At 76.2% G+C, this 56,490-nt stretch carries 56 protein-coding genes and 2 pseudogenes (2 of these 58 only partly in view); 29 read left to right on the top strand and 29 right to left on the bottom strand.

The annotated features are described in order from the left end of the window. Positions 1–677: the 3' portion of an ROK family protein gene (locus ACI8AA_RS04540; protein ID WP_457043327.1), read on the top strand. Its footprint begins 508 nt before the window's first position; only the last 677 of its 1,185 coding nucleotides appear in the window; its start codon lies off the left edge, out of view; it ends in the stop codon at positions 675–677. 43 nt (positions 678–720) lie between these two features. Here the strand turns inward: ACI8AA_RS04540 and ACI8AA_RS04535 are convergent, their stop codons facing one another. The 5 genes and pseudogenes from ACI8AA_RS04535 to ACI8AA_RS04515 all read right to left on the bottom strand — a co-directional run bounded on the left by ACI8AA_RS04535 (position 721) and on the right by ACI8AA_RS04515 (position 5,443). Next, positions 721–1,098 carry a hypothetical protein gene (locus tag ACI8AA_RS04535; protein ID WP_457043326.1) on the bottom strand — a complete coding sequence of 126 codons (378 nt, stop codon included), beginning with the start codon at positions 1,096–1,098 and terminating at the stop codon, positions 721–723. A gap of 130 nt (positions 1,099–1,228) precedes the next feature. Then, the gene (locus tag ACI8AA_RS04530) at positions 1,229–1,456 is read right to left on the bottom strand and encodes a DUF4177 domain-containing protein (protein WP_456928655.1); all 228 of its coding nucleotides are present in this window, start codon (positions 1,454–1,456) and stop codon (positions 1,229–1,231) included. A gap of 118 nt (positions 1,457–1,574) precedes the next feature. Then, positions 1,575–1,742: pseudogene (locus ACI8AA_RS04525) on the bottom strand (histidine phosphatase family protein); the annotation flags it as partial. A gap of 295 nt (positions 1,743–2,037) precedes the next feature. Further along, positions 2,038–3,405: a class I SAM-dependent RNA methyltransferase gene (locus ACI8AA_RS04520; RefSeq protein WP_457043325.1), complete on the bottom strand. Its 1,368-nt coding sequence runs from the start codon at positions 3,403–3,405 to the stop codon at positions 2,038–2,040. After that, entirely contained in the window at positions 3,398–5,443 is a 2,046-nt protein-coding gene (locus tag ACI8AA_RS04515; protein WP_457043324.1) for an APC family permease, read from the bottom strand. The genes ACI8AA_RS04520 and ACI8AA_RS04515 overlap by 8 nt, the downstream gene beginning before the upstream one ends. Positions 5,444–5,610: 167 nt before the next feature. On the opposite strand from ACI8AA_RS04515, the gene ACI8AA_RS04510 reads away from it, so the two are divergent. After that, positions 5,611–6,276, top strand: coding sequence for a potassium channel family protein (locus tag ACI8AA_RS04510; RefSeq protein WP_457043323.1), 666 nt, complete (start codon positions 5,611–5,613; stop codon positions 6,274–6,276). Then, a complete protein-coding gene (locus ACI8AA_RS04505; RefSeq protein WP_387990860.1) occupies positions 6,276–6,941 on the top strand; it encodes a potassium channel family protein in 666 nt (221 codons plus the stop codon). Before ACI8AA_RS04510 ends, ACI8AA_RS04505 begins: the two co-directional genes overlap by 1 nt. Here ACI8AA_RS04505 and ACI8AA_RS04500 read toward each other — a convergent pair. From ACI8AA_RS04500 to ACI8AA_RS04470, 7 genes are read right to left on the bottom strand one after another with little or no spacing between them, the layout of a single operon-like run. Next, complete coding sequence (locus ACI8AA_RS04500) at positions 6,938–7,858, bottom strand: DUF3159 domain-containing protein (RefSeq protein WP_457043322.1); 921 nt, start codon at positions 7,856–7,858, stop codon at positions 6,938–6,940. The two genes, ACI8AA_RS04505 and ACI8AA_RS04500, sit on opposite strands and share 4 nt — an antisense overlap. Further along, positions 7,855–8,232 carry an OB-fold nucleic acid binding domain-containing protein gene (locus ACI8AA_RS04495; RefSeq protein ID WP_456928660.1) on the bottom strand — a complete coding sequence of 126 codons (378 nt, stop codon included), beginning with the start codon at positions 8,230–8,232 and terminating at the stop codon, positions 7,855–7,857. The genes ACI8AA_RS04500 and ACI8AA_RS04495 overlap by 4 nt, the downstream gene beginning before the upstream one ends. Next, a complete protein-coding gene (locus ACI8AA_RS04490) occupies positions 8,229–9,023 on the bottom strand; it encodes an alpha/beta hydrolase family protein (RefSeq protein ID WP_457043321.1) in 795 nt (264 codons plus the stop codon). The genes ACI8AA_RS04495 and ACI8AA_RS04490 overlap by 4 nt, the downstream gene beginning before the upstream one ends. Next, positions 9,020–9,739, bottom strand: a complete 720-nt coding sequence (locus ACI8AA_RS04485; RefSeq protein WP_457043320.1) for a DUF3710 domain-containing protein — start codon at positions 9,737–9,739, stop codon at positions 9,020–9,022. Before ACI8AA_RS04485 ends, ACI8AA_RS04490 begins: the two co-directional genes overlap by 4 nt. A gap of 1 nt (position 9,740) precedes the next feature. Continuing rightward, complete coding sequence (gene dut / locus ACI8AA_RS04480; RefSeq protein ID WP_457043319.1) at positions 9,741–10,196, bottom strand: dUTP diphosphatase; 456 nt, start codon at positions 10,194–10,196, stop codon at positions 9,741–9,743. Positions 10,197–10,246: 50 nt separating this feature from the next. Next, the gene (locus tag ACI8AA_RS04475; protein ID WP_457043318.1) at positions 10,247–11,173 is read right to left on the bottom strand and encodes a hypothetical protein; all 927 of its coding nucleotides are present in this window, start codon (positions 11,171–11,173) and stop codon (positions 10,247–10,249) included. A gap of 40 nt (positions 11,174–11,213) precedes the next feature. Continuing rightward, positions 11,214–11,516: a DUF4193 domain-containing protein gene (locus ACI8AA_RS04470; protein WP_204693870.1), complete on the bottom strand. Its 303-nt coding sequence runs from the start codon at positions 11,514–11,516 to the stop codon at positions 11,214–11,216. A 310-nt stretch (positions 11,517–11,826) separates the two neighbouring features. Here ACI8AA_RS04470 and ACI8AA_RS04465 point away from each other — a divergent pair, with 310 nt between their 5' ends. Both ACI8AA_RS04465 and ACI8AA_RS04460 read left to right on the top strand, forming a co-directional pair. Continuing rightward, positions 11,827–12,870 carry a phosphotransferase family protein gene (locus ACI8AA_RS04465; protein WP_457043317.1) on the top strand — a complete coding sequence of 348 codons (1,044 nt, stop codon included), beginning with the start codon at positions 11,827–11,829 and terminating at the stop codon, positions 12,868–12,870. Positions 12,871–12,976: 106 nt separating this feature from the next. Continuing rightward, complete coding sequence (locus ACI8AA_RS04460) at positions 12,977–13,513, top strand: LytR C-terminal domain-containing protein (protein ID WP_457043316.1); 537 nt, start codon at positions 12,977–12,979, stop codon at positions 13,511–13,513. Positions 13,514–13,579: 66 nt separating this feature from the next. Here ACI8AA_RS04460 and ACI8AA_RS04455 read toward each other — a convergent pair whose 3' ends face one another. Beyond that, positions 13,580–14,392 carry an inositol monophosphatase family protein gene (locus ACI8AA_RS04455; RefSeq protein WP_457043315.1) on the bottom strand — a complete coding sequence of 271 codons (813 nt, stop codon included), beginning with the start codon at positions 14,390–14,392 and terminating at the stop codon, positions 13,580–13,582. Positions 14,393–14,443: 51 nt separating this feature from the next. Between ACI8AA_RS04455 and ppgK the strand changes: the two genes are divergently transcribed. From ppgK to ACI8AA_RS04430, 5 genes are all read left to right on the top strand, one after another. Beyond that, on the top strand, positions 14,444–15,196 hold the full coding sequence (gene ppgK, locus ACI8AA_RS04450) for a polyphosphate--glucose phosphotransferase (RefSeq protein ID WP_457043314.1): 753 nt from the start codon (positions 14,444–14,446) through the stop codon (positions 15,194–15,196). Positions 15,197–15,444: 248 nt separating this feature from the next. After that, positions 15,445–16,818 carry an RNA polymerase sigma factor gene (locus tag ACI8AA_RS04445; protein ID WP_457043313.1) on the top strand — a complete coding sequence of 458 codons (1,374 nt, stop codon included), beginning with the start codon at positions 15,445–15,447 and terminating at the stop codon, positions 16,816–16,818. A gap of 460 nt (positions 16,819–17,278) precedes the next feature. Beyond that, positions 17,279–17,503 carry a DUF7455 domain-containing protein gene (locus tag ACI8AA_RS04440; RefSeq protein ID WP_143108228.1) on the top strand — a complete coding sequence of 75 codons (225 nt, stop codon included), beginning with the start codon at positions 17,279–17,281 and terminating at the stop codon, positions 17,501–17,503. A 143-nt stretch (positions 17,504–17,646) separates the two neighbouring features. Then, positions 17,647–19,899 carry a VanW family protein gene (locus tag ACI8AA_RS04435; RefSeq protein WP_457043312.1) on the top strand — a complete coding sequence of 751 codons (2,253 nt, stop codon included), beginning with the start codon at positions 17,647–17,649 and terminating at the stop codon, positions 19,897–19,899. 82 nt (positions 19,900–19,981) lie between these two features. Then, positions 19,982–21,052, top strand: a complete 1,071-nt coding sequence (locus ACI8AA_RS04430) for a YihY/virulence factor BrkB family protein (RefSeq protein ID WP_457043311.1) — start codon at positions 19,982–19,984, stop codon at positions 21,050–21,052. A gap of 73 nt (positions 21,053–21,125) precedes the next feature. Here ACI8AA_RS04430 and ACI8AA_RS04425 read toward each other — a convergent pair whose 3' ends face one another. Further along, the gene (locus tag ACI8AA_RS04425; RefSeq protein WP_456928672.1) at positions 21,126–21,356 is read right to left on the bottom strand and encodes a DUF3039 domain-containing protein; all 231 of its coding nucleotides are present in this window, start codon (positions 21,354–21,356) and stop codon (positions 21,126–21,128) included. Between the two features lie 100 nt (positions 21,357–21,456). Between ACI8AA_RS04425 and ACI8AA_RS04420 the strand changes: the two genes are divergently transcribed. Both ACI8AA_RS04420 and ACI8AA_RS04415 read left to right on the top strand, forming a co-directional pair. Continuing rightward, complete coding sequence (locus ACI8AA_RS04420; RefSeq protein ID WP_457043310.1) at positions 21,457–22,410, top strand: pseudouridine-5'-phosphate glycosidase; 954 nt, start codon at positions 21,457–21,459, stop codon at positions 22,408–22,410. Then, entirely contained in the window at positions 22,407–23,288 is an 882-nt protein-coding gene (locus tag ACI8AA_RS04415) for a carbohydrate kinase family protein (RefSeq protein WP_457043429.1), read from the top strand. The genes ACI8AA_RS04420 and ACI8AA_RS04415 overlap by 4 nt, the downstream gene beginning before the upstream one ends. A 6-nt stretch (positions 23,289–23,294) precedes the next feature. On the opposite strand, the gene ACI8AA_RS04410 is transcribed toward ACI8AA_RS04415, so the two are convergent. Continuing rightward, positions 23,295–23,654, bottom strand: coding sequence for a DUF3099 domain-containing protein (locus tag ACI8AA_RS04410; RefSeq protein ID WP_457043309.1), 360 nt, complete (start codon positions 23,652–23,654; stop codon positions 23,295–23,297). Between the two features lie 186 nt (positions 23,655–23,840). Further along, positions 23,841–24,434 carry an HhH-GPD-type base excision DNA repair protein gene (locus ACI8AA_RS04405; RefSeq protein WP_457043308.1) on the bottom strand — a complete coding sequence of 198 codons (594 nt, stop codon included), beginning with the start codon at positions 24,432–24,434 and terminating at the stop codon, positions 23,841–23,843. Positions 24,435–24,606: 172 nt separating this feature from the next. On the opposite strand from ACI8AA_RS04405, the gene ACI8AA_RS04400 reads away from it, so the two are divergent. From ACI8AA_RS04400 to ACI8AA_RS04390, 3 genes are all read left to right on the top strand, one after another. After that, positions 24,607–25,788: an AI-2E family transporter gene (locus ACI8AA_RS04400; RefSeq protein WP_457043307.1), complete on the top strand. Its 1,182-nt coding sequence runs from the start codon at positions 24,607–24,609 to the stop codon at positions 25,786–25,788. Between the two features lie 109 nt (positions 25,789–25,897). After that, on the top strand, positions 25,898–26,719 hold the full coding sequence (locus tag ACI8AA_RS04395; protein WP_457043306.1) for an MEDS domain-containing protein: 822 nt from the start codon (positions 25,898–25,900) through the stop codon (positions 26,717–26,719). Further along, a complete protein-coding gene (locus ACI8AA_RS04390; RefSeq protein WP_457043305.1) occupies positions 26,716–27,783 on the top strand; it encodes an anti-sigma factor RsbA family regulatory protein in 1,068 nt (355 codons plus the stop codon). Before ACI8AA_RS04395 ends, ACI8AA_RS04390 begins: the two co-directional genes overlap by 4 nt. A gap of 68 nt (positions 27,784–27,851) precedes the next feature. Here the strand turns inward: ACI8AA_RS04390 and ACI8AA_RS04385 are convergent, their stop codons facing one another. Next, positions 27,852–30,683, bottom strand: coding sequence for a cation-translocating P-type ATPase (locus tag ACI8AA_RS04385; protein ID WP_457043304.1), 2,832 nt, complete (start codon positions 30,681–30,683; stop codon positions 27,852–27,854). Between the two features lie 31 nt (positions 30,684–30,714). Then, a complete protein-coding gene (locus tag ACI8AA_RS04380) occupies positions 30,715–31,779 on the bottom strand; it encodes a polyphosphate kinase 2 family protein (RefSeq protein ID WP_457043303.1) in 1,065 nt (354 codons plus the stop codon). Between the two features lie 255 nt (positions 31,780–32,034). On the opposite strand from ACI8AA_RS04380, the gene ACI8AA_RS04375 reads away from it, so the two are divergent. Further along, a complete protein-coding gene (locus ACI8AA_RS04375) occupies positions 32,035–32,457 on the top strand; it encodes a CBS domain-containing protein (RefSeq protein ID WP_457043302.1) in 423 nt (140 codons plus the stop codon). Between the two features lie 12 nt (positions 32,458–32,469). Here the strand turns inward: ACI8AA_RS04375 and ACI8AA_RS04370 are convergent, their stop codons facing one another. The 3 genes and pseudogenes from ACI8AA_RS04370 to ACI8AA_RS04360 all read right to left on the bottom strand — a co-directional run bounded on the left by ACI8AA_RS04370 (position 32,470) and on the right by ACI8AA_RS04360 (position 35,048). Continuing rightward, positions 32,470–33,801, bottom strand: coding sequence for an adenylate/guanylate cyclase domain-containing protein (locus ACI8AA_RS04370; RefSeq protein WP_457043301.1), 1,332 nt, complete (start codon positions 33,799–33,801; stop codon positions 32,470–32,472). A gap of 107 nt (positions 33,802–33,908) precedes the next feature. Next, a pseudogene (locus ACI8AA_RS04365) lies at positions 33,909–34,142 on the bottom strand (GNAT family N-acetyltransferase); the annotation flags it as partial. Between the two features lie 114 nt (positions 34,143–34,256). Then, positions 34,257–35,048 carry an alpha/beta fold hydrolase gene (locus ACI8AA_RS04360; RefSeq protein ID WP_457043300.1) on the bottom strand — a complete coding sequence of 264 codons (792 nt, stop codon included), beginning with the start codon at positions 35,046–35,048 and terminating at the stop codon, positions 34,257–34,259. 225 nt (positions 35,049–35,273) lie between these two features. Here ACI8AA_RS04360 and ACI8AA_RS04355 point away from each other — a divergent pair, with 225 nt between their 5' ends. From ACI8AA_RS04355 to ACI8AA_RS04335, 5 genes are all read left to right on the top strand, one after another. Further along, entirely contained in the window at positions 35,274–36,053 is a 780-nt protein-coding gene (locus ACI8AA_RS04355; RefSeq protein WP_457043299.1) for a PIG-L deacetylase family protein, read from the top strand. 55 nt (positions 36,054–36,108) lie between these two features. Next, positions 36,109–36,540: a D-aminoacyl-tRNA deacylase gene (gene dtd, locus ACI8AA_RS04350; protein ID WP_457043298.1), complete on the top strand. Its 432-nt coding sequence runs from the start codon at positions 36,109–36,111 to the stop codon at positions 36,538–36,540. 247 nt (positions 36,541–36,787) lie between these two features. Then, entirely contained in the window at positions 36,788–37,771 is a 984-nt protein-coding gene (sigB, locus tag ACI8AA_RS04345; RefSeq protein ID WP_456928687.1) for an RNA polymerase sigma factor SigB, read from the top strand. 108 nt (positions 37,772–37,879) lie between these two features. Further along, a complete protein-coding gene (locus tag ACI8AA_RS04340) occupies positions 37,880–38,431 on the top strand; it encodes a TIGR03086 family metal-binding protein (protein ID WP_457043297.1) in 552 nt (183 codons plus the stop codon). A gap of 78 nt (positions 38,432–38,509) precedes the next feature. Continuing rightward, positions 38,510–39,154 carry a dihydrofolate reductase family protein gene (locus ACI8AA_RS04335; protein ID WP_457043296.1) on the top strand — a complete coding sequence of 215 codons (645 nt, stop codon included), beginning with the start codon at positions 38,510–38,512 and terminating at the stop codon, positions 39,152–39,154. A 181-nt stretch (positions 39,155–39,335) separates the two neighbouring features. Here the strand turns inward: ACI8AA_RS04335 and ACI8AA_RS04330 are convergent, their stop codons facing one another. Beyond that, entirely contained in the window at positions 39,336–42,041 is a 2,706-nt protein-coding gene (locus ACI8AA_RS04330) for a bifunctional acetate--CoA ligase family protein/GNAT family N-acetyltransferase (protein ID WP_457043295.1), read from the bottom strand. After that, a complete protein-coding gene (locus ACI8AA_RS04325; RefSeq protein WP_457043294.1) occupies positions 42,034–43,215 on the bottom strand; it encodes an acetoin utilization protein AcuC in 1,182 nt (393 codons plus the stop codon). Before ACI8AA_RS04325 ends, ACI8AA_RS04330 begins: the two co-directional genes overlap by 8 nt. A gap of 215 nt (positions 43,216–43,430) precedes the next feature. Between ACI8AA_RS04325 and ACI8AA_RS04320 the strand changes: the two genes are divergently transcribed. Together ACI8AA_RS04320 and ACI8AA_RS04315 are read left to right on the top strand one after the other, a co-directional pair. Next, positions 43,431–44,138, top strand: a complete 708-nt coding sequence (locus ACI8AA_RS04320) for a metal-dependent transcriptional regulator (RefSeq protein ID WP_457043293.1) — start codon at positions 43,431–43,433, stop codon at positions 44,136–44,138. A gap of 166 nt (positions 44,139–44,304) precedes the next feature. Continuing rightward, entirely contained in the window at positions 44,305–46,386 is a 2,082-nt protein-coding gene (locus ACI8AA_RS04315; RefSeq protein ID WP_457043292.1) for a S9 family peptidase, read from the top strand. A 5-nt stretch (positions 46,387–46,391) separates the two neighbouring features. Here ACI8AA_RS04315 and ACI8AA_RS04310 read toward each other — a convergent pair whose 3' ends face one another. The 3 genes from ACI8AA_RS04310 to ACI8AA_RS04300 form a co-directional block, all read right to left on the bottom strand. Then, positions 46,392–47,474, bottom strand: a complete 1,083-nt coding sequence (locus tag ACI8AA_RS04310) for a DUF4192 domain-containing protein (protein ID WP_457043291.1) — start codon at positions 47,472–47,474, stop codon at positions 46,392–46,394. A 154-nt stretch (positions 47,475–47,628) separates the two neighbouring features. Beyond that, the gene (locus ACI8AA_RS04305; protein ID WP_457043290.1) at positions 47,629–48,078 is read right to left on the bottom strand and encodes a hypothetical protein; all 450 of its coding nucleotides are present in this window, start codon (positions 48,076–48,078) and stop codon (positions 47,629–47,631) included. 352 nt (positions 48,079–48,430) lie between these two features. Further along, complete coding sequence (locus ACI8AA_RS04300; protein ID WP_457043289.1) at positions 48,431–48,724, bottom strand: Dabb family protein; 294 nt, start codon at positions 48,722–48,724, stop codon at positions 48,431–48,433. A gap of 62 nt (positions 48,725–48,786) precedes the next feature. Between ACI8AA_RS04300 and ACI8AA_RS04295 the strand changes: the two genes are divergently transcribed. From ACI8AA_RS04295 to yczE, 6 genes are all read left to right on the top strand, one after another. Then, positions 48,787–50,040, top strand: coding sequence for a glycosyltransferase family 4 protein (locus ACI8AA_RS04295; RefSeq protein ID WP_457043288.1), 1,254 nt, complete (start codon positions 48,787–48,789; stop codon positions 50,038–50,040). Continuing rightward, entirely contained in the window at positions 50,034–50,795 is a 762-nt protein-coding gene (locus tag ACI8AA_RS04290; protein ID WP_457043287.1) for a class I SAM-dependent methyltransferase, read from the top strand. Before ACI8AA_RS04295 ends, ACI8AA_RS04290 begins: the two co-directional genes overlap by 7 nt. 37 nt (positions 50,796–50,832) lie before the next feature. Further along, positions 50,833–51,867, top strand: coding sequence for a prenyltransferase (locus ACI8AA_RS04285; protein WP_457043286.1), 1,035 nt, complete (start codon positions 50,833–50,835; stop codon positions 51,865–51,867). Between the two features lie 65 nt (positions 51,868–51,932). Further along, the gene (locus ACI8AA_RS04280) at positions 51,933–52,751 is read left to right on the top strand and encodes a glycosyltransferase (RefSeq protein WP_457043285.1); all 819 of its coding nucleotides are present in this window, start codon (positions 51,933–51,935) and stop codon (positions 52,749–52,751) included. Further along, entirely contained in the window at positions 52,748–53,716 is a 969-nt protein-coding gene (locus ACI8AA_RS04275; protein WP_457043284.1) for a glycosyltransferase family 2 protein, read from the top strand. The genes ACI8AA_RS04280 and ACI8AA_RS04275 overlap by 4 nt, the downstream gene beginning before the upstream one ends. A 241-nt stretch (positions 53,717–53,957) precedes the next feature. Then, entirely contained in the window at positions 53,958–54,563 is a 606-nt protein-coding gene (yczE, locus tag ACI8AA_RS04270; RefSeq protein ID WP_457043283.1) for a membrane protein YczE, read from the top strand. On the opposite strand, the gene ACI8AA_RS04265 is transcribed toward yczE, so the two are convergent. The 3 genes in view from ACI8AA_RS04265 to ACI8AA_RS04255 are tightly spaced (each overlapping or abutting the next) and all read right to left on the bottom strand, a layout consistent with a single transcriptional unit that may run on beyond the window. Then, positions 54,547–54,876, bottom strand: coding sequence for a TraR/DksA family transcriptional regulator (locus tag ACI8AA_RS04265; RefSeq protein ID WP_457043282.1), 330 nt, complete (start codon positions 54,874–54,876; stop codon positions 54,547–54,549). The two genes, yczE and ACI8AA_RS04265, sit on opposite strands and share 17 nt — an antisense overlap. After that, the gene (locus ACI8AA_RS04260) at positions 54,866–55,483 is read right to left on the bottom strand and encodes a class I SAM-dependent methyltransferase (protein ID WP_457043281.1); all 618 of its coding nucleotides are present in this window, start codon (positions 55,481–55,483) and stop codon (positions 54,866–54,868) included. Before ACI8AA_RS04260 ends, ACI8AA_RS04265 begins: the two co-directional genes overlap by 11 nt. Next, positions 55,480–56,490 carry the 3' portion of a YibE/F family protein gene (locus ACI8AA_RS04255; RefSeq protein WP_457043280.1) on the bottom strand. 258 nt of this gene lie beyond the right edge of the window, so only the last 1,011 of its 1,269 coding nucleotides appear in the window; its start codon lies beyond the right edge, outside the window; the stop codon is at positions 55,480–55,482. The genes ACI8AA_RS04260 and ACI8AA_RS04255 overlap by 4 nt, the downstream gene beginning before the upstream one ends.

Genomic DNA, 56,490 nt, shown 5'->3' with positions numbered 1-56,490 from the left:
CCAACATCCTGCCGACGTGGTCGGGCCGGACGCCGGCGCCGGCGCTGCAGGAGCGGCTCGGTGTCCCGGTGATCGTGGAGAACGACGCGAACCTGGGCGCCGTCGCCGAGGTCCGCTGGGGCGCCGGCCGCGGCTCGCGCGCCACCCTCTACCTGAAGATGGCCACCGGCGTCGGCGGGGCGCTGGTCATCGACGGTGACCTGCTGCGCGGCGTCACCGGCACCGCCGGCGAGATGGGCCACGTCAGCCTGGACCCCGCCGGACCGCTGTGCCGCTGCGGCAACCGCGGCTGCCTCGAGCTCACCGCCGGCGGCACCGCCCTGCTGCGGGCCATCCAGACCGCCGCCCCGCACTACACCGACCTGCGGTCGCTGGTGGCCGGCGCCCAGGAGGGCGACCAGGCCTGCCGGCGGCTGATCGCCGACGCCGGGGCCTCGGTCGGCTTCGTCCTCGGCGGCCTGGTCAACGTGCTCAACCCCGACCGCATCGTCGTCGGGGGCGAGCTGGGCACCGCCGGCGACCTGCTCGTCGACCCGCTGCGGCGGGCGCTCGAGCAGTCCGCCATCCCCGCCGCGGCCGAGCAGCTGACCGTGGTCCCCGGCTCGCTCGGGGCCCGCGCGGAGGTGCTCGGCGCGCTGGCGGTCGCGCTCCGGGAGGCCGACCGGCTGACCGGCTAGGGCCCCGGGGGCCCGCGGACGACGACCGGGCCCCCGGGTGCCACTACAGGCGGGGGACCCAGACCTCGCCGCGCAGCGCCCCGGCGACCACCTCGACGCCGCGCGCCGCCGCGGCCAGCCGCGCGCCCTCCCGCTCGTAGGCGGTGACGGCGGCCTCGATGGCGTCCGGGGGCAGGTGGTCGGCCAGCTCGACGCGGACCGTGCGCCAGCCCGCCCGCGCCGCCTCGAGGCCGGCCGCGACGTGGTCGGCGGCGAACCGGGCGAGCAGCAGCGGGTAGCGGCGCAGCACCTCGTGGGCGCGGTAGTCGGGCGGCACGAGGTCGAACAGCCAGGCCACCGCGGTGTGCTCCCAGTCGGGGGCGCCCGGGGGCCGCACCTGCTCCGGCCAGCCCGGAGGGACGCTCGCACCCACGCCCGGCATCCTGCCGCAGGTCGAACACGTGTTCGACCGGAGGCGCGCCGTCGTCACCCGGTCGTGATCACCGACGGACCCGGCCCCCTGCAGGGTCCCGCCGCGAGCAGGCGAGTGGCGGGGGGCAGGGGGTCCTTCGTCAGTCCCTCTGGCGCTTGAGCCAGAACTGCTCGAAGCCCCAGGTGCCCGCGCCGCTGGAGTGGTAGCTGACCAGCTCCCACCCCTCGCCGCCGAGCCGGTTGAGCACCGAGCTGGTGTCCCCCTGCTGCCGCTCGAGTCCGCCGCCGGGGAGCTTGACGCTCACCCCCGCGCGCTGCGACTCGGCGTCGTTGGCCGTGATGACCGAGGCGTACTCCCAGGTGGTCACGGAGGACACGGTAGCGAGGCGTCGTCCGGCGGCCCCAGCCGCGCCCAGGGACCGGCGCCGTGGCCGGTCGTCGGGTCGTAGGAGAAGACGCTCCCTGCCCCGGCTGGTCCCTCCGTCGCCCGACGGGCACCCCGAGCACCCGGCACGGCAGCAGGGTGCCCACCCCTCCGTGGCAGACCACCGCGACGTCGCCGTCCGCTCCCGCCACCGCCCGCTCCACCGCGGCGACGACGCGGGCCTGCGCGTCGACCGCCCGCTCCCAGCCGCACGCTCTCGGTGGGCCGCGTGACGAAGGCGTCCGCCGTCGCCTCGAACTCCGCGGGCGGCAGGAAACCGGTGGCCGACCGGGTCGTTCTCCCCCAGGTCCGGGCCTTCCGCTCGGCGCTGGAGACGACCCGCGTCAGCCGGGGCACCCACGGCAGCGCCACCAGGTGCCGCAGCCGCGCGCGGCCCGCGTCGGACAGCCCCCGGTCAGGGACGGGTACCGCCGGGTCGACCCGGACCTCGGGATGGGTGACGACGTGGACGAGCACGCCGCGCTGCCTACCGCACCCCCGCCGGGCGCAGGGCGCCGCGCGTCCTCAGGTGGCGGGCACCAGCAGGGCGACGCACTCCACGTGCGCGGTCATCGGGAAGGCGTCGAAGGCGCGCAGCGCGGCCAGCCGGTACCCGGCGCCGGTGAAGGCGGCGACGTCGCGGCCCAGCGACGCCGGGTCGCAGGCGACGTAGACGACGGCGCGCGCCCCGGTGCCGGCCAGCACCCGGCTCACCGCGGCGCCGGCCCCGGCGCGCGGCGGGTCGAGCACCACGACGTCGGGCCCGCCGCCGAGCTCGTCCAGCAGCCCGGTGAGCTCCTCGGCGTCCACCTCGCCCTGCCACACCTCGGCCTGCGGCAGGTCGCCCAGGTTGACCTCCGCGGCGGCGCACGCGTCGGCGTCGGCCTCCACGCACACCACCCGGCCGGACTCCCCCACCCCGGGCGCCAGCGCGCCGCCGAACAGGCCGGCGCCGGCGTACAGGTCGAGCACCGTCTCCCCCGGCCGCACGCCGGCCAGCGCGGACACCGCGCCCACCAGCGCGTCGGCGGCCGACTCGTGCACCTGCCAGAAGCCGGTGCCCTCGACCTCCCAGTCCCGCCCGGCGGCGTGGCGCCCGGACCGCCCGGCCGGCTCGGCGGGGACGTCGTCGCCGGGCCGCAGCACCCGGGTCGACGTCGGCACGCCGCGGCGGTCCAGCCGCGTGGTGGTCACCGTGCCCGCCGAGTCGACGGCGACGTCCACCGCACCGGCGCCCGGCCAGCGCCGCGACAGCACCGCCCGCGCGGCCGGCTCCACGGTGATCGGGCAGTCGTCGAGGACGTGCACGTCGTGCGAGCGGTGCCGGCGCAGCCCGGGCACCCCGTCCCGGCCGACGGCGAACCGCGCCCGGGACCGCCAGCGCAGCGGCCCGCCGGGCAGCGCCTCGACGGCGAGACCGGCCAGCACCGGGTCGGCGGCGTCCACCCCGCCGAGGCGGGTGAGCTGCTCGCGGACGACGTCGGCCTTGAGCCGCCGCTGCCCCTCCCAGGACACGTGCTGCCAGTCGCAGCCGCCGCAGCGCCCCGGGCCGCTGTGCGGGCAGGGCCGCTCCACCCGGTCGGGCGCGGCCTCGAGCACCTCGACGGCGTCGGCGCGGCAGTAGCCGGGCTGGCGGTCCTCGGTGACCCGCGCGACCACCCGCTCGCCGGGCAGCGCGTGCCGTACGAACACGACCCGGCCCTCGTGCCGGGCCACGCAGTGCCCGCCGTGCGCGACCGGGCCGACGGTCACCTCGAACTCCCGGCCGGTCCAGCCGGCGCCCCGGTCGGGGCGGGGCGGCCGGGCGGACCGCCGGGAACCGTGCGGCCTGCCCGCAGGGTCCCGCGGCGAGCTCGCGCGCCGTGGGGGGCGGGGAGGTCCTTCCTCAGCCATAGGGCGTGGCCTCCACCTGGTCGTCGGTGAGGCCGCGGCGCAGGTCCCCGGGCATGGGGCCGGCGCGCCGGTCGTCCTCGTCGCCGCGGCCGATGGAGCTCTCCAGCTGCCACGGCACCGTGGTGATCATGACGCCGGGCTGGAACTGCAGCCGGGCGCGCAGCCGCAGCGCGCTCTGGTTGTGCAGCACGTTCTCCCACCAGTGGCCGACGACGTACTGCGGCACGAACACGATGACCAGCTCGCGCGGGCTGTCCCGGCGGATGCCCTTGACGTAGTCGACGACCGGCCGGGTGATCTCCCGGTACGGCGACTCCAGCACCGTCAGCGGGACCGGGACGTCGTAGCGCTCCCAGTCCGCCTGCAGCGAACGGGTGTCACCCGGGTCCACGTTGACCGTCAGCGCGGTCAGCACGTCGGGCCGGGTGGCGCGGGCGAAGGCCAGCGCCCGCAGCGTCGGCTTGTGCACCTTGGACACCAGCACGATCGCGTGCACCTTGCTCGGCAGCAGGCGGGCGTCGGTGTCGGGGATCAACTGCGCGGCCACGTGCGAGTAGTGCCGGTTGATCGACTTCATGAGCAGGAACAGCACCGGCATCACGAGGATGACCAGGTAGGCGCCGCGGGTGAACTTCGTGACCACGATGATCAGCAGGACGACGGTGGTGAGGCTCCCGCCGATGGTGTTGATCACCTGGGAGCGGCGCATCCGCCGCTTCTCGGCCGCGTCGTTGGACAGCCGGATCTCCCGGTTCCAGTGCCGCACCATGCCCCACTGGCCGATCGAGAAGCTGGTGAAGACCCCGACGATGTACATCTGGATCAGCCGGTTCGGGTCGGCCTCGAACGCGAGGATCAGCAGCACGGCGAAGCCTGCCAGCAGCAGGATGCCGTTGCTGTAGACGAGCTTGTCGCCGCGGGTGTGCAGCTGGCGGGGCAGGAAGCGGTCCTGCGCGAGCACCGAGCCCAGCAGCGGGAACCCGTTGAAGGCGGTGTTGGCGGCGAGGACGAGCACCAGCGCGGTGGCCGCCTGGATGTAGAAGAAGCCGACCGACTGGTCGCCGCCGAAGGTGGCCGCGGCGAGCTGGGCGATGACCGTGCGCTGGGGGTCGGTCTCGCAGTCGCCCGGGAAACCGACGAGGTCGCAGGTGTTCTCCGCGTAGCGGACGTCGCCGAACAGGGCGAGCGCGGTGACGCCGGCGAACATCGTCGCGGCGATCCCGCCCATGAGCGCGAGCGTCGTCGCGGCGTTCCTCGACTTCGGCGGGCGGAACGCGGGGACGCCGTTGGCGATGGCCTCGACCCCGGTCAGCGCGGTGCACCCGGAGGCGAAGGCGCGCAGCGCGAAGAACACCAGCGCGACGCCGCCCAGGTCGTCGTAGCCCGCCTCGGGCAGCACCGACCAGCCGGCGCTCTCGGCGATGACCGGGGAGTCGGTGAAGAAGTCCCGGATCAGCCCGGTGACGATCATGACCATGATCCCGGCGACGAACAGGTACGTCGGGACGGCGAAGGTCTTGCCCGACTCGCGCACCCCGCGCAGGTTGGTCGCCGCCAGCAGCGCGACCAGCCCGACGGCGATGAGCACGCGGTGCTCGTTGAGCGCGGGGAACGCGGAGATGATGTTGTCGGTGCCCGCCGACACGGAGACGGCCACGGTGAGCACGTAGTCGACCAGCAGCGCGCTGGCGACGGTGAGCCCGGCGAACTGGCCGTGGTTCTTCATCGCGACCTCGTAGTCGCCGCCGCCCGAGGGGTAGGCGTGGACCACCTGGCGGTAGGACAGCACGACGGTCGCCAGCAGCAGCACGACGACGACGGCCAGCCACGGCGCGAGGAACAGGAACGCGGTGCCGGCCAGCGTCAGGACGATCAGGATCTCCTGGGTGGCGTAGGCCACGGAGGAGAGCGGGTCGCTGGCGAAGATCGGCAGGGCCAGGGACTTCGGAAGCAGGGACTCCCCTGCGCGGTCGCTGCGGACCGGCCGGCCCACGACGAGCCGTTTGGGGAGTTGTCCGAGGTCGGACAGCTTGGGCACGGCGGCGATGGTACGGACGAGGGGGCACCCGGTGCCGTCCGCCGCGGGTGCCCCGCCCGGACGGGGCACGTGATCCCGGGCGCACCCCGGACCGCCCGCGGACGGGTGTAGCTTCGCGCCCTGGACCGCGGGCGGACGGCGCCCGTGCGAGGCATCAGGAGCGACACGTGCACGTGGTCGTCATGGGCTGCGGCCGTGTCGGCTCGGCCATCGCGCGACGGCTGGAGCAGATCGGCCACAGCGTCGCGGTGATCGACCAGGACCCGGAGGCCTTCCGCCGGCTCGGGCCCGAGTTCACCGGGCGGCAGGTGACCGGCCTGGGCTTCGACCGGCAGGTGCTGCTCGACGCCGGCATCGACTCCGCCGGCGCCTTCGCCGCGGTCAGCAGCGGCGACAACTCGAACATCATCAGCGCGCGCGTGGCGCGGGAGACCTTCGGCGTCCAGCACGTCGTCGCCCGGATCTACGACTCCAAGCGGGCCGAGGTGTTCGAGCGGATGGGCATCCCGAGCGTCGCGACCGTGCCGTGGACGGTGAACCGGCTGCTGCGCGAGCTGTTGTCGGTGAAGGTCAGCGAGATCTGGCGGGAGCCCACCGGCCGGGTGCTGCTGATGCGGGTGACCGTCACCGACGGCTGGGTGGGCCGCAAGCTCTCCGAGCTCGAGGTCGCCTCCGGCGCCCGGGCCGCCTGGCTGGTCCGCTTCGGGGAGGCGCAGCTGCCCACCGCGTCCACCGTGCTGCAGGACGGCGACCAGCTCGTCGTCGCGGCCACCGACGAGATCTCCGACCGCGTGCACCAGACGGTCGAGCACCCCGAGGGGGGCAGGGCCTGATGCGCGTGGCCATCGTGGGCGCCGGGGCGGTCGGCCGCTCCATCGCCGGGGAGCTGCTCAACAACGGGCACACCGTGATGCTCATCGAGAAGGACGGCCGCAAGGTCCGCACCCGCGCGGTGCCGGGCGCGGAGTGGGTCCAGGCCGACGCCTGCGAGGTCTCCTCGCTCGAGGAGGCCCAGCTGGCCACCTGCGACGTCGTCGTCGCGGCCACCGGCGACGACAAGGCCAACCTCGTCGTCTCGCTGCTGGCCAAGACCGAGTTCGCGGTCAACCGCGTCGTCGCCCGGGTCAAGGACCCGCGCAACGAGTGGCTCTACACCGAGGCGTGGGGCGTCGACGTCGCCGTCTCCACCCCGCGGGTGCTCGCCGCGCTGGTCGAGGAGGCGGTGACCGTCGGCGACGTCGTCCGGCTCATGAGCTTCCGCAAGGGCGCGGCCAACCTGGTCGAGATCACCCTCGCCGAGAACACCCCGTGGGCCGGCCGGCCGCTGCGCGAGGTGCCGCTGCCGCGCGAGACGGTGCTGACGGCGATGCTGCGCGGGGACCGGGTCATCACGCCCACCCCGGACGAGCCGCTCGAGGTCGGCGACGAGCTGCTGTTCGTCACCCACGCCGACGTCGAGGAGCAGCTGCAGCAGGTCCTCTCCCCGACTGCGCTCTAACCGGCCTCGTCCCGGGGCCCGCCCCGAGCCTGCGAAGGGTGGGGAGGACGAGGCCCTTCCACCGTCTCCACGCGGTGGCGGTGCAGGCGGGCGACGACCCAGAGCGTGAGCGCGAGGGCGGCCGCGGTCACCGGCAGCCCGAGGACGAGCGAGGCGACGCCGAGCAGGTCCTCCTCGTCGGCGAGGTAGAGCGGCGTCTGCACGGCGACGCGCAGCAGGAACGTCAGCGCCCAGACGACGGTCAGCCAGCCGTAGGCGCGCACCATCCGCGGGTCGTCGCGCCAGTGCCGCTCGGGCGCCGGGTCGACCGGGCGCCCCGTCTGCGCCGGCTCCGGCTCCGGTGGGGGCGGGGGCGGCTGGTGGTGCAGCCGGGCGCGGGCGCTGTCGACGCGGCGGCGCAGGCCGGGCAGCGAGTGCGCGGCCATCGACCCCAGGTGGCTCGGCGCGAGCCACTCGGCGACCACGCCGACGAGCGGCCAGCGCAGCGGCACCGAGGCGAGCAGCACCACGCCGATGACGGCGTTGCGGATGATGCCCGGCACGAAGTAGTTGCGGGCCTGCCCCGAGGCGGCGGCGATGGCGACCGCGATCGCGACGCCGAACAGGCCGCTGAACGCCTGCTGCACGCTCTCCCGGCGGACCAGCCGGAACACCAGGACCAGGACGGCGGCGCCGATCGCGGCCCAGATGCCGGTGCGCAGGTCGCCGATCGCGTTGGCCACGATGAAGGCCAGCGTGGGCAGGGTCGCGTCGACCATGCCGCGCCAGCCGCCGAGCTGCTCCAGCACCATGTGCCGGTCGAAGGTGACCCCTCGGCCCGTGTCCTCGGTCGTGGTGCCGTCCGCGTGCGTGGGCTCCTGGTGCGGTGCTGCTCCCCCGGGATCGCGCCGGCCGTCGTCGTCGGCCGCCGGGATCACCCCGCGCTCAGCTCGTACCAGGGGTTGTAGATGACCTTGCGGCCGTCGAAGTTGGCGAACCGGCCGCGGGCGGTCAGCGTCCGGCCGGGCTCGATGCCCGGGATGCGCCGGCGGCCCAGCCAGACCAGGGTGACCGAGCCGGAGCCGTCGAACAGCTCCGCCTCCAGGGTGGGGACCGTCTCGCGCGGGGTGTAGACGACCGACTTGAGCCGGCCGGTCACGGTCACCACCGCCCCCTTGCGGCAGGCGCTCACCGGCTCGCAGCCGGCGCGGTCGGACTCCTCGCGCAGCTCCTGCGCGTCGATGGTGGAGTCGTCGGCGGTCAGCCGCTGCAGGGTGCGCGCGAGCCAGCCGCCGGGACGGGTCTGTGTCACGGTTCCAGGGTAGTGCTGCCCACCCGGCCGGCGGTGTGTTCCCCCAGCCACGCGCGGACCACCGCCCAGGCCTCCCCCACCGGGTCGATGGGCACCCGGTGACCGCCCGGGACGGTGCGCACCGTCACCCGGTCGCCGGCGTCCGCGGCCGCCGCCGCGTACCGCCGCGACTGCTCGGGCGGCACGACGTCGTCGTCGGTGCCGTGCACGCACAGCACGTCGGCGCCGGTGGGCAGCAGCCCGACCGGGTCGGCGACCGCGTAGCGGCCGGGCACCTCCCCCGGCTCCCCGCCGAGGAACTCCTGGACGGCGCTGCGGCCCAGGCGCTGCTCCGCCGCCCGGCGCAGGTCCACGACGCCGGCCTGCAGGACCGCCGCGGTCACCCGCACCCGCGGGACGGCGCCGGGCGCGCCGCCCGGCAGCCGTCCCCGCCCGGCGGCCCACGCGGCCAGCTGCCCGCCGGCGGAGTGCCCGACGACGGTGAGCGAGCCGAGGTCCAGCCGGCCAGCGTCCGCGAGGTCCGGGAGGGCGTCGAGCGCCGCGGCGACGTCCTCCAGGGTGGCCGGCCACCCGCCGCAGCTGCCGACCCGCCGGTACTCCACGGCGACGGCGGCGTACCCGGCCGCGGCGAGGTCGGCGGCCAGCGGGCGGGCCAGCTCGACGCCGTACGCGGCCCGCCAGAACCCGCCGTGCAGCACGACGACCACGGGCGCCGGGTCCTGCCGGCCCGGCAGGGTCAGCTCGAGGAACTGGTCGGGGTGCGGGCCGTAGGCGACGACGGCGGGGGTCACGCGGTCGGCCGCGGCGGCGCCGGCGGGCGGCCCGGCTGCTGCCCGGCCTGCTGCTGGCGGGCCAGCTGCGCGGCGGCCTGCGGCGGGAGGGTGAGCGGCAGCTGCTCGCGCACCGGCATCGGCGAGGTGCCGCGGACCACGACGACCTGGCGGAAGACGTCCTCGAGCACCGCCGCCGCCTCGGGCGACTCGGCGGCCGGGCCGCTGATCATCCCGCGGAGGAACCAGCGGGGACCGTCGACGCCGAGGAAGCGCGCGGCCCGGCGGACCGGCTTCGGCGGGGGGCCGCCGGGCTGGGCCGGCGGGGTGACGACCACGGTGCCGGCCAGCTCGGGACCGAAGGGCCCCTCGGTCTCCTGCAGCCGCCCGCCCTGGCCGGAGGCGCTGCGGGCCAGCTCGGCGCGGACGTCGTCCCAGATGCCGGCGGCGCGGGGCGCGGCGAAGGCGGACAGCTGCAGCAGCGAGTCGCCGTAGCGCAGGGTCGCGCCGATCACCTTCTGCTGCTGGTTGAGGTCCACCCGCAGCTCGGTCCCGGGGACGGCGGGCAGCCGGAGCGAGCCGAGGTCGACGCGGGGCGCGCCGTCGTCGGGGGCGTCGGCCTCGTCGTAGGGGCCGGTGGTCTCCTCGACGTCGCGCTCGCGGTGCTGCGGCTCGGGCGGGACGCCGCGCTCGCGCAGGCTGCGGTCGATCCGGTTGCGCCGTCGTCCGAAGGGCATCTCAGGCCTCCTGTCCCGCGCCGGTGGACCCGTGGCCGCCCTCGCCGCGGACGCTCTCCGGCAGCGCGTCGACCGGCACGAAGCGGGCGGCGACGACCGGCTGCACGACCAGCTGCGCGACCCGGTCACCGCGGCGCAGCGTCAGCGGGGTGGACGGGTCGAGGTTGACGAGGTTCACCTTGATCTCGCCGCGGTAGCCGGCGTCGATGGTGCCGGGGGCGTTGACCAGGCTCAGGCCGTGCCGGGCGGCGAGGCCCGAGCGCGGGTGCACGAACCCGGCGTAGCCCTCGGGGATGGCCACGGCCACGCCGGTGCCCACGAGCGCGCGCTCGAACGGCGCCAGGTGCACGTCCTCGGTGATGGTGAGGTCGGCGCCCGCGTCGCCGGGCAGCGCGTAGCGCGGGGGTGTCGCCCCCGCCGCGGTCAGCCGGACGGGGACCTCGAGGGGGTCGGCCACGACGGCGACCCTAACCGCGCCGGGGCGGGGTCGGCGGACCGGCCGGGACCTCAGGCCGGACCGCGGCGCAGGTCGGCGCGGACCCGGCGGGCGAGGGTCTCGGTGGCCTTGAGGTTGCCGCGGCCGCCGAGCGCGGCGCCGACGAACAGCGGCGCGGCCGAGCCGAGGCCGCGGGCCATCCGGCGGGACAGCCGGCGGCGCAGGGCGCGGAACCCGGCGGTGCCGAGGACGACGCCCAGCCCCTCCCGCGCGCCGGTCTCGACGGCGCGCTGCTGGGTCCAGCTGGAGAGGTAGGCGGCGGCGCGCTCGGCGGCGGTGCCGCCGGCCGGCCGGCCGGAGAGCTCGTGCAGCTCGCCGAGGAGGACGACCTCGACGCCGGCGGTGAGCAGCGTCTCGGCGCCGAGCTCCAGCGGCAGCGCCACCAGCGACCCGGGCATGAACCAGTGGGCCGCGGCGAGCCCGCCGGTGGCCGCGCCGACCGCGGCGGTGAGCCGCGCCGAGCGGGTGACGAGGGCGTCGGCGATCTCCTCGTCCGACCTCCCCGGGTAGGCGGCGCGCAGCCGGGCGGCGTCGCGGATGGGCAGCCGGGGCGCGGCGGCGGCGAGCAGCTCACCGAGCACGCCGACCGGGCCCCGGCCCGCCTCGTCGTCGTCGGGCCCGCCGTTCCCGGGCGCCCCCGGGCGGCGGGCGGCGCCGGCCGCGGCGGCGCCCAGGGCGGTGATGACGTCGCGGAGGACGCCGGCGGCCGACCGCGGGGTGTCCGGCTGCCCGGGGGCGGGCGCGTCGTCGGCGCCCCCGCCGAGCAGCCGGGCGACGGCGTCGGCGACCGTGCGCGCCGCCCGTCCCAGGCCGGTGTCCTCGGACAGCCAGGCCGGACCGTCCCCCGAACGGTCCGGCCCCGGCCGGGGCGCGTCCTGCACGGGCCGGGGCGGCGGGACGTCGCGGGGCGCGCCGATGCGCTCCCTCGGGTCGGTCATCGCCTGCTCCCCCCGTGTCCGGCCGTCGCGGTGGTGCTGGTTATGCGGCGCAGTCGCGGCAGTACATCTGGTCGCCGCGGGTGGCGGCGAGCCGGCTGCGGTGCTGCACGAGGAAGCAGCGCGAGCAGGTGAACTCGTCCTCCTGCTTCGGCAGCACGCGGACGGTCAGCTCCTCGTTGGACAGGTCCGCGCCGGGCAGCTCGAGGCTCTCGTTGAAGTCGGTCTCGTCGACGTCGACCGAGGCCGACTGGGCCTCCGCCCGACGGGCCTTGAGCTCCTCGAGGGAGTCCTCGCCGAGCTCGTCGGCCTCGTTGCGGCGCGGGGCGTCGTAGTCGGTGGCCATGGGGTGTGCCCCTCCTCCGGGGTAGTTCGCGGACGCACGGGGCGCCCGCCTCGTCCGACGGCGGCGGGGTCCGCCGTCGGCCTGGCCGGCCGCCCGGGGGCGGCCGCTGGTCACGGGACCGGACCTGCGCCCGGCCGACCACGGGGTCGGCTCGGTGCGGGACCGGCAGCCCCCCAACGCCGTGCGACCCCGGTTTGTGCCCGCCTGTCCGCGCGGGACACACGGGGACGGACGACGGCCCGTCCGGGGCGCCGGGACCGGCCCGGGCGGGCGGTCGGGAGGCGGAGTGCCGGAGGTTACCCTGCCGCCCGTGTCGAGTCCCGTGGGAGCTGACCCCGCCGTCGTCGGTCCGTATCTCGCCTCCGTGCTCAACGACGAGCGCTGGCGGGAGGTGACCGTCGAGCTGATCGCGGCGGGCATGTCCAACCTCACCTACGTCGTCACCCCGGCCCGGGGCACGGCCGACGACGCGGTCATCCTCCGGCGCCCCCCGACGGGCGCCGTGCTCGCCACCGCGCACGACATGGTCCGCGAGCACAAGGTCGTCTCCGCGCTCGGGCCGACGTCGGTCCCGGTGCCCCGGACGCTGCACCTGTGCACCGACACCGGGGTGCTGGGCGCGCCGTTCTACGTCATGGAGCGGGTCGTCGGCCTGCACGTGGTGAACGAGATCCCGGCCGGCTACGCCGACACCCCGGAGCTGCGGCGGCAGATCGGCGACGGGCTGATCGACGTCCTGGCCGACCTGCACGCCGTCGACGCCGAGGCGGTGGGCCTGGGCGACTTCGGCCGGCCCGAGGGCTTCCTCGCCCGGCAGGTGCGCCGGTGGACCAAGCAGTGGGACGCCACGCGCGACCGCGACCGCCCGCACATGGACGCCCTCGCCGAGCGGCTGGCCGAGACCGTGCCCGCCACCCAGCGGGCCGGGATCGTGCACGGCGACTACCGGCTGGACAACTGCCTGCTCGACCCCGAGCGTCCCGGCGCCATCCGCGCCGTCCTCGACTGGGAGATGTCGACCCTCGGCGACCCGCTCACCGACATCGGCATGCTGTTCGTCTACTGGCCCGAGGCCGGGGAGACCCGCCCGGTGCTCAGCCCGGTGACGACGCTGCCCGGCTTCCCCACCCGCCGGGAGATCGCCGAGCGCTACGCGCAGCGCAGCGGCGTGGACCTCTCCGACCTGCAGTGGTACGTCGGGTTCGCCTTCTTCAAGTTCGCCGCGATCGTCGCCGGCATCGTGGCCCGCTCGGCCGCCGGCGCGATGGCCGGCAAGGACACCTCCGGCTACGCCGACCGCATCGACCCGTGCGTCGAGCTGGGACGCGCCGCGTTGGAGGACGGTGCCCTCTGAGCGCCGGCGGCGCGCCTAGACTCCGCGCGACCCGACCTGGACTCCGCGCGACCCGACCTGGCGCGGCCCGCCGGACCCCTCCGGGTCGCCGCCGAGGAGGACGACCGTGAGCACCAGCACCGCCACCCCGCCGGTGCGTCCCCGCAAGGACCGTCGCTACCTGCCGCCGCTGGTCTTCCTGCTGGTGCTGGCCCTGGGCGCGCTCGGGGTGTGGTGGAAGGTCTTCTCCGACGAGGGCGCCCGCGACGCGGCGCAGGCGGCGGCGTGCGAGACCGCCGAGGCGGCACCGCCGTCGCTGGACCCCAGCACGGTCACGGTGCGCGTCTACAACGCCTCGGACCTCGCGGGCAAGGCGCAGGAGGTCGCCGGCGAGCTGACCGCGCGCGGCTTCGTCGTCGAGGAGGTCGCCAACGACCCGACCGACCGCGAGGTGACCGGCCCGGGCGAGATCCGGCACGGCGCGCGCGGCACCGACGCCGCCCGGTACCTGACGCTGTTCCTCCCGGACGCCGGCGCCTACCAGGACACCCGCGCCGACGCCCGCGTCGACCTGGTGATCGGCCCGCAGTTCACCGGGCTGGCCACGGCCGACCAGGTCGCGGCCACCCTCACCCCGATCGCGAGCGCCGAAGCCGCCTGTTGAAGGACCCCGTCCCTCTCACCCCTCGCAAGCTCGGGGTGAGCCTCCGGACGGGGCCGTTCCAGCACGTCACGGATGGAGCCGGTCGAGCAGCGCGAGCAGCGGCCCGGCCACCGTCTCCGGGACGGCGACCGCCATCGGCTCGGCGAACGGCCGGCCGGGCAGGCCGGTGACCACCAGCCCGGCCTCGGCGGCGACCAGCGCGCCCGCGGCGTGGTCCCAGGGCTTGAGGTCCAGCTCGTAGTAGGCGTCCACCCGCCCGGCGGCCACCGAGCACAGGTCCAGCGACGCGCAGCCCTGCCGGCGGATGTCGCGGACCTCGGGGAGCAGCCGGGCGACGACGGCGCCCTGCGCCCGCCGCTGCTCCACCCGGTAGCCGAACCCGGTGGCCACCAGCGTCTGCCCGAGGGACGCCGGCCGGTTGCCGGCCAGCCGCACCGGCTCCGGCCGCGCCGGGGTGGAGAGGAACGCCCCGCCGCCGGCGGTGGCGGTGAACAGCTCCCCGGTGGGGACGTCGAGCACCGCCCCGGCCACCGTGACGCCGTCGACCTGGGCGGCGATGGACACCGCGTACCCGCGCAGCCCGTAGAGGAAGTTGACGGTGCCGTCGATGGGGTCGACCACCCACCGCACGCCGCTGGTGCCCGCGCGGGAGGCGCCCTCCTCGCCGAGCAGGCCGTCGTCGGGCCGCGCGGCGAGCAGCCGGCCGGTGATCAGCCGCTCGGAGGCGGTGTCGACGGCGGTGACGACGTCGGTGGGGCTGCTCTTGACGTCGACGGCGGCCGCGGCCGACCCGCGCTCGCGGGCGACCAGGTCGGCCGCCTCCCGGGCGGTCGCGACGGCGACGTCGAGCAGCTCGGCGGGGGGCGGCGGGGCACTCACCCGGGCGATCCTGCCCGAGCCGCGTCCCGGGGTGCGGTCCCGGTCACTAGGGTGACCGCCGTGCAGGGGTTCGGCGTGGACATCGGCGGCAGCGGCATCAAGGGGTGCCTGGTCGACCTCGAGGCCGGTGCCCTCGTGGGCGAGCGGGTGCGGGTGGAGACGCCCCAGCCGTCGACGCCGGAGGCGGTCTACGAGGTCGTCGCGGGCATCGTGTCGTCCTTCGGCTGGACCGGCCGCATCGGCGTCACCTACCCCGGGGTCATGAAGCGGGGGGTCGCGCACACCGCCGCCAACATGGACAAGGCCTGGATCGGCACCGACGTCGACGCCGGGCTCAGCGCGCTCGTGCCCGGGACCGTCGAGACCCTCAACGACGCCGACGCCGCCGGGCTGGCCGAGATGCGCTACGGCGCCGGCCGGGGCCAGGACGGCGTCGTCCTCATGCTCACCTTCGGCACCGGCATCGGCAGCGCGCTGTTCGTCGACGGGCGGCTGGTGCCCAACACCGAGTTCGGGCACATCCAGGTCGACGGCGAGGACGGCGAGAAGCGCGCGTCGGCGGCCGCCCGCGAGCGCGAGGACCTCAGCTACCCGCACTGGGCCAAGCGGGTCGACCGCTACCTCGACGTGCTCGAGGCGGGGCTCTGGGTCGACCTGATCATCGTCGGCGGCGGCGTGAGCAAGAAGGCGCACAAGTGGGTGCCGCTGCTGAGCACGCGGACGCCGGTGGTGCCCGCCCAGCTCCAGAACGACGCCGGCATCGTCGGGGCCGCGCTGGCCGCCGCGGAGCGGTTCGAGCCCTGACCGGGGCACGGCCCCGCCCTTCCGGGCGATCCCGCGCCGTTCGAGGCGGTGGTCACACCGGCTCCCGTCGCTACAATGGAAGAGCCCCAGCCCGTCACCACCCAGCCGGGAGTCATCCCCCGTCCGAGCAGCGGCGAAACACCGTGCCGGACTCTGGGGCCCTCCCCGCTCCGCGGCCGACGGCAGGGGCCGCTGCCCGGGAGTCACACCGCCCTCGGGGAACGCACCCAGCACGGGAAGGATCCTGAGTGCCCGCCGACAAGCCTGCACCGGACGACGCCGCCGCGAGCAGCACCCGCTCGAAGACGGTCGCCGCGAGCACCCGGTCTCCCCGGGCCAGCGCCACCGTCGGGGTCGCCGACGACGCGCCGGCCAAGCCCGCCGCACGCAAGCGGGCCGCCTCGGCGAAGACGGCCAAGACGGCCGCGCCGAAGGGAGCCACCAAGCCGAGCATCAGCCCCTCCCCCGGTACCGGTGAGGGCACCGTGCTGACCGCCGTCGCCTCCGGGGACGCCGCCGTCGCGGTGGTCGACGCCGGCGCCGAGGGCCTGTCGATCGACGAGACCGTCGTCGCCGGCCCGGACGGCGCCGAGGCCGAGGCACCCGCCGCCGGGGAGACCGCCGAGGGCGGCGACTTCGAGTGGGACGACGAGGAGGAGTCCGAGGCGCTGCGGCAGGCCCGCAAGGACGCCGAGCTCACCGCCTCGGCCGACTCGGTCCGCGCCTACCTCAAGCAGATCGGCAAGGTCGCCCTCCTCAACGCCGAGGAGGAGGTCGACCTGGCCAAGCGCATCGAGGCCGGCCTGTACGCCGCCGAGCGCATGCGCCAGGTCGAGGAGGAGGGCCAGAAGCTCTCCCCGCAGATGCGCCGCGACCTCAACTGGATCATCCGCGACGGCGAGCGCGCCAAGAACCACCTGCTGGAGGCCAACCTCCGCCTGGTGGTCTCCCTCGCCAAGCGCTACACCGGCCGCGGCATGGCGTTCCTGGACCTGATCCAGGAGGGCAACCTCGGCCTGATCCGCGCGGTCGAGAAGTTCGACTACACCAAGGGCTACAAGTTCTCCACGTACGCCACCTGGTGGATCCGGCAGGCGATCACCCGCGCGATGGCCGACCAGGCCCGCACCATCCGCATCCCGGTGCACATGGTCGAGGTCATCAACAAGCTCGGCCGCATCCAGCGCGAGCTGCTCCAGGACCTCGGGCGCGAGCCCACCCCGGAGGAGCTGGCCAAGGAGATGGACATCACCCCGGACAAGGTGCTGGAGATCCAGCAGTACGCCCGGGAGCCGATCAGCCTCGACCAGACCATCGGCGACGAGGGCGACAGCCAGCTCGGTGACTTCATCGAGGACTCCGAGGCGGTCGTCGCCGTCGACGCGGTCAGCTTCACCCTCATGCAGGACCAGCTGACCAGCGTGCTGCAGACGCTGTCCGAGCGGGAGGCCGGCGTGGTCCGGCTGCGGTTCGGCCTCACCGACGGCCAGCCGCGCACGCTCGACGAGATCGGCCAGGTCTACGGGGTCACCCGCGAGCGGATCCGGCAGATCGAGTCCAAGACGATGTCGAAGCTGCGCCACCCCAGCCGCTCCCAGGTGCTGCGCGACTACCTCGACTGAGGAAGGACCCTCCTGCCCCCACTGCTCGCAGGCTGCGGCGGGTCCCTGCAGGAGGGCCGTTCCAGTACGTCACCTGACGGCCGGCACCCAGCACGGGTGCCGGCCGTCGGCGCGTGTCGGCCGCGTTGCGGGATGGTCACGATCTCACCCCGCCGGGCGGACGACGCGGTGTACCGCGGCACCGGCCGGGTAGACGGCGTAGCGTGGGCGACGTCGAGACAGCAGCGGACCCACAGCCGGAAACCAGCCCGGCGCCCGGAACCAACCAGCACCACCAACAGACCGGCACCACCCAGAGGTCCCTGCTGAACACCGTCCCCACCGGTCCCAGCGGTCACCGGCTCACCGGAACCCGGCGAGTCGCCCGCAGTGACAGGAGGCACGGGAACAGGAGGATCCATCCTGGCGCTGTGCAGGAGGCCGATCCGCAGCAGCGGGTCCGTGCGGTAGAGAGCGAGTGATGACCCAGATGACCCAGACGCTGACGACGACCCCCGCCGCCGACGACCTGGTCGTGCCCTTCCACTGCGACCGGTGCGGCGCACTGGCCAAGGTGCGTGTCGTGCTCGCCAGCGGCAGCGACCTCGTCTTCTGCGGGCACCACGCCCGCGAGTACGAGTCCAAGCTCCGCGACATCGCCGTCGACATCATCGAGACCGACGGCGAGCAGCGCCTCGCACACTGAGAGAGGCGCTATCGTCGCTCACCGCGATGATGCCCTCACCCGACGCCGCCGCCGGCGTCCCCGTCCCGCCTGACGCGGACGGGGACCCGGCGGCTCCGTCGTTCCCGGGGACCCCCGGTCGACGGCGACCCGAGGAACCCCCGATGCCGCAGCACCCTGCCTCGTCCCCGTCGACCGGCACCGCCCCCCAGGTGGACACCGACGCGCACGCGGGCCTGTCCGACGACACGCGCCCGGTCCCCCGTGACCGCGGTCCCGTGGGCCCCGACGCACCCCCTCCGCCGGCCGCCGTACCCGCCGATCCGCCGGAGCAGCCCGCCCCGGACGCCGACGACACGCCCGGGCCGGACCCGGTCCACGACACCGTCGCGCTGACCGGCGGCCCGGCCGCGCCGGAGACCGGGCAGCGGACCACCGAGCCGGTCGAGCTGGGCAAGCCGGGCGAGCCGGTCGAGCCCGCCGCTGCCGGGGACGCCTCGGACACCGTCGTCCTCGGCGGCGCCGCCGTCCCGGCCGCCCCGCCGCCGCCCGCCGCTCCCCCCGTCCCCCCGCCCGGCCACGGCGAGGGCTCCGGCGGCGGCCCGGGCCCCGGCGGCCCCGGTGAGCCGCCCGCGGGCACCCGCCGCCCCGGCTGGCGCCGGCCCGCCGTGCTGGCCCCCGTCGGCCTGCTCGCCGTCCTCGGCGTCGCCTGGGGCGTCGACGTGCTGGTGGCCGGCGACGACGTCCCCCGCAACACCGTGGTCGCCGGCGTCGACGTCGGCGGCCTGTCCCCCGCGGCCGCGGCCGACCGGCTCGAGCAGGACCTCGCCCCCCGCGTCGCCGCCGACCACGTCGTCGTCGCCGACGACGTCGAGGCCACCCTCTCCCCCGCCACCGCCGGCATCACCCTCGACGTGGACGCGACCGTCGACGCCGCCGACGACCAGCCGCTGAACCCCTGGACCCGCCTGGTCTCGCTGTTCACCGAGCGCCGGGTCGACCCGGTCATCACCGGCGAGGACACCGCGCTGGCCGCCCAGGTCGACACCATCGCCACCCAGGTGGACCGGGTGCCGGTCGACGCGACCATCGCGATCGAGGGCACCACGCCGAGCCTGGTCGAGCCGGTGGACGGCCGGACGCTGGACCGCGAGGGCGCCGCCGAGGCGATCACCGCGGCGCTGGCCGCCGGCGGCGACCCGGAGACGCCGATCGAGCTGCCGGTCGACGTCGAGCCGGTGCGGGTGGGCACCGAGGAGGCGCAGCGCGTCCTCGACGAGACCGTCACCCCCGCGCTCGCCGCCCCGGTCACGGTGACCAGCCAGGACGGCGGCACCTCGGTCGAGATCCCGGTCGAGGCGATCGCGGCGTCCCTGACGTTCACCCCGCAGGACGGCGGCGAGCTCGCCGTCGCCGTCGACCCGGCCGCGCTGCAGTCGGCGATGGCCGAGGAGTTCACCGCATTCGGCGAGCCCGCCCAGGACGCCCGCTTCGAGGTCGTGGGCGACGGCGTGCGGGTCGTCCCGTCGGTCGACGGCACCGGCGTCGACCCGCAGGCGCTGTCCGGTCAGCTGCTCGAGGTGCTGGACGACCCGGCGCCGCGCACGGTCACCGCGCAGCTGGGCCCGGTGCCGGCCGAGCTGACCACCGAGGAGGCGCAGGCGCTCGGCATCGTCGAGGAGGTCAGCTCCTTCACCACGACGACGACCAACCCGGCCAGCGCCACCAACATCCGGGTGGTGGCCCAGGAGGTCGACGGCGCGCTGGTGCTGCCCGGTGAGACGTTCAGCCTCAACACCTACACCGGCCCGCGCGGCACGGCGCAGGGCTACGTGCCGGCCAACGTGATCAGCGGCGGCGAGCTGTCGACGGCGGTGGGCGGCGGGATCAGCCAGTTCGCCACCACGATGTTCAACGCGGTCTTCTTCGCCGGCCTCGAGGACGTCTACCACAAGCCGCACAGCTTCTACATCAGCCGCTACCCCGCCGGCCGCGAGGCCACGGTGTACGAGGGCCAGATCGACCTGCAGTGGCGCAACGACTCCGACACCGGGATCTTCGTCGACACCCAGTGGACCCCCGGGGCCTCCGGCGGGTCGATCACGGTGACCTTCTACGGGACCCGGCGCTACGAGATCGAGGCGATCGAGGGCCCGCGGACCAACTACCGGCAGCCCGCGGTGCAGGAGAAGGTCGACGACGGCGACTGCATCGCGCAGTCCGGCGTGCAGGGCTTCGACGTCACCGTGACCCGGGTGTTCCGCGACCTGCAGAGCGGCTCGGAGATCGAGCGGGAGACGTTCGAGACCAGCTACGCGGCCGAGGCGGTCATCCGCTGCGTCGCCCCGGCGCCGGCCCCCGACCCGGCCGCGCCCCCGGCCGACGGCGGCACGCCGCCGGCCGGGCCCACGGCCTGACCGGCTCCCCGGACCGGCCTCCCGGCGCCCGTCCCCGCCCCGTCGGCGGCGGGGACGGGCGCCGGGCGTGCACACTGGCCTGGTGAGCACCGTGCGGGCCGGCGGGCGGTCCCGCGCCGACGGGGCCGCGGAGGACGCGCACGCGGCCGCGGCCGCTCCGCCCCCCGCCGGCGCCAGCCGCGCCGACCTCCCGGCCCCCGGCCGCCTCGACCACTGGCCGCCGGTGGTCCGGGTGCCCCTGCAGGTGCTCGGCCGGACGGTGGCCAAGGCGTGGCAGGACCGCATCCTCGGGCTGTCCGGCGAGGCGGCGTTCTGGCAGATCCTCTCGGTGCCGCCGCTGCTCATCGCGCTGCTGGGGTCGCTGGGCTACCTCGGCGACTGGATCGGCGCGCGGTCGGTGCAGACGATCGAGGACACCCTGGTCGACGCCTCCAGCGAGGTGCTCACCGCCGACGTCGTCGACTCGCTGGTGCGGCCCACGCTCAGCGACATCCTGACGTCGGGCCGGCTCGACGTCGTGAGCGTGGGCTTCCTGCTCACCCTGTGGGCCGGGTCCTCCGCGACGGCGACGTTCATGAACACGATCGTCATCGCCTACGACCAGCGCGACGTCCGCGGCCCGATCGCCACCCGGCTCATGGCGCTGTGGCTGTTCGTCGTCGGCCTGGTGCTCGCGGTGGTCATGCTGCCGCTGCTGGTGCTCGGGCGCGGGGTGCTCGTCGGGCTGCTCCCGCGGGACTGGTACGAGACGGCGACGGTGCTGATCAACGCCGTCTACTGGCCGGTGGTGGTCGTCGGCCTGCTGCTCGCGCTGACGAGCTTCTACCACGTGGTCCTGCCGCGGCGGCTGCCGTGGCGGCGGCACCTGCCGGGCACGCTGCTCGCCGTCGGTTTCTTCATGGTGGCGGCGACGCTGCTGCGGCTGTACGTGTCCGACATCCTCGTCGCCGCGCTGCCCTACGGGGCGCTGGCCACCCCGATCGCGGCGCTGCTGTTCCTGTTCTTCTTCGGGATGGCGGTGCTGCTCGGCGCCGAGCTCAACGCGACGGTGCAGGAGCACTGGCCGGCGCCGCTGCGCCGGCACACCCGCCGGGCGCAGCGCCGCCGCGCCGCCGAGCTCGAGGCCGAGGCGAAGCGCCTCGGCCTGAGGTGACGTACGGGAACGGGTCCCTCGCAGGTCCCGCCCCGAGCGTGCGGAGAGCGGGGCCCTACAAGGGAGTCCGTGCTCAGTCCTTGCGCAGCTGCTCGTAGATCTCCTTGCACGCCGGGCAGACGGGGCTGCCGGGCTTGGGCGACTTGGTCACCGGGAACACCTCGCCGCACAGCGCCTCGACGAGCGTGCCCATGACGGCGCTCTCGGCGATCTTGTTCTTGCGGACGTAGTGGAAGACCTCGTTGGCGTTGCCGGTGTCCGAGTCGCGGACGTCGGGCTTCTCGAGCAGGTCGGTGTTGCTCACGGTCTCTCCCAGCCTCGGGGACGTCTCCTGCGCGGGCGCCCCGGCGTCCTCCGGCGGAGGTGGTGGCCGGGCGCGACCGCCCCGCCACCATGATGGCAGGGTGCCTCCCGAAGCTCCCCGTACCGAGCCCCGCCATGCCGCCGCCGCGCCCCTGACCCTCTCCCCCGAGGTGGCCGAGGCGCTCGACGCCGGCGCCCCCGTCGTCGCGCTGGAGAGCACGCTGCTCGCCCACGGTCTGCCGCGGCCGGACAACCGCGCCGCCGCCGACGACGTCGAGGCGGCCGTGCGGGCCGGGGGCGCGGTGCCGGCCACGATCGCCGTGCTCGACGGCGTGCCGCACGTGGGGCTGACGGCCGGGCAGGTGGACCGGGTGTGCGCCGACCCCGACCTGGCCAAGCTCGGCGTCCGGGACCTGCCGGTGGCGGCCGCCCTCGGGCTGTCCGGCGCCACCACCGTCTCGAGCACCGCGCTGCTGGCCGAGGCCGCGGGGATCGGCGTCTTCGCCACCGGCGGCCTGGGCGGGGTGCACCGGCAGTCGGCCGAGACCTTCGACGAGTCCGCCGACCTCACCGCGCTGTCGCGGACGTCGCTGGCCGTCGTCTGCGCCGGAGTGAAGTCCATCCTCGACGTCGCGGCGACGCTGGAGCGGCTGGAGAGCCTGTCGGTCACCGTCGTCGGCTACGGCACCCGCACCTTCCCCGGGTTCTACGTCGCCGACTCCGGCGCGCAGGTGGACTGGGCGGTCGAGTCCCCCGAGCAGGCGGCCGCGGTGCTCGCCGCGCGGCGCGAGGTGGCGCCGGGCGCGGTCGTCGTCGCCAACCCGCTGCCGGCCGACGAGCAGCTGGACCCGGAGCTGCACGCGCGGGTCATCGCCGACGCGCTGGCCGCCGCCGAGGCCGCCGGGGTGCGCGGCAAGGCGGTGACGCCGTTCGTGCTCGACCACCTGCACCGGGCCAGCGAGGGCGCCACGCTCGCGGTGAACGTGCGGCTGGTCCTGCGCAACGCCGAGCTGGCCGGGCGGATCGCGGCCGCGCTGGCCGCCGCGGCCCGCTGAGCACGCGCCCGGTCGTCGTCGTCGGCGACCTGGCCACCGACGTCGTCGCCGTCCTGTCCGGGGAGCCGGCGCCGGGCTCCGACCGGCCGGCCGCCATCCGCACCCGCGGGGGCGGGGCCGGGGCCAACGTCGCCGCGCAGCTGGCCGCGCTCGGGGTGCCGGTCACCCTGGCCGGGTGCGTGGGCGACGACCCGGCCGGCGTGGCGCTGGTGGCCGAGCTCGCCGCCGCCGGGGTGGGCCTGGCGGTGCGGACCGTGCCCGGCGCGGCCAGCGGGACGATCGTCAGCCTGGTCGAGCCGGACGGGCAGCGGAGCATGCTCGCCGACCGCGGCGCCAACCTGGACCTGCGGCCCGGCGACGTCCCGCCGCCGGTGCCCGGCGCCCACCTGCACCTGTCGGGCTACACGCTGCTCGACGGGCGCCCCCGCGCGGCCGGGCTCGCGGCGCTGGCCGCGGCGCGGGCAGCGGGGTGCACGGTGTCGGTGGACCCGGCCTCGACCGGCCCGCTGGCCGGCTACGGCGTGGACCGGTGGCTGGCCGACACCGCCGGCGTCGACCTGCTGCTGCCCAACGCCGACGAGGCGCGGCTGCTGTCGGGGTGCGCGGACGTCGCCGACGCCGCGCGGGCGCTGGCCGCCCGGCACGGCGCGGTCGCGGTCACCCTGGGTGCCGACGGCGCGCTGTGGGCCGCCGGGGGCGCGGTGCTGCACCGCCCGGCGCACCCGGCCCGCGTGGTGGACACCACCGGCGCCGGGGACGCGTTCACCGCGGGGCTGCTGTCGGTGTGGCTGGGCGCGCCGGACGCCGACCCGGCCGCGGCGCTGGACGCGGGGCTGGCCCGGGCCGCCGAGGTGGTCGGCCGGCCGGGCGCGCGCTGAGGGGGCTCAGCCCTCGATGACGGTGCCGCCCTCGATGGCGCGCCGCCGGCGGGCCGGGTCGTCGAGGATCCGGTCGGGCTGCGGTGCTCTGAACCGGTGGGCGTCGAGCTTCTTCTTGGGCGGCCGGTCGTTGGCCATGACCACGGCGATCCACGGCAGCACGGTGCCGAGGACGGCGAACACGATCGCCAGCCACAGGATCTGGTAGGTCGCCGCGGCCAGCACCAGGGCGACGGCGCGGACGGCCATGGTCAGGACGTACCGCTTCTTCCGGGCCGCGTGCTGCTCGGCCAGGCTCGGTTCGGCCTGGGTGATGAGCACCGGCTCCGACCGGCGGGGTCGTGCGGACTGCTGGCTCGAGGCCACGGACACCCATCCCCTCCGCTGGACCGGGGCCGGCGCTGTCGCCTCACGGCCGGGACCGGTCCCTGCTGGCCGGCCCCGGGATCCCCGGTCCGGCTCCCCATGGTGCCACCGGGACAGGGGCTGCGCAGGTACCTCCGCGGACGATCCCGGACCACATCCAGCGTGTCGCGGCGGACTCCCCGCCGCCTATCCGGCGGCCTGGTCCGCCGCCTGCTTCGCCGCCTCCTTGGCGGCCTGCTTGGCGGCCCTGACCTCGGCGAGCGACTCCGGGCCGGTGATGTCGGCGACCGACCGGCGCGACCCCTCCTCGCCGTAGGAGCCGGCCGCCTCCCGCCACCCCGGCGGGGTCACGCCGTACTGCTTGCCGAGCAGTGCGACGAGGATCCTCGCCTTCTGCGCGCCGAAGCCGGGCAACTCGCCGACCCGGCGCAGCAGGGTGGCACCGTCCGGGGCGGCGTCCCACAGGCCCTCGGCCCGGCCGTCGTAGCGGTCCACCAGCAGCCGGCACAGCGCCTGTGCGCGCTGGGCCATCGAGCCCGGGTAGCGGTGCACGGCCGGCGGCCCCTGGAACCAGGCGAGCAGCCGGTCGGGGTCGGCGTCGGCGATCGCGGCCGCCGAGAGCGTGTCCACCCCCATGCGGTCGGCGAGCAGCCGCGGGCCGGCGAAGGCGCGCTCCATCGGGAACTGCTGGTCGAACAGCATGCCGAGGACGAGCGCGAGCGGGTCGCGGCCGAGCAGGTCGTCGGCGGCGGCGTCCTGGGTGATGCGGAGGGTCGGCACGTCCGGGCATCATGCCCGATCCGCCGGGCCCGGGGACGTGCCGGGACGGTGCCGGCGACGCCGTGCCAGCGTGCCGCTGCGGCTCCCGGCATCACCCGCCGGAGGTGAGGCGACCTCCCGGGCCGCTCCCTACCGTCGGCGTCCCACGACGCCGTTCGACCCCGGAGGCCCGATGACCGCGGAGGACGGGGGGTCCGGGGACCCGGACCGGCGCGACCGACCGCTGTGGCTGACCGTCGTCCTCGGCGTGGCCGGTACGGCCGTCGCGCTCTGGGGCGTCCACGCCCTCCGGGGCATCCTGGGACCCGTCGCCCTGGCGTTCGTCCTCACCGTCGTGGCCCACCCGCTGACCGGTGCGCTGGTGCGCCGCGGGATGCGGCGGGGGCTCGCGGTCGCGGTGGCCGTGCTCGTCGTCGACGGGGGGCTCGTCGCCTTCGCGCTCGCCCTCGCGGTCTCCCTCGGCCAGCTGGTGACCGTGCTGCCGGAGTACTCCGCGGAGTGGCAGGAGCTCCTGGACGGGCTGCGCTCCACCCTGGCCGGGTGGGGCGTCGGCCCGGAGCAGGTGGAGCAGGCACTGCGCTCGATCGGGCCCGAGGCGGTCACCGCGGCCCTGGGCGACGTGCTGTCGGGCGTCGCCGGGTCCCTGGCCGCGCTGTTCCTGGTGATGGCGACGGTCGTGTTCATGACCGCCGAGGCGGCCGGGGTGACCGAGCGCCTGGCCGCGGTGCCCGGCACGGCGCGCCTGCACGAGGCCCTGGGCGGGTTCGCGCGGAACACCCGGCGCTACGTGGTCGTGACCACCGTCTTCGGTCTCGCCGTGGCCGTCGTCGACACGATCGCCCTCGTCGTCCTCGGCATCCCGCTCCCCCTGCTGTGGGGACTGCTGTCGTTCCTGACCAACTACGTCCCGAACATCGGGTTCTTCCTCGGCCTGGCACCGCCGACGATCCTCGCGCTCCTGGTCGGCGGACCCGGCACGGCACTGCTCGTGGTGGTCGTCTACACCGTGGCCAACTTCGTCCTGCAGTCGTTGGTCCAGCCGATGGTCGTCGGGGACGTGGTCAGGCTCTCGGTGACCCTGACCTTCCTGTCCGTGATCCTGTGGACCGTCGTCCTCGGCCCGCTCGGGGCGATCCTCGCCATCCCGCTCACGCTGTTCCTCCAGGCCGTGCTCGTGGGTCAGGACCCGGCGCGCCGGTGGGCCAGGACCCTGCTGGCCGGCGCGTCGGGAGCCGAGCACGCCGGACGGCGTCCGGCCAGGTCCGGGCGGCTCCGCGGACGGCGGGCGGGCGCCTCGCCGCGGGCGGGCGCGGCACCGGGGCGGGACGGCGCCGGGGAGGACGCGGGTGGCTAGGCGGCGCAGTTGCGTCTCCTCGCCTCTGCCGACGCCCGCGCCCACGGGCACCCGGCCGGACGGCCCGACCTGCCCTGCGTGCCGCACCTGCCCCGCGTAGCGTTCATCCGTGGGCGCTGTCGGGGAGGTCCCCGGCACCGGGTGCGGCGAGCACGTCCTGCAGCTGCACCGGACCGAGGACGAACAGCTGACCGGTCTGACCGCCTGGATCCGCCGCGGCCTGGACCTGGGCGACAAGGTCGTCTGCACCGGGCCGCCGCCGCGGCCCGAGCACTCGGTGGTCGCCGCGCTGGACGCCCGGGGCGTCGACGCGGCCGCGGCCGTGCGGGACGGGCGGCTCGTCGTGCTGCCGGCGGAGGACTTCTACGCCGCCGGGGGCCACGCCGCCGTGGTGGACCGCGCGCTGGCCGAGGGCTTCGCCGGGGTGTGGATGGCGGCGGAGGAGCGTGCCTGGCTGACCGTGCTCTCCCCGGCCGCGCACCGGGTCCGCGAGCAGCGGATGGACGAGCTGGTCTGCACCCGGCCGGTGCACACGCTGTGCCAGTACCCGCACGCGAGCACCGCCGGGGCGACGCTGGAGGACGTCCTCACCGTGCACCGGTCCGGGGTGCAGGAGGCGACCTTCGCCACGACCCGGGACCTGGACGGGCTGGCCCTGCACGGTGAGGTCGACCGGACGAACAACGCCGTCCTCGAGGCCGTGCTGGCCGCGGCGTGCCGGGGCGCGTCGCGGGTGCTGTGGCTGGACCTGGCCGAGGTGGCCCACCTGGACGCCGGTTCCTGCTGGCGGCTGGAGGACGCGACCCTCGCGTTCCGGCTGGACGGCGGCCACGTCCTGCTCGTCGCACCCCAGCCCCCGGTCGAGCTCGTCCTCCAGCTGATGGAGGTCGACGAGCTGCCCGGGGTGCACGTGCTGACGGGGCGGCCGTGACTGCCGGCACCGGCGCGGACCTGCTCCACGCCGTCCTGCTCCACGACTCCGCGGAGGACCTGGTCGCCGCGGCCGGGCCGTTCCTCGCCGACGGGCTGGCCGCCGGCGACGCGGTGGTGCTCGCCTGCGGGGAGGAGCGCGACGCGCTCCTGGCCCGGGCGGCCGGCGGCGAGGACCGCGTCCTCCGGCTGTCGCCCGGGGACGTCTGGACCGGCTGTGCGCGCGCGCTGGCCACCTGGCGCCGCCTCGTGCGCCGCCGCACCGCCGCCGGCGCCCCGCGGGTCCGGCTGGTCGCCGCCGTCCCCCCCGACCCGCCAGGGTGGTCGGAGTGGCACCGCTACGAGGCGGCCCTCACCGTGGCGCTGGCCCCGCTGCCGCTGACGGCCCTGTGCGTCTACGACCGGCACGCGGTCTCCGACGCGGTCCGGGACGGGGTGGAGGAGACCCATCCCCTGCGGCTGACGCCCGGCGGCCTCGTGCCCGGGGACCGCTACGTCGAGCCGGCGACCGTGCTGCGCCGGAGCCTCGCGGGCCCGCCGCCCGCGGCGCCGGACCGCCCGCCCGCCCTCGTCCTGGCCGACCTGACCGACGCGAGCCGGCTGCCGCAGCTGCGCGCGCGCGTGCGGGCCGCGCTGGGCGGCGCGGACGGGCAGGCCCAGCTGTACGGCCGGTTCGCCGCCGCGGTCACCGAGGTGCTGGGCAACGCCTTCCGGCACGGCACGTCGCCGGTCGCCGTCCGGGTGTGGACGACGCCGACCCGGCTGGAGTGCACCGTCACCGACAGCGGGGACGGCTTCGACGACCCGCTGGCCGGCTTCGTGCCCCCCGGGACCGGCGCGTCACCGGCCGGCGCGGGCCTGTGGATGGCCCGGCTGGCCTGCGACACCGTCGAGACCTTCCGCACCCCGACGGGGTTCGGCGTCCGCCTGGCCACCTCCCTGCCCGGGCCGGACGCACCTCCCGGCTCCGGCCCGGCGGCCGCGTCCCCCGGGACCGGGAGCGACCGGGCCGGCCGGGCCCGCGCCGAGGCCCGCGAGCTGGCCGCGCGGCTCCAGCCCTCCTGAGCGGAGCGGGCCGCGGGGTGTCCGCAGGGTCCGCGGGCGGGTGGACCGGCTGTCGACGCGGCCGGTCCTCACGACCGGCCGCGCGGGCCCGGGACGGACGCGCCGCGCGGGGACACGGGCCGCCGCGGCTCGGGGACCGCGGGCGGGGGCTGCCGCACCGCGCGGGGCCGCTCGGCCGGTCGCCGGCCGCGCGCCTCGACCCGCCGCGCGACGACCTTGCCCAGCTCCCAGACGACCAGCAGCACGAGGGCCGGCACCAGCGCCCACCCGAACTGGGCCAGCGTGACGGGCGTCGTGTCCAGCAGCCGGTTGAAGACCTCCATCTGGGTCACCAGCACGGCGAGGACGAACTCGCCCAGCAGCGTCCAGTTCAGCTGCTTGCTGTCGAAGGTCGCCGTGGTCAGCACCGTCTGCGTCTCGCTCCGGCACTCCAGGGCGGCCACGATCAGGCACAGCGCGAACGACGTGAACGCCACCGACTGGGCGACCTCGACACCGCCGAACGGCGTCGTCCCGGCCCAGATCAGCAGCAGCAGTCCGGTGGTGACCACCACGCCGGTGAGCGCCACGGTCGCCACCAGCCGCCGGGTGAGCAGGGAGTCTCCACGGGAGCGCGGACGGGCCTCCATCAGGCCCGGGGTCTCCCGGTCGAAGCCGAGCGCCAGCCCGAACGCGGCGTTCACGAAGAAGTGGATCCACAGCGCCTGCGCCGGCGTGAACGGCTCCCCGCCGGCGATGTCGAACAGGCTGGCGCCGAGGAACGTCAGGACGAAGACGACGAGCAGGACGAGGACGAAGCGGATGTACTTGGTCAGGTTGTCGTAGATCTTCCGGCCCTGCTCCACCGCGAAGACGATGGTGGCGAAGTCGTCGTCGGACAGGATCATCCGGCCGGCGTTCTTGGCGACGTCGGTCCCGCTGCCCATCGCGATCCCGATGTCCGCCGCCTTGATCGCCGGGGCGTCGTTGACGCCGTCGCCGGTCATCGCGACGACGTCGCCCTTCTTCTTCAGCGTCTCGACGAGCAGCACCTTGTGCTCCGGCGCGACCCGGCCGACGACGCCGATGCGCTCGATGCGGAACAGCCGCTCGTCCTCCGGCAGGGCGGCGAAGTCCTCCCCGAGGACCGCCTCACCCGGGATGCCGAGCTGCTCGGCGATGGCCGCGCCGGTGACCACGTCGTCCCCGGTGACCATGCGCACCCGGATGTGCGCGGCCTGGGCGCGCTCGACGGCCGCCTTCGACTCCGGGCGGGGCGGGTCGACCATCCCGACCAGGCTGGTCAGCTGCAGGTCGGTGACGTACCGCGTCAGGTCGCCGCCCGGGTCGAAGCCGGCCGGGTCGAGGTCCCGGAAGGCCGCGGCCATGACCCGGCGTCCGGCCCGCCCCATCCGCTGCACGTGGGCGTCGGCCCGTTCCTGCACCGCCGCGTCCCAGGGGAGGGGGCCCGCGGGGGACAGGGCGCTGGTCGCGTGCGCCATGACCGCCGGCGCCGCGCCCTTGACGAAGCAGCGGACGACCGGCCGCCCGTCCGGTCCGGTGGTGGCGTGGAACGTCGCCATCAGCTTGATCGTCGGGTCGAAGGGCAGGGTGGCCAGCCGGGGCAGCCGCTCGCGGGTGGCGTCGACGTCGAGGCCGGCCTTGTGGGCCAGCACCAGCAGGGCGCCCTCGGTGGGGTCGCCGACGACGCGGCCGTCGACGAGCTCCGCGTCGTTGGCGACGACGTAGGCCAGGATCGCCGCCTCGATCGACGGCGACGTCCCCGCCGCGTGGTGCACGCGCCCCCCGAGGTCGTAGCCGCTGCCGGAGACCGTCCACCGGTCGCCGGCGTCGACGACCTCGACGACCGTCATCTGGTTCATGGTGAGCGTGCCGGTCTTGTCCGAGTTGACCGCCGACGTGAAGCCGAGCGTCTCGACGGACGGGAGCTCCTTGACGATGGCGTTCCGCTTGGCCAGGTCCACCCCGCCGAGCGACAGGATCATCTGCGTCACCGTCGGCAGCGCCTCCGGGACGGCGGCGATGGCCAGGGCCACGGCGCTGACGAACAGCACATCCCACGCCTCGCCGCGGGTGCGGCCGAGGGCGAACATCACGACCATCGTCAGCCCGGCGGCGGCCGCGATCCACAGGGTGAGCCGGTCCAGCTCCGCGGTCAGGGGCGTCTTCTCTCGGCCCGTGGCCGAGAGCATGGCCGAGATCTTCCCGAGCTCGGTGTCCGCACCCGTCGCGGTCACGACCATCGTGCCGCTGCCGTGCGTCACCGGGGTGTTCATGAACGCCATGTCGGTCTGGTCACCCGGACCGAGCCCCGCCCCATCGAGGGTCCGGGCGTCCTTGGCGGCGGGCACGCTCTCGCCGGTGAGGGCCGACTCGTCGACCTGCAGCGCGCTGGCCGCGACGATGCGGCCGTCGGCCGGCACCTGGTCCCCGGCGGCGAGCAGCACGACGTCGCCGACGACGAGCTGGTCGGCGGGGATCTCGGCGGTGTCGCCGTCGCGGCGGACCCGGGCGGTGGCCACGAGCATCGACCGGAGCGCGTCCATGGCGCTCTCGGCCTTCCCCTCCTGCCGGAGCCCGATGACCGCGTTCAGGACGGTGAGCACCAGGAGGAGGACGGCGGTGCCCCACTCCGCGACGAGCGCGGACACCACCGCGGCGGCCACCAGGATGACCTGCATGTAGCTGCGGTACTCCTCGAGGAACCGCAGCCACCCCGGCCGCGGCTCCTCCTCGGGGAGCGCGTTGGGGCCGTCCGCGCTCAGCCGCTGCGCGGCCTCGGCGGCGGTGAGCCCGGTGTCCGGCTCGACGCCGAGGGCCGCGGCGACGTCGGCCGGCGAGCGGGCGTACCAGGCACGGTCGCCGGTCGTGCCCGCGCGGCGGAGGCCCTCCACGGGCACGGTGTCCCCTCGTCCCGGTGCGGCCATGGCGCTACCGCCTGCCCTTCGTCGCCGGGGTCCCGGCCTCCGCGTCGTGCCGGTGCCCGTGCCCGTGTCCGTGGCCGTGGCCGTGTCCGTGGCCGTGGCCGTGGCCCCGGCGCCCGTCGCCGTGCCCGTCGTGCTTCGCGGCCCACGGATCGGGGGCGGCGCCGTCCGGGGCCTCGGCCTGCAGCTCGCGCCCGGCCGCGGCGAGGTCACGCAGCGCGTCGGGGCCGACGACCGGGTACCGCGGGTCGAGCGCGATCAGCGCGTGTGCCAGCACCGCCGCGGCGCAGATGCGGGCGAACCACTTGTGGTCGGCCGGGACGACGTACCAGGGGGCGTGCTCCGTGCTGGTCGCCGACAGCATCTGCGAGAACGCGCGCTGGTAGTCGTCCCAGTGCCGCCGCTCGCGGACGTCGGCGGCGGAGAACTTCCAGTTCCGCTCCGGGACGTCGATGCGCTTGAGGAAGCGGGTCCGCTGCTCCTCCTTCGAGAGGTTCAGGAACAGCTTCACCACCGCGATCCCGTTGTCGACGAGATAGCGCTCCCAGTCGTTGATCTCCCGGTAGCGGCGGTGCCAGATGCCGCCGTCCACCTCCGGCAGCCGCTGCCGTGCCAGGACCTCGGGGTGGACCCGGACGACGAGCACCTCCTCGTAGTGCGACCGGTTGAAGATCCCGATCTCGCCGCGTGCGGGCAGCCGGCGGGCGTAGCGCCACAGGTAGTCGTGGTCAAGCTCGTCCGGGGAGGGCACCTTGAAGGAGCTGACCCGCACCCCCTGGGGGTTCACCCCGCTCATGACGTGGCGGATCGTGCCGTCCTTGCCCCCCGCGTCGAGGGACTGCAGGCAGACGAGCACCCCGTGGGTGCGGTCGGCGGCGAGCCGGGCCTGGTACTCGGCCAGCAGGGCGATGCCGGACCGCAGCAGTTCCCGGCCGTCCTCCTTGTGCACCAGGTCCGACCGGTAGCCGGGATCGAAGTCCTCGCCCAGGTGCACGGTGCTCCCCGGCCGGACCCGCAGCGGCTCGATGAGGGCCGCGATCCGCTGCCTGCGCTCGCGGGACACCTCGACCACGGCGACCCCCTCCCCACCCGTGTGCACCGGAGGCACCGGGCGGTCCCGAGCGTGACCGGCTCCCGGCTCGGGCGGCCTCGTCCGGGCGGGGTGAGACCGGGCCCGCGCTCCGGCCGGGTCCCGGTCGCGGCGGCGGTGGCCGGCGGGTGCCGGGCCCGGTGCTGCTGGTGCCGCGCCCGTCCTCGGGAGCAGACTCGTGCCGGGCCCCTGGAGGGCTCCCCTTCCCGCGGCCGCCCCGCTCGAGAGGAGGACCCGATGACCACGACCACCACCGGTCACGTCACCGTCGGCGAGGTGATGCGGCCGCCGGTGACGACGGTCGAGCGCGACGCCCACGTGGCCGCGGCCGCCTGGCTGATGAAGAAGCACCACGACAACGCGCTGGTCGTCGTCACCGACGGCGCGACGCAGGAGCCGGTCACCCTGGTCTGCGACAGCGACGTCGCCCAGGTGGTCGCCGACGGGCGGGACCTCGAGCAGGTCCGGCTCACCGAGCTGCCGCTGCCGGAGATGGTGCTGGTCGCGCCGGACACCCCGGTCGCCGACGCCGCGGAGCGGATGCTCGCGGCGGGCGTCGTCTACGCGCCCGTGGTGCGGGACCGGCGCCTGGCCGGGCTGGTCGACATCTCGGCCGTGTGCCGGGGCCTGCTCGCCGAGCGGCGGGCCGGCGGGACCTGATCCCGGGCGCGCTCAGGCCGAGACGGCGAACAGCGGCCAGCTCCCGGGCACGCCGCGCAGGGCGTGGACGCCGCGGTCGCCGAAGACGAGCCCCGAGCCGACGACGAGGTCCCGCACCGTGCCGGAGACGAGCACCTCCCCCGGTGCCGCCTCCGCCAGCACGCGCGCCCCGATGTGCACCGCCAGGCCGCTGACCCCGCTGCCGTCGGCCCGCTGCACCTCGCCGGCGTGCACCCCCGCCCGCACCCGCAGCCCGACGGTCGCGGCCGCCTCGCGAACCGCGACCGCGCACCGGATGGCCCGCGCCGGGCCGGCGAACGTGGCGAGCAGCCCGTCCCCGGCGACGTCGACCTCCTGCCCGCCGTAGCGGGCCAGCTCCTCCCGGGCCAGGGCGAGGAACCGGTCGCGGATCGAGGCCCAGGCGGCGTCCCCGACCCGCGCGACCAGCTCGGTCGACCCGACGAGGTCGAGGAACAGCACCGTCGCGAGGACGGTGGTGGCGGGCTGCCCCGCCGGGCGGGTGCCGGTGAGGAACTGCTGGATCTCGGCCAGCGGGGTCTCGGTGTCCCCGAGGAAGAAGAGGTGGTCGTCGCCCTGCAGCTCGACCAGCCGGGCGCCGGGGATGTGCTCGGCGAGGTACCGGCCGATGCCGATCGGGATCATCAGGTCGCCGCGGCGGTGCAGCACCAGGGTCGGCACCCGGATCGTGGGGAGCACCTCGCGCAGGTCGATGTGCGGGTAGAGCTCGAACACCCGGCGGGCCATCCCGGGGCTGGCACCGAGCCGCTGCAGCGTCCCCCACCAGGCGCGCAGCGCCGTGTCGCCCCGCCGTCCCGGCGCCCAGGCGCCCAGGCCGGCCCCCTCCCCCCAGTGGTCGACCAGCCCGGACAGCATCGCCGTCATGACCGGCTCCTCCACCCCGCAGGGGAAGTCCGGTGCCCGGGTGATCCGCGGGTACGCGCCGTAGAGCACCAGCGCGCGGGTGCGCTCGGGGTGCTGGGCGGCGAACAGCAGGGCCATGGCCCCGCCCTCGGAGACGCCGAAGAGGGCCGCCCGCTCGGAGCCGGCGGCGTCCATCACCGCGGTGAGGTCGTCGACCCGCTCCTCGAGGCCGGCCGGGCCGGGCACCGGGTCGGACAGGCCGGTGCCCCGCTTGTCGAACAGGATCAGCCGGCTGAACCCGGCGAGGCGCTCGAGGAACCGGCGCAGCGAGGGCTCCTGCCAGTTCCAGTCGAGGTGCGAGATGAACCCGGGGGCGGCCACCAGGTCGAAGGGCCCCTCCCCGACCACCTGGTAGGCGATGGCGAGGTCCCCGCTCCGGGCGTACCGCGTCCTCGGCGCCACGGGGCAGTCTGGCACGGGGCCCGCCGGCCCAGGCACCCGTCGACGACCGGCCGGGAGGCGCCCGGCCACCGATGTCGCCGGGCGCCGGTGTCGTCGGGCCACCCGTGTCACAGCGTCCGGGTCAGGACCTCCTGCCCGGTCCGGGGGAACCCGCGGGCTCCGTACCACTCCGCCAGTCCGTGCGCCCGCTGTCCGGCGGGCGTGACCACGACGTCGAGGCCGGCGCAGCCACGCGCGCGGCACCGGTCGGCGGCGGCCTCGACGAGGCGCGCCGCCCAGCCCTGCCGGCGGCGCTCCGGGAGCACGTACAGGTCCTCGAGCTCGGCGAGGAACGGGCGGACGCGCGCCCGGACGTCGGCCTCCGGCGTGGTGACCCCCCCGGGAGGAAGCGCGCCAGCAGGTCGGCCACCGCGTCGGCGTCCTCGGGACCAGCGGCCGGACGCCGCGCCCGGGGTTCACGGCACGGCCGAGAGGAAGCGGCGCACCTCGGCGTCGAACGCCGCGGGGGCCTCCAGGTTGACGACGTGGCCGACGCCGGGCAGGAGCACCAGCCGGGATCCGGGGATCGCCGCGTGCAGCGCCTCCGCCACCGGTCGCGGCGCCCGCACGTCCTCGGCGCCGCAGAGCAGCAGCGTCGGGACGGCGACGGTCGGCAGCACGTCCCGCAGGTCGGCGTCGGCGAAGGCGGTGAGCATGGAGCGCGTCCCGGCCGGGCGGACGTCGAGCATCACGCTGCGGACGAGGTCCAGGGTCTCCTGCGGCACCGGCCCGGCGAAGAAGCCGGGCAGGTAGCCGTCGACCCACTCCGCCGGTGGACGGTCGACCTCGGCGAGCACCCGCTGCAGGCGGGCCTCCACCTCCTCCGGTGGCAGTGACCCCTTCCACCCGGCGTAGGCGGAGACGAGGACCAGGGAGCGGACCACCTCCGGGTGGCGCTGCCACACCGCGAGGGCCAGCCCGCCACCGAAGGACAGCCCGCACAGGTGCACCCGGCCCAGGTCGAGCCCCTCGACGAGCGCGGCCACCGCGTCGGCATACCCGGTCAGGGGCAGGCCGGCCGGCGGGTCGGGGGACGCGCCGCAGCCGGGTGCGTCCCACGCGACCACGTCGAAGGCGTCCGACAACCCCTCCAGCTGCGGCCGCCACTCCCGGCCGTCGCTCCACCCGCCGTGCAGGAGCAGCAGCGGCGCCCCGGCACCCGCGCGGGAGTAGGCGACGGTCCACCCGCCGGCCTCGACGACGTCCACGGCGGCCCCTCGACGCTGCTGCTGGCCGTGGTGCGGGGGCGGCTGCCGCCCCGCGCGGCCGAGCCTCCCACCCGGGCCGCCGGGCGTCGAGACGCCGGTCGACGGTGACCGAACGCCCCTGGCGCCACCGCCACCGCACGCGGGATGCTGCCTGGCCGACCCAGGGACCGGGTCGACCGGCCGGCCGGGCACCGAGCCCGACCGGCGCGGGACGAGGAGGCGGCCGTGCCGCAGACGCTGACGGTGTCCCAGCTGGGGACGGTCATGGGGGTCTGGGCTCATCCGGACGACGAGGCGTACCTGTCGGCCGCGCTGATGGCCGAGGCCCGGGACGCGGGGCAGACCGTCGTCGTGGTCACCGCCACCGACGGTGAGCTCGGGGGCGACGGCCCGGTCGGCGACCTGCGGCGGATGGAGGTGGTGGCCAGCCTGGCCGCGGTCGGCGTCACCGACCACCGGTGGCTCGGCTTCCGGGACGGGCGGTGCGCCGCCGTCCCCCCGGACGACGGCGTCCGGGTGGTGCGCGCCCTGCTCGAGGAGGTGCGGCCGGACACCGTGGTCACCTTCGGCCGCGACGGCCTGACCGGGCACCCCGACCACGTGGTCGTGTCGGGCTGGGTCGAGCGGGCCTGGCGGGCGGACGGGTGCCGCGCTCTGCTGCTGCAGGCCACGCTCACGGAGAGCTTCCACCGCCGCTGGGGAGGGCTCACGGAGCGCTCCGCGGTGTGGATGCCGGGGGCCCACCCGCCGTCCGTGCCCGACACGGGAGTGACCCTGCGGGTCCACGCGCACGGGCGGACCGCGCGTCGCAAGCTGGAGGCCCTGCGGGCACACGCGTCGCAGACCACCGCCCTCCGGGAGTCCGTCGGGGAGGACACCTACCTCCGCTGGTGGTCGGAGGAGAGCTTCGTCCGGGTCCCCCCTCCGCCGGCAGCCCTCGTCCCCACGCCCCGGGCCCCCGGCGATGCGGTCGTGCGGGTGACGTCCCGCGGGGAGGACCGCTGACCCGTTCCGCCGGAGCGGGTCCGGCCGCCGTGCACCGCTCGCGCAGGATGGGCCGGTGCGCGCGGTGGTGAGCAGGGTGTCCTCGGCCTCGGTGACCGTCGACGGGGCCGTCGTCGGCGAGATCGGGGCGGGCCTGCTCGCGCTGGTCGGCGTCGGCCGGGACGACGACGCCGACCGGGCCCGGACCCTGGCGCGGAAGGTCCACGAGCTGCGTGTGTTCCCCACCGCGGACGGCGCCCGCTCGGCCGGCGACCTCGGCCTGCCGGTGCTGGTGGTGAGCCAGTTCACCCTCTACGCGGACACACGCAAGGGCCGCCGCCCGTCGTGGGACGCCGCCGCGCCCGGGGACGTCGCCGAGCCGCTGGTGGACGAGGTGGTCGCGGAGCTGCGGCGGCGCGGGACCGGCGTCGCGACCGGCGTGTTCGGCGCGCGGATGGCGGTGGCGTCGGTCAACGAGGGACCGATGACCTTGCTGCTGGAGGTCTGACCCGGCGACGGAGCGGGTACGGGTGGTGACCGAACACACGGTCTGTGCGTTCCCTGTGAACCCGGGCCGCGTGGAACACCTGGCCCCGTCGGGACCGTTGTACGGGGCGAAACACAACGGACCACAACGGACGAACGAACCGTGGGGGCCCCGCCGGACAACGGAGCCCCACCCCCGACGCGGGTGCGCCACCGTCACCGGACAGCCGGCGGTGCATCCGAACTCCGAGCAAGGACGAAGACATCCCGTGACGCTCCTCCAGTCTTCCCCCAGCGACGCCCTCGAGGTCCGCTCGCCCCGCCGCGAGCCGGACACCAGTGGCCTGGTGTCGACCGACCTGGTGCGCGTGTACCTCAACACCATCGGCAAGACCGCCCTGCTGACCGCCGAGCAGGAGGTGGAGCTGGCCAAGCGCATCGAGGCCGGCCTCTACGCCGAGCGGCTGCTCACCGAGCGGCAGCTCACCCCCGCCCTGCAGCGCGACTACAAGGCCCTCGCGGTCGACGGCAAGGCCGCCAAGCGGCACCTGCTCGAGGCCAACCTGCGCCTGGTCGTCTCGGTGGCCAAGCGCTACACCGGCCACGGCATGACGTTCCTGGACCTCATCCAGGAGGGCAACGTCGGCCTCATCCGCGCCGTCGAGAAGTTCGACTACACCAAGGGCTTCAAGTTCTCGACCTACGCGACGTGGTGGATCCGCCAGGCGATCACCCGCGCGATGGCCGACTCCGGCCGCACCATCCGGCTCCCCGTGCACCTGGCCGAGCAGGTCAACAAGGTCGTGCGGACCCGCCGGCGGGTGCACCAGGAGCTCGAGCGCGAGCCCACCGCCGAGGAGCTCGGCCTCGAGCTCGACATGACGCCCGAGCGGGTCACCGAGCTGCTCGAGTACAGCCGCGACCTGGTCAGCCTCGACCAGACCGTCGGCGCCGACGAGGAGTCCCGCCTCGGTGACTTCATCGAGGACGCCGACGCCGCGGTCGCCGAGGACGCGGTGGCCTTCCAGATGATGAAGGGCGACGTGCGCAACGTCCTCTCCACGCTGGAGGAGCGCGAGCGCGACGTGGTCGTGCTGCGCTTCGGCCTCGACGGCGGCCAGCCGCGCACGCTCGAGCAGATCGGCAAGCAGTTCGGCCTGTCCCGCGAGCGTGTCCGCCAGATCGAGCGGGAGACGATGGCCAAGCTGCGCGACCCGCAGCGCGCCGACGCCCTGCGCGACTACCTGGCCTGAGCACCGCCCTCCCGAGAGCCGGCCCCCCGCGGGGGGCCGGCTCTCGGCGTTGACAGGGGCCGCGCCCCGGGCCAGGCTCGTGCTCAACCGATTGGTTGAGGAGGAGCGATGGCGGACACGGCGGAGCGGTGGGCGAGGCTCGCGGACGACCTCGGCCGCAGGGTCGACGGCGTCCCGCCCGGCCGCTGGGACGACCCTGCGCCGTGCGAGGGATGGGTGGCCCGCGACGTCGTCCGGCACCTGGTGGAGTGGATGCCGGCGCTCTACTTCCCCGCCGTCGACCGGCCGGTGCCCGCGCTCCCGTCGGTCGACGAGGACCCCGCGGGTGCCTGGCGGGCCGCCGACGCCGCGATCCGCGACCTGCTCGCCGACCCGGACCTCGCCCGCCGGCCGACCAGCACCCGCGCCGGGGACATGCCGCTCGAGGACCTCGTCGCCATGACCGGCCTCATGGACCTGCTCGTGCACGCCTGGGACCTCGCCCGCGCCACCGGACAGGACGAGACGCTGGACCGGGAGGAGGCGTCGGCGTTCCTCGCCGGCATCGAGCCGTGGGACGCCGCCCTGCGCGGCAGCGGGCACTACGGCCCGCGGGTGCCGGTGCCCGACGACGCCGACGACCAGACCAAGCTGCTCGCCTTCACCGGCCGCCGTCCCTGAGCCGGACGCGTCGACGCCGGTGCCGATGAGTTCCGGCGCCGCCGGCGGTCACCCCCTCGTCGACACCGAGGAGGAACCGTGGGCCAGCTGGTGAGGGTGCAGGACTTCACCGTCTCGAGCGACGGGTACGGCGCCGGCGAGGGGCAGAGCCTGGAGCGGCCGTTCGGGCACGCCGACCCCCGGGAGCTGATGGCCTGGGCCCTCGCCACCGCGAGCTTCCCCGGCCGCACCGAGCCGGGCGGCAGCCGCGGCCTGGACGACTACTTCACCCGCGACTTCGCGCACGGCATCGGCGCCGAGATCATGGGCCGGAACAAGTTCTCGCCCCACCGCGGTCCCTGGGAGGACCTCGAGTGGCAGGGCTGGTGGGGGGACGAGCCGCCGTTCCACACGCCGGTGTTCGTGATGACCCACCACGTGCGGCCCTCGTTCACGCTGGCGGACACCACGTTCCACTTCCGTGACGCCGCCCCGGCCGCGGTGCTGGAGGAGGCGCGCGCGGCGGCCGGCGGCGCCGACGTCCGGCTGGGGGGCGGCGCCTCCGTGATCCGGCAGTTCCTCGACGCCGACCTCGTCGACACGCTGCACGTCGCCGTCGTGCCGGTCGAGCTGGGCGGCGGCTCCCGGCTGTGGACCTCGCCCGACGAGCTGCTCGACCGCTTCCACCGCGACGTCGTGCCCAGCCCGAGCGGGGTCACGCACCACCTGTTCTGGCGGAGATAGTCCGCTCTGCGGTGTCGTGCCCGAGTGGGGGCCCGGAGGGCTCCGCGATGGGTACGACGGCGGGGCTCCACGCTCGATCGGCCTCGGTGCAGGGGCCCGCGCCGAGCGTGCGAGGCGTGGGGGGGCACCGAGGTCCTTCCGGGCACCTGGCCGCGGTGTCGGCCGGAGGCCGACGGTGTGATCAGTCGCGCATGCGGCGGGGGCCGGGCTCGACGCGGGCGGTCGGCGGGCCGACGCGCACGGTGCCGCCGGCGACGACGAGCGAGCGGCCGCCGTGCCAGGGGTTCGCCGGGCCGGCGATCACCGGCGACAGCGTCAGGCCGAGCACCTCGGGCAGGTCCTCGGCGAGCCGGGCCACCCGCAGCAGCAGGTCCTCCAGCGCCGCGACGTCGACCGGCTCGGCCCCACGCCAGCCGTCGAGCAGCGGCCACGCGCGGGGCGCGCGGACCAGCTCGGCGGCGTCGAGGTCGGTGAGGGGCAGCGTGCGGTAGGCGCGGTCGCCGAGCAGCTCGGTGGCCACTCCCCCGAGGCCGAAGCTGACCAGGGCGCCGAACGAGGGGTCGTCGACGACCTCGATGACGGTGGCCACGCCGGGCGCGGCCATCTCCTGCACGATCACCGGGTCGCCGGCCGGGATGGCCTCGAACGCGGCGCGGACGGCGCCGGCGTCGGGCAGGTCCAGCCGCACGCCGCCGAGGTCGGTGCGGTGCCGCAGCCACGGCGCCGTCGACTTGAGCACCACCGGGTAGCCGACCGCGTCGGCCGCGGCGACGGCCTCGTCCGCGGTGGTCGCCGTCCGCGTGCCGAGCAGCGGCACCCCGTAGGCGCCCAGCAGGTCGATGACCTCGCCGTCGGTGAGCTGCCGCCCCCCGGGCGACCCCGCCATCGCGCGGAGCACCACCGACCGCGCGCGGCCGGCGTCGACGCCGGGCAGCTCGGGCACCGTCCCCGCCGGCCGGCGGCGCCAGCGGGCGTACTCGGCGACCCGCGCCAGGGCGATGACCGCCCGCTCCGGCGTCGAGTACGACGGGACCGAGCCGCGGGCCGGCATCCCGTCGGTGTCGGGCACGGTCAGCTCCGGCGGGATGCCCTCCGCCGAGAGGAACGTCGCGAGCACCGGCTTGACCGAGGCCTGCGACACCTCGCGCAGCGCCCGGCCGTACGCGTCGGGCGAGGTGCGCACCAGCGGCGGGAGGAACACCGCGACGACGGCGTCCACCCCGTCGTCGTCGACCGCCTCCTGCAGCGCCGCGCGGAAGGCCTCCGGGGTGCCGGCGGTGCCGATGTCGACCGGCGCCTCGCGCGCCAGGGTCAGGCCCTGGTCGAGGACGGCGTCGGCGACCAGCACGCCCAGCGCCGTGGAGTTCCCGACGACGGCGACCCGGTCGCCCGCCGGCAGCGGCTGGTGGGCCAGCAGCATGCCGACCTCGAACAGCTGGGCGACGGTCTCCACCCGGATGACGCCGGCGGAGGCGAACAGCGCCGCCACCGACTGCTCGGGCACCGCGACCGACGTGCCGGCCAGGCCGGGGGTGAGCCCGCCGTGCCGGCCGCTCTTCACCGCGACCACCGGCTTGGTGCGGGCGACGCTGCGGGCGAGCCGGGCGAACTTGCGGGGGTTGCCGAAGCTCTCCAGGTGCAGCAGCACGACCTCGGTGCCGGGGTCGGTGGCCCAGTACTGCAGCAGGTCGTTGCCGCTGACGTCGGCGCGGTTGCCGGCCGAGACGAAGCTGGACAGGCCGATGTTGCGGCTGCCCGCCCGCTCCAGCAGGGCCACGCCGAGCGCGCCGGACTGGGCGAAGAAGCCCACCCGCCCGCGGCCGGGGACCCGCGGGGCGAGGCTGGCGTCGAGCCGGATCGCCGGGTCGGTGTTGACGATGCCCAGGCAGTTGGGGCCGACCACCCGCATGCCCGAGGCCCGCGCCGCGGCGACCAGCCGCCGCTCGGCCTCCCGGCCCTCGGGCCCGGTCTCGCCGAAGCCGCCGGAGATGACCACCAGGCCGCGGACCCGCTTGCGCCGGCAGGCCTCCACCACGCCCGCGACCTCGTCGGCGGGGACGGCGACGACGGCGAGGTCGACGTCGCCGGGGACGTCCTCGATGGAGGCGTAGGCGGGGACGCCGCGCACGTGCCGGGTGCCGGGGTTGACCGGGTAGACCGGCCCGTCGAAGCGGTAGTCGAGCAGGTTGCGCAGGACCAGGTTGCCGATCTTGCTCTCGTCGTTGCTGGCGCCGACCACGGCGACCGACGACGGGGTGAGCAGCCGCGCGATCGACCGGGACTCGCTGCGCTGCTCGCGCTCGTAGGCGACCGCCAGCGAGGTCTCGGTGGGGGCGATCGGGAAGGTCAGGTGGACGACACCTTCCTCGTAGGAGCGCCGGGCCTGGTAGCCGGCGTCGAGGAAGACCCGGACCATCCGGCCGTTCTGCGAGAGCACCTCGGCGACGAAGGTGGTGATGCCGCGCTCGCGGGCGGCGGCGGCGAGGTGCTCGAGCAGCACCGAGCCGAGCCCGCGGCCCTGGTGGGCGTCCTCGATGAGGAAGGCGACCTCGGCCTCGGTGGTGCCCGGGAGGCGGTCGTAGCGGCCGACGCCGATCAGCTGGTCGCCGAGCAGCAGCACGAACGCGACGCGGGCGTCGTGGTCGACGTGGGTGAAGCGGTGCAGGTCCCGGTCCGACAGCCGCTTCATCGGCCCGAAGAACCGGTAGTAGCGGGTCTGGTCGGAGCTGCGGTCCATGAGCCCGGTCAGCCCCTCGGCGTCCTCCGGGCAGATCGGCCGCAGGTGCACCGTGCCGCCGTCGGCGGCGACGATGTCGGCCTCCCAGTGGGCGGGCGGCTGCGGTGCCGGCCCGGTGGGGGCCGGCTCGACGGTCTGCTGTTCAGTCACGGGGGTCGTCCGGGTCGAGGCCGAAGTAGGGGAAGGACGCCTTGCGGGTGCGGCTGATGGCCCGGTCGACGCGGGACTCGGTGAACGGGTCCCACGCCGAGAAGCCGGTGTAGCCGCCCTCGGTCATGTGCGTGGGCGGCCGGGCCCGCAGCCCGCGGGCGACGACGTCGTCGCGCCAGGACTGCGGGATCGCCGTCACCGGGTCCAGCCGCTCCCCTGACGCCTCGGCGAGCAGGTGCGTCCAGGCGCGCGGCACGCAGCGCACCAGCCCGTACCCGCCGCCGCCGAGGGCGATCCAGCGGCCGTCGCAGACCTCGTGCGCGAGCTCGTGCACCGCCCGGTAGCTCGCCCGCTGGCCGTCGACGGTGAGCGCGAGGTCGGCCAGCGGGTCCTCGTGGTGGGCGTCGCAGCCGCACTGGGTGACCAGGACCTGGGGTGCGAATCCGCGCACGACGCTGGGGACGACGGCGGTGAAGGCGCGCAGCCAGCCGGAGTCGTCGGTGCCGTTGGGCAGGGCGAGGTTCACCGCGGTGCCCAGCGCCTTCTCGGGGTCGCCGGTCTCCTCGGGGAAGCCGGTGCCGGGGAACAGCGTCAGCGGGGTCTGGTGGACGCTCACGGTGAGCACCCGCGGGTCGTCGTAGAACGCGGCCTGCACGCCGTCGCCGTGGTGCACGTCGAGGTCGACGTAGGCGATCCGCTCGTAGCCCTGGCCGAGCAGCCAGGCGATGGCGATCGCGGCGTCGTTGAACACGCAGAAGCCCGAGGCGCGGTCGCGCATGGCGTGGTGCAGGCCGCCGGAGATGTTGACGGCGTGCTGCGCCCGGCCGGAGTGCACCAGCTCGGCGGCCTGCACGCTGCCGCCGGCGATGAGCGCGGCCGCGTCGTACATGCCCTCGAAGACCGGGTTGTCGGCGGTGCCCAGGCCGAACGCCTCGTCGGGGTGGGTGGGCGCGCGCCGCACCGCCTCCAGGTAGGCCGGGTCGTGCACCAGGGTGAGCAGGTCCTCGCCGGCCGGGGTGGGGCGGACCACCTCCACCCGGCCCGGCGCCAGCACGCCCAGCCCGTCGGCCAGCCGCATGGTGAGGTCCAGCCGCACCGGGTGCAGCGGGTGGTCACCGCCCATCGTGTAGCCGAGCAGGGCGTCGTCCCAGACGACGGCCACCGAGTCGCTCACGAGCCCTCCCCTGTCGCCGTTCCCGTCCGGGCGCGCCGTCCGGGCCGGTGCCCGCGCGGGTGGTGCCCGGCCCGGACGCTACCGCCGCGGCCTCCGGCCGTCCCCTCCACGGCGCCGTGCCCGTGACCCCGGTCGCCCGCCCGGGCACCCCGTTCGCGATCCCCGGACCGGGGCCCCGCGCACCGTACGATCGGGTCTGACACGGAGGAGTGCCAGTGAACGACCTCATCGACACCACCGAGATGTACCTCCGCACGATCTTCGAGCTGGAGGAGGAGGGCATCGTCCCGCTGCGGGCGCGCATCGCCGAGCGGCTGCACCAGAGCGGCCCGACGGTGTCCCAGACCGTGGCCCGCATGGAGCGCGACGGCCTGCTGACCGTCGAGGGCGACCGTCACCTGCAGCTGTCCGAGACCGGGCGCGCCCTCGCCACCGCGGTCATGCGCAAGCACCGGCTGGCCGAGTGCCTGCTCGTCGACGTCATCGGCCTGGACTACGCCGAGGTCCACGAGGAGGCCTGCCGCTGGGAGCACGTCATGAGCGAGGCGGTGGAGCGCCGGCTGCTGACCCTGCTCGGCAACCCGACGGTCTCGCCCTTCGGCAACCCGATCCCGGGCCTGGACGCGCTCGGCGGGGAGACCTCGGCCGTCCTCGACGCCCTGACGCTGCTGTCGAACACCGCGACCGCCGAGGGCCGGCAGGTGACCATCCGGCGGATCAGCGAGCAGCTCCAGGAGGATGCCGTGCTGCTGCGGCAGCTCGCCGACCAGGGCATCCGCCCCGGCGCCACGATGGTGGCGCAGTCGGTGAACGGCACGATCAGCCTCGACGGGCACCCGCTGCCGCAGGGCGTGGCCCAGCACCTGTTCGTCTCGGCGATGGACGAGGACCTGACCCCGGTCGAGGCCGCCGCCCAGCTCTGAGAGGACCTCGCTGCCCCCACGCCTCGCAGGCTCGGCGCGGGGCCCTGCAGCGGGGCCGTTCCAGCACGTCACCGAGCCCGGCGCCCGGTCCCCCGCTCCGGCGGGGGGCCGGGCGCTGCTGGTTACGGTGGGCGGCACCGTCCCGTCGTCCCCGCGAGGAGCCCCGGTGAGCCCGTCCGACGCCGTGCCCGAGACCGCTCCCGAGCCCGATCCGGCGCACCCGTTCGCCCGGCTGGCCGACTTCGTCGCGATCCCGCGGGTGACCGGCCTGGCGCTGGCCCGCGACGGCCGGCTGGCGGTGTCGGTGCAGACCCTCGACGCCGACCGGAAGAAGTGGGTCTCGGCGCTGTGGGACGTCGACCCGGAGGGACAGCGCCCGCCGCGCCGGCTGACCCGCAGCGCGCCCGGGGAGGCGGCGCCGGCGTTCGCCCCGGACGGCACGCTGCTGTTCCTCTCGGCCCGCCCCGACCCCGCCGCGGGCAAGGACGGCGGCGACCCGAGGCCGGCGCTGTGGGCGCTGCCGCCCGGCGGCGGGGAGGCCCGGCCGGTGGTGACCCGGCCCGGCGGCGTGGGCGGGTTCGCCGTGGCGGCCGACAGCGGCGAGGTCGTCGTCGTGTCCTCGACCATGCCCGGCGCCGCCGACGCGGACGAGGACGAGCAGCGCCGCAAGGCCCGCGCCGACGCCGGGGTGTCGGCGGTGCTGCACGAGGCCTACCCCGTCCGGTACTGGGACAGCGACCTCGGGCCGGCCGCCCCGCACCTGTTCTGGGCCGGCGCGCTGCCCGCGGAGGACCCCGCCGGCGAGCCGGCCGGGCCGGTGCCGCTGCGCGACCTGACGCCCGATGCCCTCCCGCCGCTGGGCGCCGGGGAGGCGGTGGCCCTCTCCCCCGACGGCCGGCTGCTGGTGCGCGTGGACTCCGTCGCCGACGGCCCGGCCGGCCGGCGCGACCGGCTGGTCCTCGTCGAGACCGCGACCGGCGACGCGCGGGTCCTGGTCGACGACCCGCTGGCCGACGTGTACTCCGCCGCGTTCTCCCCCGACGGCGCCTCGGTGGTCTGCGTGCGCGAGTCGATGACCACCTACGCCGAGCCGCCGGACTACACGCTGCTGCTGGTCGACGTCGCCTCCGGGGACGCACGCGACCTCACCCCGGACTTCGACCGCTGGCCCAGCGCCCCGCAGTTCAGCGCCGAGAGCGACGCCGTCTACTTCCTCGCCGACGACGACGGCCGGCACGCGCTGTTCCGGGTGGAGGTCGCCGGCGGCGCCCCGGTCCGGCTGACCGGCGACGGCGCCTACAGCGACCTGCGGGTGGCCCGTGACGGCAGCGCCCTGTTCGCGCTGCGCTCGGCCTACGACGAGCCGCCGGCGCCGGTGCGCCTGGACCCGCGCGCCACCGGCCAGCACCCCGAGCCGCTGCCCGCCCCCGGCGCGCTCGGTCCGCTGCCGGGCAGCCTGCGCGAGGTGCGCGCCACCGCCGCCGACGGCGCGGAGGTGCAGTCGTGGCTGGTGCTGCCCGAGGGCGCGAGCGCCGAGGACCCGGCGCCGCTGCTGCTGTGGATCCACGGCGGGCCGCTGATGAGCTGGAACTCGTGGTCGTGGCGCTGGTGCCCGTGGGTGATGGCCGCCCGCGGCTACGCCGTCCTGCTGCCCAACCCGGCGCTGTCGCAGGGGTTCGGGCAGGACTTCGTCCGCCGCGGCTGGGGCGAGTGGGGCGGCGCCCCGTACACCGACCTGGTGACCGCCGTGGACGCCGCCCTCGAGCGGCCCGAGGTGGACGCGGAGCGGACCGCGGCGATGGGCGGCTCCTTCGGCGGCTACATGGCCAACTGGGTGGCCACCCGGACCGACCGGTTCCGGGCGATCGTCACCCACGCGAGCCTGTGGGACCTCGACTCGTTCGTCGGCACCACGGACGCCGCCTACTACTGGGAGCGGGAGTGGGGCGCGCCGCTGGTCGAGCCCAAGCGCTACGAGCAGAACTCCCCGCACCGGTTCGCCGACGCCATCCGCACGCCGGTGCTGGTGATCCACGGCGACAAGGACTACCGCGTGCCGATCGGCGAGGGCCTGCGGCTCTGGTACGACCTGCAGAAGCGCGGCGTCCCGTCGCGGTTCCTGTACTTCCCTGACGAGAACCACTGGGTGCTCACGCCCGGCAACGCGACGGTCTGGTACGAGACGGTGATCGCCTTCCTCGCGGAGCACGTCCTCGGGCAGGGGTGGCAGCGCCCCGAGCTGGTCTGACCCGCTCACCCGGCCTCCCCGAGGGTGCTGCTGATCAGCACCCGGAGCTGGGCGGGCGGCAGGCACTGCGCCAGGCCGTCGGCGAGCAGCCGGGGCAGCCGGGCGCCGGGGTCGGCGGCCAGGGCGCGGTCCAGGGCCACGTTGGCCATGGCGCCGTCGCCGCGCAGCCAGGCGCTGACCGCGAGCAGCGTGGCCGGCGGTCCGTCGAGCGGCACCGGCGCGCGGCGGGTGCACTCGGTCCACAGCACCTCGGCGGCCGCGGCGTCCTCTCCCAGCGCGAGGCCGAGCGCGCGGTCGCGGACGTCGGGGATCGTGAGCCCCCACAGCACCCGGGCCACCCGGGCGTCGGCGAGCCGGGTGGCCGCGGTGGCCGGTCCCGGCCGGCAGTCGGCCACGGCCGCGGCGATCGCCGCGCCGGCCTCCGCGGCGACCGCGTCCAGGCCGAGCGCCCGGAGCCGGGCGGCGTGCTCGCGGCCCTCCGTCAGGCAGGCCGCCGCCGTCGCGGGTGCCCCCGGGTCGCCGTCGGGTCGGGTGAACCGCGCGGCGAGCGCGGCGCGGTCGGAGGCCAGGACCGCGCCGCGGGCCACCGCCGCGGCGGCCAGCGGGCTGGCCCCGCCGGGCAGCGGCGTCCCGGCGCCGGGCTCGCAGCACGGGTACGGGCAGTCGTAGTCCCACCAGCGGCCCGACCGGACCAGCAGCGCCTCCCGCACCGGCACGTCCCGGGCGTCCAGCGCGAGCACGAGCTCGTGCACCAGGTCGCGGTGCGGGAGCTCCGGGGCCGGCTCGCCCGGTCCGAACGCCAGGACGGGGGCCGACCGCACGTCAGGCACCTCGGACACGACGGCCAGCAGCACCGCGACCGGCTCGTCGGTGAGCACCTTGCCGGCCAGCGTGGCCGCCAGCGCGCGGACCGCGGCGGGCGGCGGGAGGTCGGCGCGCACGGTGAGGCCGACGCGGCTGCCGTTCGGCCCGCGCAGGCCGACCAGCACGATCGACTCGGCGGGGTGGAAGCCGAGCAGGTGGGGCAGGGCGGCGGCGACCTCGCCGGTGTCGCCGAGCCGGATGACGGGGATCGGGGGGTGGTCCACCCGGCCGACCCTGGAGCCGGACGGGGCCCCGATCGGCACGGCCGAACCGCTTGTGGAGGAGACCGGCCCTGTGGACGGCCACGCCCCGTCTCGTCCGGCCCCCTGCAGGGGCCCGCGGCGAGCGTGCGAGCGGTGAGGGGCCAGGGGTCCCTCCTCAGTCGAGGGCGTCGGCCTGCGTCTCGTAGGCCTGCTCCAGCAGGCCGGTGAACGCCGTGGGGTCGGGCTGCCCGCCGGAGGTGTCGGTGGTGAGCAGCACGACCACCCGCTCCCCGTCCTGCACGACGCCGACCAGTGCCGGCACGGTCAGCTGCTGCCCGTCGGGCCCGGTCACCGTCGTCGTGTAGGTGACCCCCGCGGAGCCGTCGCCGAGGTCGGGGACGTCGAGCTCGGCGAAGGCGATGGTGACGGTGCCGATCTGCGGCGCGCTCACCTGCACCTCCCGGCACCGGTCGAGCTGCTGACCGAAGCCCGCCAGCGCGTCCCCGGCCGGGCCGCCGGAGGCCAGCGCCTGCACGGTGGTGACCGTCCCGGTGACGGCGACCTGCGCGGCGACGTCGTCGTACTCGTCGAAGGACGGCTGGCTGCCTGCACCGCGGGCTCGCACTCGGGCGGGGTCACCTGCAGGTCCCCGGTCGTGCCGCCGGCCATCGCGGCGCCCTGCTCCAGCTGGGCCTCGGTCAGCGGGGTGACCTGCGCACCGGCGCCGAACGCCTCGGGAGGGAGCAGGCCGGGCGCGAGGTCGGTCCCGGGGGACGGCGACGCCGAGGAGGACGGGCTCGGCGACGAGGACGGGGAGGCGGGCGAGGCCGTGCCCCGGACGTCCTCCCCGCCGCAGGCCGCGATCAGCGGGACGGCGAGCAGGCCCGCGGTGGCGGCGAGGACGGGGCGGCGGCGTCCGGTCATGCGCCGGACGCTATCCAGCGACGGTGGAACCGCAGGTCAGCCGCCCGTCCGGGTCACAGCTCGTACTGGACGGCGCTGCGGGCGGCCAGGTACGGGCGCACGTGCTCGGCGATGACCGCGAGGTGCACCGGGTCGGTGGCGTAGCGCCGGAAGGCCTCGGCGTCGGGGAAGTCGGCGACCAGGACCGTGTGCGCGTTGCCCTCGACCAGGCCGGCGTCGGGCGCGACGGTGAAGGCCAGCGACCCGGGCACCTGCTCGGGCAGCCGGCGCAGCGCGGCCACCGTCTCGGCCCGCCGGGCGTCGTCGGCGGCGTCGGACCAGGTGAAGTGCACGACGTGTCGGATCACGCCGGTCACCCTGTCAGGCGGGCTCCGAAAGTGGACCGGACGGGGTCGGTAGGGTCCGGCGCATGGGACGACGGCTGCGGATCGCACTGCTGTCGTACCGCAGCAAGCCGCACGGTGGCGGCCAGGGCGTCTACGTCCGGGCCCTCTCGCGCGAGCTGACCGCCCTCGGCCACCACGTCGAGGTCCTCTCCGGCCAGCCCTATCCCGAGCTGGACGACGGCGTCCCGCTCACCCGGGTGCCGAGCCTGGACCTCTACCGCGAGCCCGACCCGTTCCGGACGCCGCGCCCCTCGGAGTTCCGCGACTGGATCGACGTCGCCGAGTGGGCCGCGATGTGCACCGCCGCGTTCCCCGAGCCGCTGACCTTCACGCTGCGCGCGGCCCGGCTGCTGCTCCCCCGCGCGCACGAGTTCGACGTCGTGCACGACAACCAGAGCCTGGGCTACGGGCTGCTGCGGCTGGTCCGCGCGGGCGTCCCGACCGTGGCGACCGTGCACCACCCGGTCGCCATCGACCGGCAGCTCGAGCTCGGCGCCGCCCCCTCGCTGCGCCGCCGGCTGACCCTGCGCCGCTGGTACGCCTTCACCGCCATGCAGGCCCGCGTGGCGCCCCGGCTGGACGCGGTCACCACCGTCTCGGAGAGCTCGCGGCGCGACATCGAGGCCCACCTGCACGTGCCCGCCGCGGGCGTCGAGGTCATCCCGGTCGGCATCGACCCGGACGTCTTCACCCCGCCGCCGGCCGGCCGGCCGCGCGAGGCCGACTCGATCGTCGTCACCACCAGCGCGGACGTCCCGCTCAAGGGCCTGGTGCACCTGCTCGAGGCGGTGGCCAAGCTGCGCACCGAGCGGCCGGTGCGGCTGACCGTCGTCGGCACCGCGCGGCCCGGCGGTCCGGCCGAGTCGGCGCTGGACCGCCTCGGCCTGCGCGACGCCGTCCGCTTCACCGGGCCGGTCTCCGAGGCCGACCTGGTGCGGCTGCTGCAGACGGCCACCGTCGCCGCCATCCCCTCCCTCTACGAGGGCTTCTCGCTGCCCGCGGTCGAGGCGATGGCCTGCGGGACGCCGCTGGTCACCACCGACGCCGGCGCGCTGCCCGAGGTCGTCGGCTCCCAGGCCGGCCTGCGGGTGCGGGCCGGGGACGTCGACGAGCTGACGGCGGCGCTGAAGCTCCTGCTGGAGAAGCCGTCGCTGCAGGAACAGCTGGGCCGCGCCGGGCGCCGCCGGGTGCTGGCCGCCTACACGTGGCGCTCGACCGCGGAGCGGACCGCGGACTGGTACGCCGAGGTGCTGGAACGAAGGGGTCGTCCGTGCTGACCGTCGACTACGACCTGCTCGACCTGCGCCCCGGCATGACCGTGCTGGACCTCGGCTGCGGCGAGGGCCGGCACGCGTTCGAGGCCTACCGCCGCGGCGCGTCCGTGGTCGCCGTCGACTGGGGCGTGCCCGAGGTGGAGACCACCAAGCGGTGGCTGGGCGCGATCGCCGAGGCCGGCGAGGCGCCGGCCGGGGCCCACCACGAGGTGGTCCGCGGCGACCTGCGTCACCTGCCGTTCCCCGACGGCAGCATCGACCGGGTCATCGCCTCGGAGGTGCTCGAGCACATCCCCGACGACGGCACCGCGATGGCCGAGATCGCCCGGGTGCTCAAGCCCGGCGGGCGGGCCGCCGTCACCGTGCCGCGGTACGGCCCCGAGCGGGTGTGCTGGGCGCTGTCGGACGCCTACCACGCCAACGAGGGCGGGCACATCCGCATCTACCGCGGCGACGTGCTGCGCGCCCGGCTGTCGGTGGCGGGCCTGGTGCCCGGGCGCAGCCACCACGCGCACGCGCTGCACGCGCCCTACTGGTGGCTCAAGTGCGCCGTCGGGGTGGACCGGGACGCCGCCGTCGTCCGCGCCTACCACCGGCTGCTGGTGTGGGACCTGACCAGGCGGCCGTGGGTGACCCGGCTGGCCGAGAAGGTGCTCGACCCGCTGATCGGCAAGAGCCTCGTGGTCTACGCGGACAAGCCGCGGGTGCCGGCGGCGGGGACCCGCCCGGAGCGGGAGAAGACCGCTGCGCTCCGCTGAGCTGCCCGAGCTGCCCGGCGTCCTGGACGGCGGCGCCGTGCGGCGCACCGTGGCCGCCATCGCCGCCGAGCAGGGCCGCGACGGGTCCCTGCCGTGGTTCCGCGGCGGGCAGCTGGACCCCTGGGACTCGGTCGAGGCGGCGATGGCCCTCGACGTCGGCGGGGAGCACGCGCGGGCGGCGGCGGCCTACCGCTGGCTCGCCGCCCGGCAGCGCGCCGACGGCTCCTGGGCCGCGGAGTACCGCGACGGCGCCGAGACCCAGCCCGCCGTCGAGAGCAACCACGCCGGCTACCTCGCCGTCGGCGCGTGGCACACGTGGCTGGCCAGCGGTGACGAGCGGCTGGTCCGGGAGCTGTGGCCGACGGTGCGCCGCGGCCTGGACCTCGTCGTGGACATGCAGCTGGCCTCCGGAACGATCGGCTGGGCGCTGCGGCCCGACGGGACCCCGGACGACGTCGCGCTGCTCACCGGCAACGCCAGCCTGTTCCAGGCGCTGCGCTGCGGCATCGCGCTGGCGGAGCTGAACGGGCAGTCGCAGCCGGACTGGGAGCTGGCGGTCACCGGCCTCGGCACGGCGCTGCGCACCGACCCCGCGGCCTTCGCCGACCGCTCGCGCTGGTCGATGGACTGGTACTACCCGGTGCTGGCCGGCGCGGTCACCGGCGGGCCCGCGCGCGCCCGGCTGGCCGCCGACTGGGACCGCTTCGTCGTCCCGGGCCTGGGCGCCCGCTGCGTGGCCGACCGCCCGTGGGTGACCGGCGCGGAGACCTGCGAGCTGGCGCTGGCGCTCGTCGTCGCCGGGCAGCCGGAGGCCGCGCTGGAGCAGGTCGCGGCGATGCAGCACCTGCGGCACGACGACGGCTCGTACTGGACCGGGTTCGTCTACCCCGACGACGCCCGCTGGCCGGTCGAGCGGACGACGTGGACCGCGGCGGCGGTGGTGCTCGCCGCGGACGCGCTGGCCGGCGCGACGCCCGCCTGCGGGCTGTTCGCCGACCCCGCGGCGCTGCCCGCGCCGGGCACCGAGGACGCCGGTTCGGCAGCGCCGCTGCCGGGCAGTGCCTCTGCGTGACGCGCACGTCGGCACGGCCCCGCTCCCCCCGCACCCCCACCCCCGACGGCGTCAGCGTCGTCGTGATGAGCCGTGACCGGCGCGCGGACCTGCTGGCCACGCTCCCCCGCCACGAGGCGCCGGTCGTGCTGGTGGACAACGGCTCCACCGACGGCACCGTCGACGCCGTCCGCGCCGCGCTGCCGCAGGTGACCGTGCTGCCGCTGGCGGAGAACGCCGGCGCGCACGCCCGCACGATCGGCGCCGGGCACGCGGGCAGCGAGTTCGTGGCCTTCGCCGACGACGACTCGTGGTGGGCGCCCGGCGACCTGGCCCGCGCCGCGGAGGTCATGCGCGGGCACCCCCGGCTGGCGGTGCTCAACGCGCGGGTCCTCGTCGGCCCGGAGGAGCGGCTGGACCCGCTGTGCGAGGAACTCGCCGTCAGCCCCCTCGGCACCCCGGCGCACCTGCCCGGGCCGCGGCTGCTCGGCTTCATCGCGTGCGCGGCGATGGTGCGCACCGAGGCGTTCCTGTCCGTCGGCGGCTTCGACCCGGTGGTGCGCTTCCCCGGCGAGGAGGAGCGGCTGTCCCTGGACCTCGCCGCCGCCGGCTGGGACATCGCCTACGTCGACTCGGTGACCGTGCACCACCACCCGTCGGCCCGGCGGTCCGACCCGGACGCGCGGCGCGCGGCGATCTGGCGGTCGAAGGCGCTCACCGCGGTGATGCGGCTGCCGCCGCGCGACGTCGTCCGCACCGTGGTCGCCGCGCTGCGGGCCGGGGCGCCCGAGCGGCGGGGGCTGCGGCGGGGGCTGCCGGACCTGCCCGCCGCTTTGCGCCGCCGCCGCCGGCTGCCCGCGCACGTCCTGGCCGACCTCAGCCTGCTCGCGGGGGACGCGACATGACAGCCACCCATGGCCTCCCTGCAGGGGCCCGACGCGAGCGTGCGAGCGTTGGGGAGCAGGGAGGTCCTTCTGCCGATGCGCGGGTCGCCGTCGTCGTGATCACCCACCAGCGCCGCGACGAGGTGCTCGGGGCGCTGTCCCGGCTGCTGGCGCTGCCCGAGCGGCCGCACGTGGTGGTCGTCGACAACGGCTCCACCGACGGGACCGCGGAGGCGATCACCCAGCGGTTCCCCGCCGTGGAGCTGGTGGCCAGCGCGGAGAACCTGGGCGCGACCGGCCGCAACGTCGGCGTCGGCCGGCTGGGCACCCCGTACGTGGCCTTCTGCGACGACGACACGTGGTGGGAGCCGGGGTCGCTGCGGCGGGCGGCCGACGTCCTCGACGCGCACCCGCGGCTGGCCGTGGTGACCGCCCGGATCCTCGTCGAGCCCGGCGGCCGGGAGGACCCGATCGTGCCGGAGCTGCGCGACTCCCCCGTCCGCGGCGCCGGCTGGCTGCCCGGCCCGGCGCTCGGCTCCTTCCTCGCCGGCGCGAGCGTCGTCCGGCGGGAGGCGTTCCTCGAGGTCGGCGGCTTCTGCGAGCGGCTGTGGCTGGGCGGGGAGGAGGAGCTCATGGCCGGTGACCTCGCCGCCGCCGGCTGGGAGCTGTGCTACCTGCCCGAGCTGACCGTGCACCACCAGGCGTCGAGGGCCCGCGACGGGCACCGCCGCCGGCGCGACGGCATCCGCAACACCCTCTGGACGACGTGGCTGCGGCGCCCGCTGCGCCCCGCGCTGCGGCGCACTCTGCACCTGCTGGCCACGCTGCCGCGGGACCGGGTGACCGCGCAGGGGCTGTGGGCCGCCGTCCGCGGGATCCCGTGGCTGGTGCGCGAGCGGCGGGTGCTGCCCCCGCACGCCGAGGCCCGGTTCGCCGCGCTCGACGCCGCCCAGCGCCGCTCCACCGCCCGCCGCTACGTGAGCTGAGGCCGCGGCGCCGCGGGCGGCAGAAATGGCCGTTTCTGCCGCCCTGAACGGGCCCGCCCCGCATGACTCCCCATCAATGGTGTGCATTGAGGCCGCGTTCCGCGGCGTCGGATGCGGCCTCAGCGCACCCGCTCGGGGTCCACGTGCCGCCCTGAGCAGGCCAATCCGGCCGATTGGCCCGTAGGAGGCGGGCCGGGCGGGCGGCAGGGTGGCGGTCGTGGTGCAGCACCGTCCGGTTCCCGTGCCCGCCCGACTCCCGCGCCGCCTCGTCCAGCTCTACGCCGGCCTCGCGCTCTACGGGGCCTCGATGGCCCTGCTGGTGCGGTCCTCGCTGGGGGTCACGCCGTGGGACGTGCTGCACCAGGGGCTCGCGCAGCGGCTGGGCTGGTCGCTCGGGCTGGTCACCGTGGTGGTGGGCGCGCTGGTGCTGCTCGCGTGGGTCCCGCTGCGGGAGCGGCCGGGGATCGGCACGGTGAGCAACGTCGTCGTCATCGGGGTCGCCGTCGACGGCACGCTCGCCGTCCTGCCCGCACCGTCGCACCTGGCGGTGCAGGCGGCGTTCGCGGCGTCGGGCATCGTGCTCAACGCCGTCGCCACGGCCGCCTACGTCGGGGTGCACCTCGGGCCGGGCCCGCGGGACGGGCTGATGACCGGGCTCGTCCGGCGCACCGGCGGGTCGGTGCGGCTCGTGCGGACCACGATCGAGGTCGCCGTCGTCGCGACCGGGTGGCTGCTCGGCGGCACCCTCGGCGTGGCGACCGTCGCCTACGCCCTGGCCATCGGCCCCCTCACCCAGGTGCTGCTGCCCCGCCTGTCGGTGCGGTGGGAGGTCAGCGCGCGCAGCTGATGCAGGTGCGGGCGGTGGGCCGGGCGGCCAGGCGCTCGGGTGCGATCGGGCCGCCGCAGGACTCGCAGCGGCCGTAGGTGCCGGCCTCGACCGCGGTGACCGCGGCGTCGACGTCGGCCAGCCGGCGGCGCGCCTGCCCCAGCAGCGCCGCCACCTGCTGCCGCTCGAAGGCGATCGTCGCGCCCTCCGGGTCGTGCTCGTCGTCGGCGTTGGACGCCTGCGACGCGGCGACGATCTCGTCGAACTGGCGGGTCAGCGCCTCGATCTGCGCCTGGGCGGCCGCCCGCTCGGCCCCCAGCGCGTCAGCGGACACGGCGCAGCAGCCGCAGCGAGCCGGTGCCCGGCAGCTCCTCGAAGTCCCCGGACCCGAGCACCCGCCGGTACACGCCGAACGGGGCCTGGCCGCCGTCGGCGGGGTCGGGGAAGACGTCGTGGATGGCCAGCGTGCCGCCCACGGCGAGCTTCCCGACCCAGGCGTCCTGGTCGCGGCGCGCGGACTCCTCGGTGTGGCTGCCGTCGAGGAACAGCAGCGCCGGCGGGGTCGCCCACAGCGGCGCGAGCACCTCCGACCGCGCGACGACGGCGACGACGACGTCCTCGGCGCCGGCGTCGGCGATCGTGCGGCGGAACCGCGGCAGGGTGTCGATCCGCCCGACGGCGGGGTCGACCAGCGACGGGTCGTGGTACTCCCAGCCGGGCTGGTGCTCCTCCGAGCCGCGGTGGTGGTCGACGGTGACCACCTGCCGGCCGGTCTCCCGCGCGGCGGCGGCGAGGTAGAGCGCCGACTTGCCCATCCACGAGCCGATCTCCAGCAGCGGGCCGGGCACCGCCACCGTGCGGGCGGCCTCGTAGAGGGCACGACCCTCGTCGGCCGGCATGAACCCGGGCGCGGCCTCGGCGGCCGCCAGCAAGTCACTCACCGGGCAAACCTCGCACGCAGCCCCGACAGACGTCGCTCGGGGGCCGCGCCGGCCGCGGTCCCGGCCGCGGTGGCGAAGAACGCGCCGACCGCCGTCGTCACCGGGACCGCGAGCACCAGCGCGATCGCCCCGACCAGGGTGCGGATGACCTCCTCGGCCACCGCGGCGCTGGTCAGCGTCACGCCGGCGGGCTGGGTGTAGACCTCGAACAGCAGCAGCAGCGGCAGCGCGGCCCCCGCGTAGGCGAAGACGATCGTGTACACGGTGGAGGCGATGTGGTCGCGGCCGACGGCCATGCCGCGGCGGTACAGCTGCCGCCAGCCCATCGCCGGGTCCACCTCGTTGAGCTGCCAGACCGCCGAGGCCTGGGTGATCGTGACGTCGTTGAGCACGCCGAGCCCGGCGACGACGACCCCGGCGATCACCAGGCCGGAGAAGTCCAGCGTCGGGTCGAAGGTCAGCAGCTGGATGGTCTCCTCGCTGGTGAGTCCGGTCAGCCGCGCGACGCCGACGGCCACGGAGCCCAGCACGGTCACCAGCGCCAGGCCGAACAGGGTGCCCACGAGCGCCGTCGTCGTCCGCGCGGAGAAGCCGTGCGCGAGGTACAGGACGACGAACATGATCGCCGACGAGCCGACCAGGCTGACCAGCGTCGGCGAGGACCCCTCGAGCAGCGCCGGCAGCACGAACTGCAGCAGCACGAAGAACGCGAAGGCGAGGCCGACCAGCGCGGCGAGCCCGCGCAGCCGGGCGACCGCCCCGACGACGAGGGCGAACGCCACCGCGAGGACGACGACCGGCGTGGTCCGCTCGAAGTCCGCGAACTGGTAGTCCGGGCCGCCCTCGGCGCCGGGGTCGCGGGTGAGCACGAGGACGTCGCCCTCCCCCACCCCGTTGGCGACCACCTCGGCCGAGAGGTCCACCTGCTGGTAGTCCCCCGCGCCGTCGCCCTCGAGGACCTCGACGACGGCGGTGGCGCAGGTGGCCTGCCCGGTCCCGGCCTCGCC

Source organism: Geodermatophilus sp. SYSU D01180 (genome assembly GCF_054050415.1).
This window is presented reverse-complemented; position numbering and strand designations above follow the sequence as displayed.

Bases quoted from the DNA above. Each gene is read 5' to 3' on its own strand.
- ACI8AA_RS04535 (WP_457043326.1), bottom strand. From the start codon at position 1,098: ATGCCGGGCGTGGGTGCGAGCGTCCCTCCGGGCTGGCCGGAGCAGGTG.
- ACI8AA_RS04520 (WP_457043325.1), bottom strand. From the start codon at position 3,405: ATGGCTGAGGAAGGACCTCCCCGCCCCCCACGGCGCGCGAGCTCGCCG.
- ACI8AA_RS04505 (WP_387990860.1), top strand. From the start codon at position 6,276: ATGCGCGTGGCCATCGTGGGCGCCGGGGCGGTCGGCCGCTCCATCGCC.
- ACI8AA_RS04485 (WP_457043320.1), bottom strand. From the start codon at position 9,739: ATGCCCTTCGGACGACGGCGCAACCGGATCGACCGCAGCCTGCGCGAG.
- ACI8AA_RS04475 (WP_457043318.1), bottom strand. From the start codon at position 11,173: ATGACCGACCCGAGGGAGCGCATCGGCGCGCCCCGCGACGTCCCGCCG.
- ACI8AA_RS04470 (WP_204693870.1), bottom strand. From the start codon at position 11,516: ATGGCCACCGACTACGACGCCCCGCGCCGCAACGAGGCCGACGAGCTC.
- ACI8AA_RS04440 (WP_143108228.1), top strand. From the start codon at position 17,279: ATGACCCAGATGACCCAGACGCTGACGACGACCCCCGCCGCCGACGAC.
- ACI8AA_RS04435 (WP_457043312.1), top strand. From the start codon at position 17,647: ATGCCGCAGCACCCTGCCTCGTCCCCGTCGACCGGCACCGCCCCCCAG.
- ACI8AA_RS04400 (WP_457043307.1), top strand. From the start codon at position 24,607: ATGACCGCGGAGGACGGGGGGTCCGGGGACCCGGACCGGCGCGACCGA.
- ACI8AA_RS04375 (WP_457043302.1), top strand. From the start codon at position 32,035: ATGACCACGACCACCACCGGTCACGTCACCGTCGGCGAGGTGATGCGG.
- ACI8AA_RS04340 (WP_457043297.1), top strand. From the start codon at position 37,880: ATGGCGGACACGGCGGAGCGGTGGGCGAGGCTCGCGGACGACCTCGGC.
- ACI8AA_RS04295 (WP_457043288.1), top strand. From the start codon at position 48,787: ATGGGACGACGGCTGCGGATCGCACTGCTGTCGTACCGCAGCAAGCCG.
- ACI8AA_RS04280 (WP_457043285.1), top strand. From the start codon at position 51,933: ATGAGCCGTGACCGGCGCGCGGACCTGCTGGCCACGCTCCCCCGCCAC.
- ACI8AA_RS04275 (WP_457043284.1), top strand. From the start codon at position 52,748: ATGACAGCCACCCATGGCCTCCCTGCAGGGGCCCGACGCGAGCGTGCG.